Annotated in this window: 32 protein-coding genes, 1 tRNA gene and 1 pseudogene; 19 read left to right on the forward strand and 15 right to left on the reverse strand. The window is 59.9% G+C overall.

Features of this window, described 5'->3' with window-relative positions:
- Positions 1-91: 91 nt before the first annotated feature.
- From BM222_RS36155 to BM222_RS42540, 3 genes are all read right to left on the reverse strand, one after another.
- Positions 92-295, reverse strand: coding sequence for a 4Fe-4S binding protein (locus tag BM222_RS36155; RefSeq protein WP_092239412.1), 204 nt, complete (start codon positions 293-295; stop codon positions 92-94).
- Positions 296-1,032: 737 nt separating this feature from the next.
- Entirely contained in the window at positions 1,033-2,145 is a 1,113-nt protein-coding gene (ald, locus tag BM222_RS36160) for an alanine dehydrogenase (protein WP_092239414.1), read from the reverse strand.
- Positions 2,146-2,641: 496 nt separating this feature from the next.
- The gene (locus tag BM222_RS42540; RefSeq protein ID WP_244547391.1) at positions 2,642-2,977 is read right to left on the reverse strand and encodes an ABC transporter permease; all 336 of its coding nucleotides are present in this window, start codon (positions 2,975-2,977) and stop codon (positions 2,642-2,644) included.
- On the opposite strand from BM222_RS42540, the gene BM222_RS42545 reads away from it, so the two are divergent.
- The 5 genes from BM222_RS42545 (at position 2,976) to BM222_RS36195 (ending at position 10,383) form a co-directional block, all read left to right on the forward strand.
- Positions 2,976-3,713: a hypothetical protein gene (locus BM222_RS42545; RefSeq protein ID WP_244547392.1), complete on the forward strand. Its 738-nt coding sequence runs from the start codon at positions 2,976-2,978 to the stop codon at positions 3,711-3,713. The two genes, BM222_RS42540 and BM222_RS42545, sit on opposite strands and share 2 nt — an antisense overlap.
- 647 nt (positions 3,714-4,360) lie before the next feature.
- Positions 4,361-5,683, forward strand: coding sequence for a C4-dicarboxylate transporter DctA (gene dctA, locus BM222_RS36180; protein WP_092239418.1), 1,323 nt, complete (start codon positions 4,361-4,363; stop codon positions 5,681-5,683).
- An 871-nt stretch (positions 5,684-6,554) separates the two neighbouring features.
- Positions 6,555-9,230 (forward strand): PAS domain S-box protein, encoded by a 2,676-nt coding sequence (locus BM222_RS36185; protein ID WP_092239420.1) that lies wholly within the window; start codon positions 6,555-6,557, stop codon positions 9,228-9,230.
- Entirely contained in the window at positions 9,227-9,910 is a 684-nt protein-coding gene (locus BM222_RS36190; protein WP_092239422.1) for a response regulator transcription factor, read from the forward strand. Before BM222_RS36185 ends, BM222_RS36190 begins: the two co-directional genes overlap by 4 nt.
- Before the next feature lie 86 nt (positions 9,911-9,996).
- Positions 9,997-10,383, forward strand: coding sequence for a response regulator transcription factor (locus BM222_RS36195; protein ID WP_177243673.1), 387 nt, complete (start codon positions 9,997-9,999; stop codon positions 10,381-10,383).
- 762 nt (positions 10,384-11,145) lie between these two features.
- Here the strand turns inward: BM222_RS36195 and BM222_RS36200 are convergent.
- From BM222_RS36200 to glmS, 3 genes are all read right to left on the reverse strand, one after another.
- Positions 11,146-11,973: an Effector protein NopP gene (locus BM222_RS36200; protein ID WP_092239424.1), complete on the reverse strand. Its 828-nt coding sequence runs from the start codon at positions 11,971-11,973 to the stop codon at positions 11,146-11,148.
- 253 nt (positions 11,974-12,226) lie between these two features.
- Positions 12,227-12,436, reverse strand: coding sequence for a hypothetical protein (locus BM222_RS36205; protein WP_092239426.1), 210 nt, complete (start codon positions 12,434-12,436; stop codon positions 12,227-12,229).
- 473 nt (positions 12,437-12,909) lie between these two features.
- Positions 12,910-14,736 carry a glutamine--fructose-6-phosphate transaminase (isomerizing) gene (gene glmS / locus BM222_RS36210; RefSeq protein WP_092239428.1) on the reverse strand — a complete coding sequence of 609 codons (1,827 nt, stop codon included), beginning with the start codon at positions 14,734-14,736 and terminating at the stop codon, positions 12,910-12,912.
- 1,064 nt (positions 14,737-15,800) lie between these two features.
- Here glmS and gmd point away from each other — a divergent pair.
- Entirely contained in the window at positions 15,801-16,886 is a 1,086-nt protein-coding gene (gene gmd, locus BM222_RS36215; RefSeq protein WP_092239430.1) for a GDP-mannose 4,6-dehydratase, read from the forward strand.
- Entirely contained in the window at positions 16,867-17,862 is a 996-nt protein-coding gene (locus tag BM222_RS36220) for a GDP-L-fucose synthase family protein (RefSeq protein ID WP_092239431.1), read from the forward strand. Before gmd ends, BM222_RS36220 begins: the two co-directional genes overlap by 20 nt.
- A gap of 293 nt (positions 17,863-18,155) precedes the next feature.
- Here BM222_RS36220 and BM222_RS36225 read toward each other — a convergent pair whose 3' ends face one another.
- The 3 genes from BM222_RS36225 to panB form a co-directional block, all read right to left on the reverse strand.
- Positions 18,156-21,257, reverse strand: coding sequence for an efflux RND transporter permease subunit (locus BM222_RS36225; protein ID WP_092239432.1), 3,102 nt, complete (start codon positions 21,255-21,257; stop codon positions 18,156-18,158).
- 546 nt (positions 21,258-21,803) lie between these two features.
- Complete coding sequence (gene panC / locus BM222_RS36230; RefSeq protein ID WP_092239433.1) at positions 21,804-22,655, reverse strand: pantoate--beta-alanine ligase; 852 nt, start codon at positions 22,653-22,655, stop codon at positions 21,804-21,806.
- Positions 22,656-22,668: 13 nt separating this feature from the next.
- On the reverse strand, positions 22,669-23,538 hold the full coding sequence (gene panB, locus BM222_RS36235; RefSeq protein WP_092239434.1) for a 3-methyl-2-oxobutanoate hydroxymethyltransferase: 870 nt from the start codon (positions 23,536-23,538) through the stop codon (positions 22,669-22,671).
- Between the two features lie 185 nt (positions 23,539-23,723).
- Here panB and BM222_RS40595 point away from each other — a divergent pair, with 185 nt between their 5' ends.
- The gene (locus BM222_RS40595; RefSeq protein WP_143106161.1) at positions 23,724-24,104 is read left to right on the forward strand and encodes a hypothetical protein; all 381 of its coding nucleotides are present in this window, start codon (positions 23,724-23,726) and stop codon (positions 24,102-24,104) included.
- Between the two features lie 1,675 nt (positions 24,105-25,779).
- Here the strand turns inward: BM222_RS40595 and ltrA are convergent.
- The gene (ltrA, locus tag BM222_RS36245; RefSeq protein WP_092239436.1) at positions 25,780-27,177 is read right to left on the reverse strand and encodes a group II intron reverse transcriptase/maturase; all 1,398 of its coding nucleotides are present in this window, start codon (positions 27,175-27,177) and stop codon (positions 25,780-25,782) included.
- Positions 27,178-27,725: 548 nt separating this feature from the next.
- Between ltrA and BM222_RS36250 the strand changes: the two genes are divergently transcribed.
- Positions 27,726-28,925: an IS256 family transposase gene (locus BM222_RS36250; protein WP_092239438.1), complete on the forward strand. Its 1,200-nt coding sequence runs from the start codon at positions 27,726-27,728 to the stop codon at positions 28,923-28,925.
- Between the two features lie 1,033 nt (positions 28,926-29,958).
- Here the strand turns inward: BM222_RS36250 and BM222_RS36255 are convergent.
- Positions 29,959-30,426, reverse strand: a complete 468-nt coding sequence (locus BM222_RS36255; protein WP_092239440.1) for a hypothetical protein — start codon at positions 30,424-30,426, stop codon at positions 29,959-29,961.
- Positions 30,427-32,156: 1,730 nt separating this feature from the next.
- Between BM222_RS36255 and BM222_RS43540 the strand changes: the two are divergent.
- Positions 32,157-33,239: pseudogene (locus BM222_RS43540) on the forward strand (recombinase family protein); the annotation flags it as partial.
- A gap of 532 nt (positions 33,240-33,771) precedes the next feature.
- Here BM222_RS43540 and BM222_RS36265 read toward each other — a convergent pair.
- From BM222_RS36265 to mnmA, 4 genes are all read right to left on the reverse strand, one after another.
- Positions 33,772-33,848, reverse strand: a tRNA-Met gene (locus BM222_RS36265).
- A gap of 269 nt (positions 33,849-34,117) precedes the next feature.
- Positions 34,118-34,480 (reverse strand): hypothetical protein, encoded by a 363-nt coding sequence (locus tag BM222_RS36270; protein WP_092239442.1) that lies wholly within the window; start codon positions 34,478-34,480, stop codon positions 34,118-34,120.
- Positions 34,481-34,702: 222 nt separating this feature from the next.
- Positions 34,703-35,341 (reverse strand): class I SAM-dependent methyltransferase, encoded by a 639-nt coding sequence (locus BM222_RS36275; protein ID WP_092239444.1) that lies wholly within the window; start codon positions 35,339-35,341, stop codon positions 34,703-34,705.
- Between the two features lie 210 nt (positions 35,342-35,551).
- Complete coding sequence (mnmA, locus tag BM222_RS36280) at positions 35,552-36,733, reverse strand: tRNA 2-thiouridine(34) synthase MnmA (protein ID WP_092239446.1); 1,182 nt, start codon at positions 36,731-36,733, stop codon at positions 35,552-35,554.
- Positions 36,734-37,080: 347 nt separating this feature from the next.
- Here mnmA and BM222_RS36285 point away from each other — a divergent pair, with 347 nt between their 5' ends.
- The 9 genes from BM222_RS36285 to BM222_RS36325 all read left to right on the forward strand — a co-directional run bounded on the left by BM222_RS36285 (position 37,081) and on the right by BM222_RS36325 (position 46,717).
- On the forward strand, positions 37,081-38,700 hold the full coding sequence (locus BM222_RS36285; RefSeq protein ID WP_092239467.1) for a flagellar hook-length control protein FliK: 1,620 nt from the start codon (positions 37,081-37,083) through the stop codon (positions 38,698-38,700).
- Between the two features lie 13 nt (positions 38,701-38,713).
- Positions 38,714-39,433: a flagellar hook assembly protein FlgD gene (locus BM222_RS36290; protein ID WP_092239448.1), complete on the forward strand. Its 720-nt coding sequence runs from the start codon at positions 38,714-38,716 to the stop codon at positions 39,431-39,433.
- A gap of 269 nt (positions 39,434-39,702) precedes the next feature.
- Complete coding sequence (gene sciP, locus BM222_RS36295) at positions 39,703-39,978, forward strand: CtrA inhibitor SciP (protein ID WP_002714638.1); 276 nt, start codon at positions 39,703-39,705, stop codon at positions 39,976-39,978.
- Positions 39,979-40,170: 192 nt separating this feature from the next.
- Positions 40,171-41,784 (forward strand): flagellar basal-body MS-ring/collar protein FliF, encoded by a 1,614-nt coding sequence (fliF, locus tag BM222_RS36300; RefSeq protein ID WP_092239450.1) that lies wholly within the window; start codon positions 40,171-40,173, stop codon positions 41,782-41,784.
- Between the two features lie 14 nt (positions 41,785-41,798).
- On the forward strand, positions 41,799-42,893 hold the full coding sequence (gene fliG / locus BM222_RS36305) for a flagellar motor switch protein FliG (RefSeq protein WP_092239452.1): 1,095 nt from the start codon (positions 41,799-41,801) through the stop codon (positions 42,891-42,893).
- Positions 42,893-43,513: a FliH/SctL family protein gene (locus BM222_RS36310; protein WP_092239454.1), complete on the forward strand. Its 621-nt coding sequence runs from the start codon at positions 42,893-42,895 to the stop codon at positions 43,511-43,513. The genes fliG and BM222_RS36310 overlap by 1 nt, the downstream gene beginning before the upstream one ends.
- A 3-nt stretch (positions 43,514-43,516) precedes the next feature.
- Positions 43,517-43,867, forward strand: a complete 351-nt coding sequence (fliN, locus tag BM222_RS36315) for a flagellar motor switch protein FliN (RefSeq protein WP_092239456.1) — start codon at positions 43,517-43,519, stop codon at positions 43,865-43,867.
- A gap of 54 nt (positions 43,868-43,921) precedes the next feature.
- A complete protein-coding gene (gene flbD / locus BM222_RS36320) occupies positions 43,922-45,304 on the forward strand; it encodes a sigma-54-dependent transcriptional regulator FlbD (RefSeq protein WP_092239458.1) in 1,383 nt (460 codons plus the stop codon).
- Between the two features lie 264 nt (positions 45,305-45,568).
- Positions 45,569-46,717 (forward strand): M20 family metallopeptidase, encoded by a 1,149-nt coding sequence (locus BM222_RS36325; protein WP_092239460.1) that lies wholly within the window; start codon positions 45,569-45,571, stop codon positions 46,715-46,717.
- Positions 46,718-46,893: the final 176 nt, after the last annotated feature.

Below are 46,893 nucleotides of genomic sequence, written 5' to 3' on the forward strand. Positions count from 1 at the left end.
CGCAATCGGCCACGCACTCGATGCCTTCTCAGCCGAGGAGTGCGCCAACTACCTCAGAAATTCAGGATATCAAACCTAATGCCATCACGCTTTAGCCCCCCTGTGCTGGCACGCATGTATCGGGCACGGGGCAAACGACAGCGCATTGTGGCGCGTCAAAATGTCCCTCACACTGGGTACACTGGGACGGATTGATCACATATATGTCGTTCTTCAAGCTAATCGCGGCATTTGGACACTCGAACTCACACGCACCGCAGACGGTGCACTGGGATGCGATTATCTTGTAGGCCATCACTGCGATTCCATAAGCAAGCAAAGGTGCGGGACAGTTTCTTGCTATCAAGTCTTGTGCCAAGCAGTTTAAGCTTGAATCGTCCTAAGTCCTTTCGTTGCCGCAAGTCGCCGCTTCGACACGTGTCGCAAATCCTACAACGAAACATGACAGCTTGATCTTGATGCTGGGGTTTGCGCATGATCGATGTCACGGCGGAGCGCGGTCGCGTGAATCATCTTCGCTAGCCTGACGCACACGATCTGACATCTTTCCGAGGCGACCGTCGCGCGACTACAATCGACCCATCAAGCCACATCGAAAAGTTCTCCGGGGAGATCAGGTCTGCCCCGAGCGCATCGCGTCGGTTCCGCTCACCGGGACAACAGCCGCGACTTAGGCGACAGCGCACGACGAACAACCGGTAGGTCATCGCAGGTCGGGTCCGCGTCTCCATAGCCCTTCAGAATGGCCGCAGCGATTGCCGCAAGTAAAGTCGCACCGGTCTTGAGCATCCCTTGGACCTAGGGATGCACTCTCATTAGCCCTGTACCGCGGCGACACCGGCACCCATAAGCGCAGGAGGGGGCGGAACATTTGTATTTCCATGATCGTGGCAAGTGACGGCAGGCGCTCGATCCTCTGCTTCGGTCCGCCTCCAAATCAGTGGAGGTCATCCGATTGATGTAGCCGAAAAAAAAGCCACCCCGAAAGGTGGCCTTAAGTCAGGGAGGAAACGCCCATGAGGGCCTCTGGGATCAGGCAGCAGCCTGTTCGATCGGTGAGAAGGGCAGCCCGAGACTCTCGGCCACCGCTTTGTAAGTTAGCCGGCCCCGATGGACGTTGAGGCCTGTGCGCAGATATGGGTTCTCGAGTACCGCGGAAAAGCCCTTGTTGGCCAGAGCCAAACCAAACGGCAAAGTCGCGTTATTCAGTGCCTGGCTCGACGTCAGCGGCACCGCTCCGGGCATATTGGCTACACAATAATGAATGACGCCATCTACTTCGTAAGTTGGTTCAGCGTGAGTGGTCGGGTGCGATGTCTCAAAGCAGCCGCCCTGATCGATAGCGACGTCCACGAGCACCGCCCTCTTGCGCATCCAGCCCAGCATGCTCCGGCTGACCAGCTTCGGCGCGCTCGCACCTGGAACGAGCACCGCACCAATCACCACATCCGCCGCAAATACCTCTTCCTCTACGGACTCGATAGTCGAAAACCTGGTGCGAACGCGCCCTTCGAATAGCTCGTCCAGCTCGCGTAGCCGGATTATCGAACGATCGATAATAGTGACTTCTGCGCCTAGACCGACCGCCATCCGTGCCGCATGAGTGCCAACGACGCCACCTCCGATCACCACGATTCGGGCAGGCTGAACACCGGGCACCCCACCGATCAGCAGCCCTCGTCCTCCTGTACTCCGCTTCAGGGCGCTACCCGCCGCTTCGATCGCAAGCCTACCCGCGACCTCGCTCATCGGCGCCAGTAGTGGAAGACCGCCATGCGCATCAGTTACGGTCTCGTAGGCGATCGCGGTGCATCCAGATTCCAAGAGACCCCTAGCCTGATCAGGGTCGGGAGCCAGATGCAGATAAGTGAACAGAATGTGATTTTCACGAAGCTGAGCCCACTCCGACGGTTGAGGCTCCTTGACCTTTACGATCATCTCGCTCGATGCGAAAACCTCAGCTGCCGAAGTCAGAACCGTTGCGCCAGCGTTGCGATAATCGTCATCGGTTGCACCAATGCCAGCGCCGGCATTGGTCTCGATCGCCACATGGTGGCCCGCTGCCACATACTCGCGGGCAGCTCCAGGGGTAAGACCCACGCGATATTCGTGTGTCTTGATTTCCTTCGGGACCCCGACTTTCATTTGAACACTCCCTGCGTGATGCGCCCTTCTTATCGGAAGAGCGCAGCGATATCGCGACGCACCCGCGAAAATGGCGCAGGAATTCAGCGATATTTGACAGCCTTCGCAGGATTTCAAACCCGCGGGTGCCGAGCGGATCGCGCGGTATGTTGGCCCACCTCAACCGTCGAAACTGCGCCCTGCGATACATCTTTGCATCTTTGCTCGCAGAAGACCAACAACTGAACTTCCGCTTGGCGAAGTTCCGCATCGCCCCTCCTGTTACCGCATCGAGTTGCCGGTACGCTTTATAGTGAATCAGCTTGCCGTCTCTGCCGATTTGCGATCACCGCACCCGGCACGCGTTTGTTCGCGATCTCGCTGGGGAAGAACTCGTCTAGTTTGGCAAGGCGCTGTTGAGAAACGCCAACCTCATCGGCCATCGCTCAGGGCAGAGGCGCGGAGTGCACTGGATCGAGACCGATTCCAGCAGCAGCTGCGGCCACAACTAGCTTTTTCATTGAAACCTCACAAGGATCGATGGGTCGGTGTGCAACACCGCTGCTCGACATGGTCGGACATGTCCGGCGGCAGGTCTAAGACGCGCAGCCTGGACGTAGTCTACGACGTAAACCGACAGCACTTTGGTGCGCCCCGGAATATTACCGCCAATCGTCATCACGACGCCAAATGTGCGGATCGTATGAAAAAAGGCGACCAGGGCGGCTTTAACAAACTCCAGTCGCGCCAGCGGCGCGCTCAGGGCAACGAAGGCATGCAGCGGCGAAACGCGCCGGTTCGTTTCCGACGGGCAATCGCCCATCGCAACAACGGCCTTACGGATCGGCTGCATGACCAGCGGCAGCGCCGACAGGAGCGATCCGACCACCATTCCTGCGAAAGTAAAGGAGAGCGTGCGCTCGCCCCAGAAAGACGCGATAATTCCACCCGGTCCGTGGGGGCCAAGCAAAACAATCTACGCAAAGCCGAGAGCCGTGGGCGGTAACACCAGCGGCAAAACGATAACCGGCTACCGCCTCACTTGCGAGAGTCTTCGAACGCGCCAACCACCAAGCAAGGGGCACTCCAACCGCGAGAAGGATCCCGGTCGTTACGCTGGCGAGCTCGATCGTGAGCGCAACAGATTGCGAAATCTCTCCCCAAACGACATCCATGTGCGTCAGCTCACAGCTGGGCGCAGGTCGCCGTATCGAGACAGCGATCTCCTGTACGCCGGTCTCACCTGGCTATGTGGCGCGAATCCCGTTTTGGTCGGGCCGCAGGTCGTCGCCACGGCCAAATTCACACGCACCTTGTCTGCGAGAAAGAGCAGCATCGCGATCCTCATCGACAACCCCGGTGGCGAGTCCGCCTCGATTGATCTGACAACGGTCGCTTCGCTCTTGTCATCAGCAATTCTTGTGCCGCTTGCGAACCACGAGGTCTCTATCCTCAATGTGAGAGGACTTCGCGTTCGTGCCGATGCCACTTTGGAGCGGACCTCACGACGTTCTGTCAGGGTTCTGGCTCTTTTGTTCCTGAGCAGACAGCGACAGCCGCACAACAAAGCATCGGACTTTTTCGCCTGAGTAGATGTTACTAAGAATGGTAGACGGTTCGCGCGCGCTGGAGGCCTGCCGTATGGCAGCAACACAAACGGTTCAGCTAAGAAATCGCCCTAGGCTGCTTCTGCGACTTGGCAAAAGGGTGCGAGGGCCCGCCAGCGAATGCCGCTTCTGACCGACTTGGCTAATGCGGATCGTCAGCGCGGCGTTGGCGCTCCTTGCAACAACAAACTTTGCCACTAGCCACAACGCAGCTCATGCCAAGCACTTTTTCGCGCAACATAGTGCCTAAACCGGGCTTCCATACGGTAACTACATGCAATCGAAATTATCAATTTCACCGATGCTGCTGCATCGATCTCAGCACTCCGCACCTACGGCCGGGAAGCTATGCTGTAATTTGTGCTCGACCTTGAGAACGCGCTCATCCCAGTCAGCCGGTGCCGCTGACGAAAGAAGAGTTGTCCGCGTTAATCGGCCCCAGTTCGGACATCTGGTGCAGATCTTGCTTACGGAAAATGGATAACGCAACTAAACGCCTGCCTTTAGATGGACGCGCCGGCTCCCGGAACTGCCTTCAATCGGACACGGCTAAAATGATGAGTCTCGTATGACGCTGTCGCCTCGCAACGACTCGGCGTCTCAGCGAGTTTCTTCGGGAAGGAAGCGTCATGACTACCATGGCAGCTGCGTCGCCTCTACGCGCGTCGCAAGTTTGGTACAAAATACTCTACATCCAGGTGCTAATCGCAATCTTGATTGGCGCGGTGCTCGGCTGCCTTTGGCCGTCTGTCGCCACCAACGATTGGGTTAAGGCGCTCGGTGACGGGTTCATCAAGCTCATCAAGATGGTGATCGCGCCGATTATATTCTGCACCGTCGCATCTGGCATTGCTCATATTCAGGATGCAAAGAAAGTCGGGTCCGTCGGGGTCAAGGCGCTCTTCTATTTCGAGATTGTCTCCAGCTTTGCCTTACTGTTGGGCCTCGTTATGGGCAATCTGGTCCGAATTGGCCATGGCCTTGCGGTCAAGCCAGATGCTGCGGCGGTCGCCAATTACGTCAAGCAGGCGGAAGCCTCGAAGAGCGTCGACTTTATTCTCAACATCATTCCCGATAGCGTGGTCGGCGCCTTCGCTCGCGGCGATGTTCTGCAAGTTCTCCTTTTCGCGATCCTTTTCGGCTTCTCGCTAATGGCGCTGGGAAAGCGGGGGGAGCGTCTGCGCGGCATGATTGACGACGTCGCGCACGCGGCGTTCGGGGTGATCGCAATCATAATGAAAGCGGCCCCGATCGGTGCCTTCGGCGCCATGGCTTTTACGGTCGGCAAGTTCGGGCCCGGAGCACTCGGCAATCTCATCGGTCTGATCGCGCTATTCTACGTGACGGCTGCGCTATTTGTGTCGGTGGTGCTTGGTCTAATCGCCCGCCTCGTCGGCTTTTCGATATTTAAGTTCCTTGTCTATATCAAGGACGAGATTCTAATCGTGCTCGGCACTTCGTCCTCCGAAAGCGCGCTGCCGCAATTGATGGAGAAGCTCGAGCGGCTAGGCTGCTCTAAGCCGGTGGTCGGGCTGGTGGTGCCAACTGGCTACTCCTTTAATCTCGACGGCACCAATATCTATATGACACTTGCAACATTGTTCATTGCCCAGGCACTCGGCGTCGATCTCACATTCGGCCAGCAGCTCACTATCTTGCTCGTCGCAATGCTAACGTCGAAGGGAGCCAGCGGCGTCACCGGCGCTGGGTTCATAACGCTCGCTGCGACATTGTCGGTCGTAAACCCAGCTCTGGTGCCAGGCATGGCAATCGTGTTTTCGATCGACAAGTTCATGAGCGAGGTGCGCGCCCTTACCAACATCATCGGCAATGGCATCGCGTGCGTGTTCGTATCCTGGTGGGAAGGCGAGCTCGATCACGCAACGCTGCAGTCTCGGCTCAACCAGCCTAAGGTTTCCACTACCAGCGACACGACAAGCACAACGAGGTAGGTTCCGGAACTTATCCGCCGCCCATCCGACACGAACTTTATCTTGTGGGCTCCCCGCGTACAGCCCTCCTCAGCACCGCTGCCAGGCAGCTTCTCCTGGAGGCAGCCGAGCAAAGAAGTATAGACTTCTTTCGGGGCTTCTCTTTCGCGGTCAGTGGCTACCGGCGGTGCAATACTTAGGGAGCTTTTGCCGAACCAGATGAAGAGTGATTTCCCGCATGGCGAACTGGGTATTGCGCCGTCGACCAATACCCATATAGGCGGTATTTCCTCATGCGACTGAGGACGTTGCAGGGATCCTGCGCCTCGTCATCGCCATTGCTATGAGCGCTGCGTCATCGAGTTAGCGGTGATCCGCTTGGAATAGATGGCACTCGACGGAGTAGTGGCGGGTCATATAAGGCTGGTTCGGCGTCGGCGCTCGATTCCAGCGACACCAGTTGGAGACGAATCTTTTGCGACTAGCGGTGATGGCCTGATCCGGTAGGTAGCACTCGCGTAACTCCGGCGTCTGTTTCGGCACCTCAACTTGCACTTCTTCGTGGAAACGGCCTCGCCGGCGAGGTCAGTGGTTCGGCAGTACGCAGCGGGTGTAGAGGGTGCATCGGCCAAGCGATCGAGCGACTGCGCCGAATGGCTACCGGCGGCGGCGCAAAGCAGACATTTTCAGCTTCGCCGGCAGGCCAGTGACAGCCTCATCGGAAAGTTTAGACCAATTATACGTATGTTTATAATGCGTTTTTTCCCCGCGCGTGCTGAGTTCGGCCGCAGATGACCAATCTCGCACACGCTAAACCCAAGCGTTGAAGATTGCCCCATTTTTGCCGAAAATGCTATAGCTCTCGCCGGAGAACAGGCCGGACGGTCTCAAAATGTTTGTCCAGATCAGCAGTCTTAAACGTTCAGCCCCGCAGTTCACCTTCGGCGGCATGACGCTAGCCGCGGTTACATTGATATGCGTATACCTTCAGGCACATTTTGCCGCGGCGGCGTTCGCCTATATGTTAGTAGTATTGCTATTTTCGTTAATGGGGATCTTCATTGCGTCATCCGCGCTTTGCGTCGCAGCGGTCGCTGTTCTCGCGTACTACTTTGCGCCGCCGGCGTTCAGTCTGCGATTCGATGACCCCCACGATCTTCCAGTAGTCGTTGCATTTTTTATTGTCTCCATGGGGGGAACGTACCTCATGAGGAAGCTCCGCCAGGAACAAGAGGCTGCGCGTGTGTCTGCGGCCCAACTTCAGCGGAGTGCGGCGGATTTGGAGGATCGCGAAAAACTTTGGCGCGCGATCTTCGAGCACAACCCGGCCATGTACGTCATGGTCGATGAAGCCGGTACTATCCTCAACGTCAATACGCTTGGCGCGACACAACTCGGCTATACTCGTGCCGAACTGATCGGCCGATCCGTGCTGGACGTATTTCTCGAGGAGGATCGCGCGTTCGCTCGCGAATGCGTTGGGAGCTGTCTTGAGAATGTCGGACAAACGCGCACGTGGGATGCCCAGAAAGTCAGGAAGGATCGCTCGGTCTTGTGGGTACGTGAAAACGCCAAAGCCATGCTCTGGGCGGATCAGCGGCCCATTGTCCTTATCGCCTGCGAAGATATCACGGAGCGAAGGCGGACCGAACTTGCGCTGCAGCGGAGCGAAGCACATTTGGCCCAGGCGCAGGAGTTGAGTCACACAGGTAGCTTCAGCTGGAATACAACTACCGGTGAGGCTTTCTGGTCAAAGGAAACATTTCGCATTTTCCAGTTGGATCCTCAGACGGTGCCACCCGGGCCGCAGCTCGTCGTTGAGCGCACTCATCCAGATGATAGGGCTTCGGTTAGAGAAATTATCGATCGCGCGATGCGAGACCAGAGCGATTTCGAGCACGAATACCGGCTTTTGCTACCGGACGGCTCGATTAAGCACATTCATGCGCAGGCACGTGCCACGCGAACCGCCTCTGGGGAGATTGAGTTTGTTGGCGCAGCCACTGATGTTACCGCAGCGAGGACAGCAGAACAGCAGTTGCGCCGCAGCGAGGCCTATCTGGCAGAGGCCCAGCATCTCACTCACACAGGAAGCTGGGCCTGGGATGTCCACGGTCTGGATTTCGTGTATCGCTCCGCCGAGGTCGATCGTCTGTTTGCCTTTAGCCCTCAAGAGCCGGTATCGATCGAGACGATTCGATCACGCATCCATCCGGACGACCTGCCGCGGCTACAGGAGGTGCAGCGCCAAGCGATTGAACTTAAGGAGCGGCGGTTCGAATATGATTTTCGCATCCTTCTACCAGGTGGCGGGATAAGACGCATACACTCCGTTGCGCACGTGGTGATCGGCAGCGATGGTAACGCCCGCGAGCTGATCGGAACGCATATGGATGTGACCGAGCAACACGCAGCTAAGGAACGCCTGGAAAACACACTTGCCGCGTTGCGCGAAAGCGAACAGCGCTTTCGCGACTACGCCGAAACAGCTTCCGACTGGCTCTGGGAGACCGGGCCGGATCACCAGGTCACTCACTTGTCTGAGCACACCAGCGCTGCGGGAATTTTGGCCACAGGATTGATGGGCCTGTTTCGCTGGGACATTGCGTGTGACACAGAAGAGGAACCCGAAAAGTGGCGGCAGCATCGGTCGACATTGCAGGCGCATCAGCCATTTAGGGACCTCGTTTATCGTACGCAGAATCGGTTAGGATCTCCAATCTATGTCCGCACGAGTGGCAAGCCATTCTTCGATGGAAATGGCAATTTCCTCGGTTATCGTGGCGTCAGCACTGACATTACCGCTATCATCCGTGCCGACCAAGCCGAACAAGAACTACGAAAAGCGCAGGCGGAGCTTGCACATGTGACGCGAGTAACAGCGTTAGGAGAACTGACAACCTCGATCGCCCACGAAATAAACCAGCCTCTCGCCGCTATTATCAACAACGCCGAGGCATGCCTCGGCTGGATGGGCCGCGAGGCTCCTGATCTTGCCGCCGCGCGTTCCTCGGTGGAATGGATCATCGAAGACGCAATTCGGGCAAGCGAGGTGATCCGTCGCGTTCGCGCGCTCGCCAAGAAAGGCGAGATTGAGATGGTGCCGCTCGATATTAATGAGGTCGTTAAGGACGTCATTGCGCTGGTAACACGAGAACTGCTGAGCCACCGGGTGAGGTTGCGAACTGAGTTGACAGCCGCGTTGCCTATGATCCTCGGTGATCGAATTCAGCTACAACAGGTGATCATCAATCTGGTGATGAACGGAATCGAGGCGATGGACGCAGTTACAGACCGGCCGCGCGAACTTTTGATTCATTCATCCAAGGACGACCAGGGACACGTGCAGCTCGCTGTGGCCGATTGCGGCGTCGGGATAGCCGAGAAGGACGCGAACCACGTCCTGGATCCCTTCTTCACTACCAAGTCGACCGGCCTTGGAATGGGCCTTTCAATCTGCCGTTCGATCGTGGAAGCTCATGGAGGACGGCTGTCAATGGTCCCCAAAAATGGACCCGGCGCGACCTTCCAGTTTACCATGCCGCTGCATAAGGAGGCCGTGTCGTGACAGAACGATTTGACTCGCCAGGTGAAGGCAGCAATGCCGAGGCCTCGACGAAGGCGATCGTCTTTGTCGTTGAGGATGACATCTCCGTGCGCCGCTCGCTTACGAACCTTTTTAAACAGGTGGGGTTGGAGGTCATTGCGTTCGGATCGGCTCGGGAGATGCTGCAGAGCCAAATTCCGGACGTCACCAGCTGTCTAGTTCTTGATGTTCGACTGCCAGGCCTGAGCGGCCTTGACTACCAGACCGAGCTCGCCAGGTTGAACATACACATCCCGATCATTTTCATTACAGGCCATGGCGATATTCCCATGACGGTCAGGGCCATGAAGGGAGGTGCCGTCGATTTTCTCAGCAAGCCATTCCGCGATCAGGAGCTGCTTGATGCCGTGGTTGCGGCGACTGAACGCGATCGCAAGAGACGGGAAGCTCAGCGAACCGTCGCGAACCTGCAGTCGCTATTTGAAACCCTAAGCCCGCGAGAGCAGGCAGTGATGAGACTTGTCGCAGCCGGCCTGATGAACAAACAGATAGCCGCCGAACTCGGGCTCGCGGAGATTACCGTCAAAATCTACCGCGGACACGTAATGAAAAAAATGCGTGCCCGCTCGCTGGCCGACTTGATCAGGATGAGCGAGACGCTGGGACTTAGCGCCAGTCGTCCTGAACAAACCCAAGTATGATTTTACAAGTCTATCACTTAAGCCCACTTTTCGCCGAAAGTGGCTAGCGTTTTGACAGCCGCTGTACTGCATTGGGAGGGCTCATCTTGTCCACGCCTTTCATTTCTGTCGTCGACGACGACGCCTCGGTCCGAGCGGCGACAGAAAACCTTTTGAAGTCGCGTGGCTACGACGTGCAAATTTTTTCGTCCGCCGAGGCACTCTTGCTGTCGCCGCAGTTGGCCGAGACATCCTGTGTCATTACCGATGTGCAGATGTCGGTGATGAGCGGGCTGGATCTTTTGGCAGAGGTGCGGACGCGTGGTTACGACGCACCGTTCATCTTCATTACAGCTTTCCCCGACGAGCGCGTGCGCGCCTCAGCTATGGACGCGGGAGCGATGGGATTTCTCGCCAAACCGCTTGGCGGAAAAGAGCTACTGAAGTGTCTCGACAACGCACTGAAGGCATATGGCGCTCGAGGCACCATCTGATTCCAACCCGCGGCTTGAGTTCATGTCTGACTAAAACACGCCGGAACGAAGATCCCCACCAAGTATTGGTTCGCAGTCGGAGCCGCAACTTGCTCGAAGTTATGCCGACTGACAGCAAGTTCTTGACCACGAGAACGCGGGGTGCGTGTCGACCTAGCTCATTGCAGATGACGTTCACGTACGCTGACAACGCGCCTAAGCACCTCTTAAATTCATCTGGAGCGAGGCCATAATTGCAGAGCATAGTTGCCCAAGAGCGCTCGGCGGCAGGAGCTTGGTTGTGCTTAGCCTCACTTCCGCAACGGCAGTAATGGCTCCGCCAGCACGTGGTCACCGCTTTTCTGGCAAGCGGCTCGACACGACGATTATGCTTACGATATCGTTAGGCCCGTAGACAAGTGGCGGGACCTGTCGACCGCGCCGCCGCTTCGCCTGGATTTTTTTCCCAAGGCCAGGATCAGACGCAGGCCTTCGCTACTCCGTAGGCTCAAGGCCCTTCTGATCCAAGCCGTTCAGCTTCTTCGCGCGACACATCCCGGCCCCTCCTCAGCCGGGTAGTCGCAACACGTCCGCGCCGCGGCGAGGATCGCGAGCAATTGGCTTGTGCAACAGGCCCCTACTTTCTGAGGCGCATCAAGTCAGCAACTTCTAGGCCCAGGAGGACCGTGGAGACGCAGCTTGAGCCAAAGGAACTCTCAACTTTGAGTCGACGAGGAGCGCGGCGCAACCTGCATCGCTTCCTCTAGCGTACGTGTTTCATCCTCACATGAAATCATCCTCATAATCGTATGCAGCGGGGCTGCCTGGGATTTCGGCATGACTAACATCACTGTCGTCAGCTTTAGAAAGATACTGCGCAGAAGTGCCTTTTCGTTGCCATTCGCCGGCGCTATTCCTTACCCACTTGTCTGACCTCTCTGGGTCGAGAACCATGTTGTCAGCGTCAACTTCGACGAACCCCATCTTTGCCGCACGGGCTCTTGCTTCCGGATTGACGGGACGCAAATTGAGCAGCGGATGTTTGCCGTCCATTCGAAGCTGGTGCTCGAGAAGGATATCGCCAGCGTTCTCGACGAGCGGATGAACGACTTGAAGATCCACAGTGGAGGTTGTTCCCTGCCGTCCAGGAAATAGGTTCTCCCACTTTTTGACGTCGAACGCGGTCATGCTGTCACCGCCTTCCATTCTTAGAAGTCCGACACTCTTGTTGCCCAATTGGTAGCTGAAGTATCGCGCGTTCTCGGAATCTCGAGTTGTCCCGTAGTCTTGGGCAACTTCTGCAGTTCGCCTCGCTTTGGCGGAGACGAAGTCGGAGTACTCAAGGGGGTTGTCAGCGATATACTGAATTTCGTCCCCATGATAGGCCTGCGCGGCTACTCGAAATGAGTGACGATCCTTGAACTCTATGATAGGAGGCGTTGATACGAGCGAATATTGCCGTGTCGACGAAGATGAACTGCCACTCGAGTTCGATCCGGCCAAGTGCATATTGGCGAACGCTTCGGAAAACTTGTTTCTGTCCGCATGCTCATCAGTTTCAGAAAAGTGAGAGGATTGGAAGTAAGGCGAGCCATTTATCCGATTATACATGGTGATTGGTACTCCCGTCGGACATACATTTCCGCATCTAGTTAGGCTTTGGGCCCAGCGGCTCTGATAGGGAGGCTGGCTTACCAAAACCTGACGTGGTCCTGTGTTGGCCAACGTCACGCTATCATACGTGGCGCTTGCTTCCAGCGGCGCCGCCGCAAGCCTCTGCATTGCCATTCATCAGGGCCAGATGAGCGGCTGCGGCCTAATTCGAAGGCTATCTTCTTCCACTTGCAACAAGTCGGTCGACGATTCAGCTGCCTGTAAATGCAATCGTTCTATTCTGGAGGAGGCCGCGCCGGCTCGTGTGTGCGGCTTTCTTGGCTTTCAGCGGAGGCTCGCCGAGCTCTTCCATGGACTTTCCAATCTCCACAGCTTCAGCGCCGACACCGACTGCGCCAGAAACAGAATGTAAGTTCAACTCCTGAAAGCGAATCCCGGCGAGATCGCTGTCGGCGCTCAATTATCAAACCCGTTTATCCGTCGCGATAGCGGCTCCCAGTTATGAGCAGCAGCGGCTACCCATGTCCGATGGTAGACTTGCGACCATATTTGAAACGAGGTCACTTGCATAAAGCCAGACGGCGGGGCGTTAGATGTCGGACCAACCAAGCAATTGCTTGCGGACGGCACGCGCAGCCAAAGCCGCACCCGACTCGGCTCATAATGTTTTTGATTCAACTAGACCTCAGCACTTCGGATATATGTCGAGCGCGTGAGCGACGAAATAGTGCCCGCGTCTAACGTGATACTTGATCCTGTCAGATCCCTGCGGGCTGAAAGTCAACATCGGTCATGTGGGCGGCCACACGGCAGGTACGAGGAATTTCGGCTTGGAAACTGGTTCCCATTCCATGCCTCACGAACCGAGGCAAGCAAACGCAAGCTGAACGGGTCACCGCCGAGACTTCATTGCCTGACAAAACCGCGGCAGCCTCACTCCACGGTTACTGATTTCGCAAGATTGCGCGGCTGATCGACGTCCGCGCCCCTTGCAACGGCGGTATGATAAGCCAAGAGCTGGACCGCAATCGCGTAGACCATAGGCGTAAAGCTCCCGACCATTGTCGGCAGCACGATGGTCACGAACGTGTCCACCGTCGCTTCAGCAGCCCCCTTCGCATCCGTGATCAGGACTATCTTGCCTCCACGCGCGGCTACTTCCTGCATGTTCGAGACGGTCTTGTCGAAGACGCGGTCGTAAGGCGCGATCACGACTACAGGAATAGCCTCATCGATCAGCGCGATCGGTCCGTGCTTGAGCTCCCCGGCGGCATACCCTTCCGAGTGGATATAGGAAATTTCCTTCAGTTTAAGCGCGCCCTCAAACGCCAGAGGGGCCGATGTGCCACGACCGAGATAGATTGCGCTCCTCGCGCCGGCCATATGATGCGCGAGCTTCTCAATCTGCGGCTCGACCAACAGGGCCCCAGCAATCAAACGCGGCACTTCAATGAGCTCTCCGACGAGGTTTGATTCATCGACTTCAGACAGCTTGCCTCGCTCTTTACCCGCTTTGACGGCAAGCACCGCCAATACCATCAGCTGGCAGACGAATGCCTTGGTGGACGCGACGCCGATTTCTGGTCCTGCCAACGTCGGCAGAACGGATTCGCTCTCGCGTGCAATCGTCGACGTCGCGACATTAACTACAGATATTGTGTGTAGGCCCTGTTCCTTGGCGTATCGCAACGCAGCGAGTGTGTCGGCGGTCTCGCCCGACTGCGAGATGACGATCGCGAGATCGCCCCGGCGCAGAGGCGCTTCCCGGTAGCGGAACTCGGACGCGACATCGATCTCGACAGCCAAACGCCCCAGCCGCTCCAACCAATATTTGGCGATGTGGCCGGCGTAACTTGCCGTACCGCACGCAATAATTGAAATTCGTTGAATGGAATTGAAGTCGAACGGCAATGTCAGCGGCATAGCAACGCGCGTGGCTGCTATGTTTAGATAGTGGTTCAATGTCTTGCCGGCTACCGCCGGCTGCTCGTGAATCTCCTTGGCCATGAAGTCGCGATAATTCGCCTTGTCCGCAAGGAGAGACGATACAACAGATTTCGATGTTTCGCGCTGGACGACAAAGCCGCCTGAGCCGTAGATCACGCACCTCGCGCGCGTAAGTACGGCACAGTCACCGTCTTCAAGATAGGTAATGGTGTCGGTCAAAGGCGCAAGCGCGATCGCGTCCGATCCTAGATAGACTTCGCCGTTTCCATGTCCAATCGCAAGGGGCGAGCCTTTGCACGCACCGATCAAAAGATCGTCGTGCCCTCTGAAAAGGAATGCCAACGCGAAAGCACCGCGCAGCCGCAGCAGCGACGCCTGTACAGCATCTTGCGGTGAGTAGCCATTCTTTAGATAAGAATCAACCAGGTGCGGCACCACCTCGGTGTCCGTCTGTGAATCAAAGTCGGCTCCACTCCGCTCCAACTCGGCTCGCAGTTCTCGGAAATTCTCGATGATGCCGTTGTGGACAACCGCGACATTTTCGGTCGCATGTGGGTGAGCGTTGTTCTCCGTCGGCTTTCCATGAGTTGCCCAGCGGGTGTGACCAATGCCGCTTTGACCGGCTGGGGGACAATGGCTGAGCCGCTCTTCAAGGTTTCTCAGCTTACCTTGAGCGCGGCGGGTCTCAATGCGCAGAGCTTCGAGAGTCGCGATACCCGCTGAGTCGTACCCGCGATATTCCAGTCGCTTGAGAGAGACGACCAATTTCTCGACGACCGGACCCTGCCCTAAAATACCGACAATTCCACACATATCAATCCACGCAGTTTCAATTTAACGACTCGAACGTCCGCGCTACGCTCGTCGGTAACTGGTTTCGAACTTCCACATTTTCCGCGGACGTCCTCATCACAGCCGCATTCGCAGGCGTGGTTGAGTCTATTTCAGCAATCATAGCTCCGGACCGGCCAACTTCGGCATCTCGCTAGCCGACCGAAAAAATACCTGCGCCGGGAGGCAAAACGCGCCGCCTCGACGAGAGGCAAAACGTGCAGGTGCTCCTGCACGGCGACATCCAGCTCCGCACGAGCAGCTTCTTGCTCGGTAGCACCAGATCGAAACGCCGACCACCCGTCGGAACAACCTGTCTTGTTTTGATTCACCCTCACTCACGATCTCCTTCGCGGTGCGCAGCAAAACTTTCCAAACGACGTGAGCCACGATAATGTCCCGCCTGGCGTAATTGATATGGCGACAGCTCAGTCGTTGAGGCCCAAGGCCTCTTGCGTTGGGTCAAAGTTATAGGATCAGCGTCCGAGCTCTATTGTACTAACGTAAGCTTTCGATATCGAAATGTTCGAAGGTGTATACCAACGTTTACCCATCTCCTCCGTTGCCTTGCGCGCTGTCCATTGCCTGCTGCACGATCTCGCGATTAGCGCAGGCGCTGTTCATAGGTAGGAAGCCGTCGGTCGAGACTGAGTCTTCTATTCGAAAGCCTCAGCTCGCGGCTCCGGCAAGCGCCCGTGAATGCACACACGCACGGGGGCAGAGAAGGCTCGCAGTTGGATCGCCTCTCTCTCATGAGAAATCGTTAGGCGAACGGGACGACCTAACGGCGCTTGCAAGTCATCTCGCATGCTCAGGATCATCGTTGTTGCGAGTTCGATTGACTTCCGCGTCCGCGATCATTCGCATAAGCAATTCGACGAATAAATGAATGTATACGATGTGGATTTCTGCTTGATGTGTATGACTAGGGACCGCGCTCTATCTATTGAGGGGAGAGCGCACGTGCGGATCTAGATCTTCCAGGAGGGATTCGCGATGGTTTTGCATCAGAGCGAGGCTCTTTCCCCGTGAAACTAAGGGAGACCATGGCGGCTCACAGTTCAAAGCGGCGCGTTGCGTTAGTCACAGGCGTTACGGGGCAGGATGGCGCATATCTCGCCCAGTATTTGCTCGGTCTCGGCTACACGGTGCATGGGGTCAAGCGCCGGTCGTCCACCTTCAACACGGCGCGCGTCGATCATCTCTACAAGGATCCGCATGCCGGCGATGTGCCGTTCCTGATGCACTATGGGGACATGACGGATTCGTCCAACCTGATCCGGCTAGTGCAGCAGATACGGCCGACCGAGATCTACAACCTTGCTGCTCAGAGCCACGTTCAGGTCAGTTTCGAGAGCCCGGAATACACGGCCAATGCCGATGCGGTGGGTGTTTTGCGCCTGTTGGAAGCCATTCGCATCCTCGGCATGGAGAAGGAAACGCGCTTCTACCAAGCGTCGACTTCGGAGCTTTACGGCCTCGTGCAAGAGGTGCCACAGAAGGAGAACACGCCATTCTATCCGCGCTCGCCATATGGCGTCGCCAAGCTCTATGGCTATTGGATCACGGTAAACTACCGTGAGGCCTATGGTTTGTTCGCGAGCAACGGCATCCTGTTCAACCACGAGAGTCCTATTCGAGGCGAGACGTTCGTGACACGCAAGATCACCCGGGGCGTCGCCCGCATCGAGGTCGGCCTCGAGAACAAGCTCTATCTCGGAAATCTCGATGCCAAGCGAGACTGGGGTCATGCCCGCGACTATGTCGAGGGCATGCATAGGATCCTACAGGTCGATGAGCCCGGTGACTTCGTACTCGCGACTGGCCAGACGCGGTCGGTCCGCGAGTTTGTCGAGCTGGCGTTTGCCGAGGTCGGTCGCAGCATCGAATGGCGAGGCAAGGGGATCGAGGAGGTCGGCGTCGAAAAGGTCTCTGGCAAGACCCTGGTGCAGCTCGATCCGACCTATTTCCGTCCGACCGAAGTCGATCTCCTGATCGGCGACCCCAGCAAGGCGCGCGCGAAACTCGGCTGGGCACCGAAGACGCCGTTCTCGCAATTGGTGAAAGAAATGGTCGCCAGCGATCTCATACAAGCCAGGAAGGACGCAGCAAATGGCGAGCGTGGCGTTTGAGCTGAAAGGCAAGACGGTGTTCGTGGCCGGCCATCGCGGCATGGTCGGCGCGGCGCTGATGCGCCGACTGGTGCGCGAGCAGGTCGCTTTCTTAACGCCGTCACGCAGCCAGTTTGATCTGCGCGATCAATCCGCAGTGAATGCCTGGTTCGCCGCGAAACGGCCGCAGGTCGTCTTCTTGGCGGCCGCCAAGGTCGGCGGCATCGTCGCCAACAATACCCTGCGCGCCGACTTCCTCCGCGACAATCTGGCAATAGCGAGCAACGTAATCCAGGCGGCTCATGCCAACAGATGCGAGAAACTGATGTTCTTCGGCTCCTCGTGCATCTATCCTCGCCTGGCGCCGCAGCCGCTGCGAGAGAATTCCCTGTTGACTGGCTCCTTGGAGCCGACCAACGAACCCTATGCTATCGCCAAGATCGCTGGCATCAAGATGGCCGAGGCCTATCGCATCCAGTATGGCGCCGATTTCATCAGCGTGATGCCAACCAACCTCTACGGCCCCGGAGACAATTATCACCCTGAATACAGTCACGTTCTTGCTGGCCTGATCCGTCGGTTCCACGAGGCCAAAATATCGGGCGCCAGCGATGTCGTGGTGTGGGGTACCGGCACGCCGCGCCGCGAATTTCTTTACGTCGACGATCTCGCCGACGCCTGCATCCATTTGATAAAGACCTATTCCTCCCCGGAACCGGTCAATATCGGCACCGGCGAGGACATCAGCATTGCCGAGTTGGCACTTATGGTTGCCGCCGCCATCGACTTTCGCGGTGAGATCAACTTCGACACTTCGCGCCCCGACGGAACGCCGCGCAAGCTGCTCGACGTCGGTCGGCTGTCGGAGCTCGGCTGGCGTGCCACCACCTCGCTCAAGAACGGCATTCAGCTGGCATACCGGGCTTTTCGCGCTGAGAGCGATAGACGGCGTCAGAGTGATCTTCTTGATCTTGGTAAAAGCAGTCTGCGTCCCTAATAAATCATAACAAGGAACGAGCCGGCAGAGCCCTCCGTGGATTGGTCGTCCACATTTCTAACAAGAGAGTACTGACTCTTTTTGGCTACCGAGATATCGAGCTTACGCGTTCGCCGGCCGTAAGCATCCGGCGCAGCTTCAACTTAGCGGACGACAGCGGATCATCGACGTGCTGCGCCGAACAAATGAGACATCCAACTTTGCACCACACCAACGACGCGAAGATCTCGACGCGCATGGAAGCGTGAAGTGATCCTAGTGCGCCACACAGAGCACACCTGATGGTATGACGGTCATTGCTTGGCCATCTCGGCATCAGGAGCGTTGGTGAGGTGGAGCTCGGCAACGTTCGCGCGGTCGGCGCTCGCAGGGCCACGATGGTTGGACGCGATCGTGACGTAGAGCGCCGGGAGCACGAATAGCGTGATCAGCGTGCCAACAGACATGCCGGCGGCGAGGACGAGTCCGATCGAGAAGCGGCTCGCGGCGCCAGCTCCCGTTGCAGTCAACAAGGGTATAAAGCCCGCCACCATTGCCGCCGTGGTCATCAAGATTGGGCGCAATCGGACGCGCGCGGCCATCTCGATGGCCGCGCGACGGTCGAGTCTGTCGCTGAGCTGAAGCTCATTCGCGAACTCAACCATTAGGATGCCGTGCTTAGAAATCAACCCGACCAGTGTCAACAGTCCAACCTGCGTGTAGATGTTCATGGTGGCCCAGCCAAAGAACAGCGGAAGCAAAGCCCCGACCATTGCCATCGGCACGCTGATCATAATGATGAGCGGATCGCGCAGACTTTCGAACTGGGCTGAAAGCACCAAGAATATGATGATCAGTGCAAACGCAAATGTAATCGCGAGTCGGTTGCCCTCCTGCACATACTGGCGGGCATCGGCCAGGAAGTCGTGACTGAAGCCCGCGGGCAGTTTCTTCGCCTCGGCTTCTAGGAAATCCAAAGCCTGCTCCATCGTGACTCCGGGCATTGGCACGGCCTGAAAGGTCGCGCAATTTAGCTGGTTATAGTGGGTGAGCGCGTTCGGATCGGTCGCTGTCTCGATGGAGACTATGGTCGACAACGGAAGCATCGATCCGGTCGCAGTCTTCACATAATAACTCCCGATTGCTTGCGGCGCTAAGCGCTCCTCTCGTGGAACCTGCGGGATCACCTGGTAAGAGCGGCCCTGCAAATTGAAGCGGTTGACGTAGTTTCCCCCAAGTAAGGTAGCGAGTGCGTTACCGATAGTCTGCATGGTAATGCCAAGCTCGTTAGCCTTGGAACGATCAACCTTAATTCGTACCACCGGCTGGTTGAACTCGAGATCCGAGTCGCTCACCACGAACAGACCGCTCTTCTGCGCAGCATCCTTTAGCTTCGACATCTCCTCGTAGATAGATTGAAAGCCAAGAGTCGAATTGAGGACCATCTGCACTGGTAAGCCATCCGTACCGCCAGGAAAGGGAGGCAAGCTAAAGGCAAACGCGTTAATGCCTTCGATCTTGGATAACTCGGTCTGGACAAGCGACTTTAATAGAATCGATGATCGCGTGCGCTCGCCCCACGGCTTGAGCAACATACCGGCCATGCCGCTCTGCTTTCCGTTAGTGCCATTGAGGACGAAGCTCACGTCAGTCTCCGGAAACTTCTTGTACATGTTTCCAAGCTTGGTACCGTAATAGTCGAGGTAGTCCATATTGGCGTATTTCGGTGCTTTCATGAGCGCGAATACAATACCTTGATCCTCCTCCGGCGCGAGTTCCTTGGAAATATTCATATAGAGAAAGCCGACAAGGCCCAGCATGGTCAGCGCGAACAGGCCGGCAACTGGGCGGTAGTCAAGCGAACGGTCAAGCTTGCGGCCGTACCATCGCGTTATGGCGCCGAAGGCGCGACTCACAACTGTCGCAAATCGCCCAGCTTCGGCGCGCCTCAGGAATAGCGAGCACATCATGGGCGATAGCGTCAAAGCGATCACGCCCGACACAATCACCGCTCCTGCTAGCGTAAACGCGAATTCGCGGAATAACGCGCCAGTGAGGCCGCCTAGAAATCCGATTGGGGCATATACCGCGGCCAAGGTAATCGTCATCGAGATAACGGGACCGACGATCTCGCGCGCGCCGCTTGTAGCCGCCCGCAGGGGCGTCGCACCTTGTTCTAAATGGCGATGAATGTTCTCCACCACCACGATCGCGTCGTCGACAACGAGACCGATCGCGAGAACCATCGCAAGCAGCGTCAGCAGATTAAACGAAAACCCCAGCGCCAGCATCATGCTGCATACGCCAATCAGCGACAACGGAATAGTGACCACAGGAATGATGACCGACCGCAGCGAGGCCAGGAAAAGAAAGATCACAACCACCACCACCACGGCTGCCTCAATGAGCGTCTTCTCCACCTCGTCGATAGACGATTGGATAAATGTGGTGGAGTCGTAGGCCACTTTCATCCTCATGGATGGCGGCAAGTTACGCTCAATTTCCGGAAACAACGCGCGTACGCCTTGCACTATCTTTAGCGGATTGCCCTGTGGACTTGCCTGCACGCCTATAAAAACTGCATGCTCGCCGTTCATCGTGACGCTAGTGTCTGTCGTCTGCGCGGCAAGCTCGACTGACGCAATGTCCTCGATGCGCACAAGTCCGCCGTCATTGGCTTTGACGATCATCCGCTTAAAATCATCGACACTTCGCAGATCAGTATTGGCCGTAACATCAGAGATAGTGAAATGGCCTTTGATCTGGCCGGCCGCAGCCTGAAAGTTGTTAGCGGCAATTGCAGCTGAAACCTCAGCCGGCGATACGTCGTGCCCGGCCATTTTCGTAGGATCGAGCCAGAGCCGCATCGCAAAATTCTGGCCACCCAGCATCTCTGCTGTTGCGACACCGTCGACGGTCGAGATAACAGGTTGTACTACGCGCGAGAGGTAGTCGGAGATCGCACTGGCCGCAAGTTCCGCGCTTGAGAAGGCCATAAACATGACAGGCGTGGCTTGGCCAGTTGACTTTGTGACAACCGGATCGTCTGATTCCTTAGGGATTAGGTATTTGACGGAGTTAACCTTGGAGAGCACCTCCGTGAGCGCTTCATTCGGATCGAAATTAAGCTTGACGTGCACTTGGATTGTCGAGCTGCCAAGCACAGACGAGGACGTGATGTAGTCGACGCCCTCTGCGGAGGCGACTGCTTGCTCGAGGGGTGTGGTAATAAACCCCTGTATCATGTCGGCGGAGGCACCAGGGTAGGAAGTCGTGACATTGATGACCGTGCTGGATAACTTAGGATATTGCCGGATCGGCAGTAGGGTGGCGGCACGCAAGCCCGTCAGCAAGATCAAGAGACTGACGACGATAGACAGTACCGGGCGCTTGATGAAAAGCTCCGTAAATGCCATGTCGACTTGTCCTTCAAGAGTGGGATGCAAATTCGCCGACAAATTTCACCACGGCGATGATCATCAAGACGGCGACTGCACTAGAGAGGCCAGCACGCCGAACTGGCAGCCGATCGCGATCTCAACAACGGCACCTTCTGTGAAGCTCCTGCCCTTTTTGCGTGCAAATCGGCCAAAAGGGGGCGACTCAGATGTTCGTCTAAACACCCGATTGGAACGCGCCGACTTCTTTACAAGGCATCAGGTCAGACTTCGCACCGCCGCTCAGATCGGAGGATCTAGGTTCGACATCGAAAATACAAACGATATAATCGGTGCTCAACTCTACAAAGGTAAGTAGGTGATATCGCATCGGCTGTGAAGCAATATACCAAGGTTTGTCGAACGGGCCGCTGATTCGTACGCACGCGCTACCGCTTCGCTCCTCGCTGAACCAAGCCGTCTCGGAGCTCGCCCTCGGCCGCCAGCCCGATATGCCCGTCGGAACAGAGTCTTGGGTATTTGTTTCAGCTCAATATCCTGGAAGCGGTTTGGCTACGAATTGTGCTACCGAGTTGGCAACGTCAATATTACGTTGTCGATCAGCCGCGTTGAACCAACATAAGCGGCCGCACAAAGCGCCGCGGGGCGCCGCAGTGGACTGTCGGCAGTTTTGAGCGTGTCACCGTCAACAAGTTCAAGATACTGTAGTGTGTCGACGGTCTCTAAATGCTTCTTGGCGACTGCAATCAGCTTTTCAACGCGGCGCTCTCCCGAGCAAAATTCGTTGAGCGCTGCGGCTAGTCCACGACTGATCGCAAGGGCCTGATGACGCTCTTCTTCGCTGAGATAGCGGTTGCGACTGCTCATCGCGAGGCCATCCTGCTCGCGAACGGTTGGTACGGTGACAATTTCGATCGGGAGATTGAGATCAATTGCCATACGACGCACGACGGCGCATTGCTGAAAATCCTTCTGCCCAAAAAAAGCGACATCGGGCTGCACCATGTTGAACAACTTGCATACGACAGTCGCGACGCCGCGAAAATGTCCAGGCCTGAAGGCTCCGCACAGTGGTTTCGCGAGATCGCCCGGTTCAACGAAGGTTTCGAAATAGCTCGGATAAACTTCATGCGCACCAGGCGCGAAGAGGATCGCGACACCCTGACCGCGGCACAGTTCTTGATCGCGCAAGAAGTCGCGTGGATAGCTGCTGAGATCTTCATTTCGTCCGAACTGAGTCGGGTTAACGAAGATGCTTACGACGGTCACATCGCATTTCGCCTGGCTCGCCGCGATTAGCGCCAGGTGTCCGTCATGCAAATAGCCCATCGTCGGCACGAAACCGACCAGTTGGTCGGCCCTGCGGCATTTTTCAAGAGTATGGCGAAGTTCAGCGACGGTGGTGATTGTTTGCATTTCGAGCTCTACATTAAATTGAGTTGGACGGCGCCCAGTTGGCAATGGCCTCGCCGATCCCTTCCGGAAGTCGATAGGACTCTTGCGCTCCGGGGAACGCACCGCCCCGGACATCCGCGGCCCAGCGAGAAAGCGCATCTTGCAACTGCTGAAAGCCTTCCGCATAGGCGCGGACGAATTTGGGCCGATGACCTTCAGTCAGGCCCAGCACGTCGTGAAACACGAGCACCTGCCCGGAACAGTACGGGCCCGCACCGATTCCGATCGTTGGTATCGTCAAGGAATCGGTCGCTCGAGCGGCAAGCTCGGCCGGAATGCCCTCCAATACCAAAGCGAAACAGCCAGCGTCCTGCAGACGGTGAGCATCATCGAGAAGCCGCAGCGCTTCGTCCGCTTTTCGGCCCTGCACTTTGAAACCACCCATGACGTTGACGCTCTGGGGCATAAGGCCAAGGTGCCCCATCACGGGAATCTCGCAATCGACAAGCGCACGAACCATGTCGATTCTCTTGCCGCCCTCGAGTTTCACCGCAGCCGCGCCTCGCTGCAGAAATCCGCCGGCGTTGCGTATCGTTTCCCCGACGCTGACGTGGAAGCTAAGGAAAGGCATATCGGCGACGAGCAGAGCACGAGGCTTACTGCGTACCACGGCTTCCAGATGATGGTTCATCATCGCGACACTCACTGGAAGCGTGTTTTCGAAGCCAAGGCAAACGTTACCTACACTGTCACCGACGAGAATGATATCTACTGTAGGGTCCGCGATACGCGCCGCAACCGCGTCGTAGGCAGTTGTCATGACGATACGCCGGCCGTCTTGCTTCCACCGCTGCAGAAAGGGAATTGTAATTCGGTCGATCGGCTGCTCCGAAACGTGGCTCATTTGGACCTCAGTTTGATTTTGGGGTGCTTCTTCGGCCTCAACTCAGTTAATTGCTGCTCGTCCAAAGGGCGAAACAGCAAACAATGAGTTGGTCACGGGCGTATCGCGTCGGGCCATTGAGAACACAACAACGCGGCCTGCGTGTACCGAGAGTAACATGGGCCGAGATCGGCGCCCCGGAGTTCTTGTTCCGGATCTTCACGAATCTCATTGCTGGAATGGCCGCTGAAATCGGGATGTGGATCGAGGGTGATCGCGCCGCGACATTGAAGGTTGGCCTCCCTCTCATGATTGGCAGCGAATACTTTTCTCATTTGAAGAAGGTTGAGGTTCGCGCAGCTCGGTACCTTCCTAAGGAGCGTGGAAGAAAATTGTCAACCTTCCGCAGGAGGAAAAGAAATCAACGCCTCGAAAAAGGCTTGCTGATGGATAAAAATACCATTTGGTTGCGCCATCAAAGCCACAAGACTTTCTTGGTTTGCAGGTTTTCAGGCCGCCGTGTAGGGCTTCGACCGATTCGCTGGCCGGCCGTCAAAGTCGGCGACCACTCGGGTCCGCATCGATAATTTGCGGTGTAGATTTCCGTTTCCGGAGGTGCTGACGTCGGTTGCGATTATTTGGCAGTATGGCACCTTGCGACAAGCTTCCTTCAGCGCATGTGGCAGGCAGGATTTAGCTTGGCGATGGCGCGTGTTGATAGATCGCAATCCAGGCCACTTACGATCGCGCTCGGCACAATAGCCTCTCCTCGGGCTTCGGGATCAGAAGCCAATTCTTTTACGTGTCCATTTGATCCCTGCGTGAGCTAAAGCTTCGATTCTCTTTCATGATCTGCTGGCCAACCTGCTGAAAGCCCACACCTGGCCTCAAAGACATGCTACCCGAACTGGCTGCCGCCGGTGCGGCGTCTCTAGAACCGCGCGTATGCGCGCAGCGATCTGTCGTGCTTCCTTCGGCCGCAGGTTGTGTTTCACGCAATCGAGTATGGCTAGCATCGCCTGAACTTCGTCGATGCTGAATGAGGCGACCTGGCGGTCTGATGATCCCAGAGACTGATCGACGGCACGGGCCTGATTAGTTGCAAGTACCGCAAGCGCTTGCGACCGCAGGGAGGCGATATGCCGCTCGAATATATGCATTTCTTGGCCTATCGCTGCCCCTGCGGGCTCGTGTCGCAAGCGCTGGTGGCCAACCCAGTCACGAAGATCGGGGCTGGCCACCTTTGCTCCCATGAGGCTCAAATTCTCAGGGCTACAAAGTAGTAACTTGGAGAAGTATCGAAGGGCACCTACCAAAATTGGTTGATCCCATCCTCGTCGGCAGAGGTGGATCTCTGTCTTTGAACAAATTGGAGGCACCAGCATGTCCAGACACGGGCGCGTTGCATAAAAGAGAATGACAAGGCCAAATGCGCATGAGCAAAAGTTGGCGGAGTAAATCCAGACCGAGAACGATGTGCGAGAGCTCGGAAGTCCAATAGGGACCGCCGCGTTGAAGGAATGGCGACGGTGTCGGTCAAGGCCCAATTTGTGGACATAATCGCACCAAGACAACAGTAAACGCATTCAGCCCACGCGTCCTCCTTCTTTTCCAGGATGATTGATCGGAGGCAGTGCAGGCCGGCGGCCCGCTGGTTGCTTTGGAGAAGACGCAGTCCCTGCCCGCCCGGACCGTGAGCTGAACTTGGCGGAACTTGATTCGTGTTTATCCCCCAGCATACACAGGGGCAGCGCTCTCTCCCTGCCACTCAGCTAACCACAAAATTCAGCCTCACGAGGCGGCAATAACCAGATCGGGCGCGCATCGCTCGCAAAACAAGCGAAACAGCCAGAATTAGACCTAACCCGTGAGTTAGAAGCAGTGCGAACGCGGCTCGGCGCCTGGAGGCCGGGGGGCATCATGAGGCACTATCCCTGCCGCATCCGCACTGCAATGAGCTTAACGGAAGCGTAACTCGGCACATGGTGGTCCTTCAGCTCATGCGCTGTCCCTGCCACGCCCCCGTTAAACCCAGACATTCTTTATCGAAGCTGGCTTACCGAAAGCTGACAGACTTGCATGGCAACTTTACAAACAAAAAAGCGGCGGACCGGCACTTGCCGAGGAGAGTAATATCGACGTTTTCGCTTAGACGATAGCCATTGGCGGTCGTGGTCGAGTAGCTCAGCCATTCGGCTTTCGCCCTCACAGATCCGGGCATGCGGCTTTCCCGCACCCGGCTCCTCCCGAGGGTAACCCGCGTCATATCCGCGCCTGCGCCCAAGTGCGAGTGATGCGTGGAACGGGCAGTCGAAAGCAAGCCGTCAGGGTCTCGAACTCCGGCCAGCCCATGCGCCGGCTTTTCTGACTACGCCGTCTCAGACAGCGCAGCCAGGTCCGACGCACTTCGCGGTAGAAGCCGTTGAGCGCCGGATAATTGTGCGGCCTGCCATAGTAGCCATAGTGCCCGCGCAGAACGGCGGTGAGCCATTCGTGTTGCATGGCCAGTGGCGCGTGCATGAACCGCCAGACCTCCTGGCGCAACGCCGTCAGCTTCCGCGTCAGGCGTTTCCCTTCCGTCTTGTGCTTCACAATGAACCGGCCATCCCGGGTCCGCCCGCAGTAGTGGGTGAAGCCCAGGAAGGCGAAGGTTTCTGGCCGCCGCTCGCCACGCCGCTGACGCGAGAGGGCCGCGAACCGGCCAAACTCGATCAGCCGCGTCTTGTCCTCATGAAGCGTCAGGCCGAAGCTGGCCAGCCGCGCCTTGAGGTCCAAGAGCATTTCCTGCGCGTCCGCCTTGCTCTCAAAGCCCATGACGAAGTCGTCCGCATAACGCACGATCACGATGCGACCGCGTGCGCGGCGACGACGCCATTGATTGGTCCAGAGATCGAGGATGTAGTGCAGGAAGATGTTGGCGAGGAGCGGGCTGATGCCTGCCCCTTGCGGCGTGCCCCTGTCCGTCTCTTGCTTCTCGCCGCTCTCAAGAACGCCAGCTCGCAGCCACAGCTCGATGAGCCGTAGGATACGAGGATCGGCGATCCTGTGCGCCACCATCCGCAGCAGCCACTCGTGGTCGACGGAGTCGAAGAAGCTGCGAATGTCGGCATCGAGCACCCAGTTCACGCGCTGACTCATGATCGCTGTATGCAAAGCATCAAGCGCCATGTGCGGATTACGCCCCGGCCGGAAGCCGTAGGAGAACCCCAGGAAGTCGGCCTCGTAGACGGCACTCAACACCTCGCTTTGGACGATCTTGTCCTCGAGCGCCGGCACACCGAGAGGCCGCTTGCCGCCGTCGGCTTTGGGAATGTAGACGCGCCGCACCGGCTGTGGCCGGTAACGAGCAGTGTGGACCCGTGCGCAGAGGTCGCGGATGTTATCCGTGAGCCCTTCTTCGTACTTCGCCACCGTCACCCCATCGACCCCCGCGCTGGCCTGCCGCTTTTGTCGCCGAAACGCCCGAAGCAGAGCGTCTTCATCGATGTGGTGCAGCAGGGCCGTGAACCGGGTTTGGGCAGCCTGCTTGGCCGCCGCGTTCACCCGCTCGAGGTTCAGCAAGGTAACCCGGCTCTGCGTCCGGACCCTGACCTTCTCGCGCAAGCTCCCCTCGGGCTGGTCCCTTCCCTCCATGCGTCTCGTTACCTTCGACGACTTCACAGGTACTACGAACCAGTCCGACTCCCGACCTCGGCTCGGACCGCGGCTCTGGCAATGCCTTGCCGCTGTCCCCCACTGGAGACCAATCCAATGGACCCGGTCGGGCCTCTCATGTTCCGATGATTACCTTCCATGCGTGATCCGACCATCGACCCCGACGGAGCGGCATCGTCTCGCCTATCGACGGTGCTCGTGCTGCCTTCGTGCTTAGGGAACACACTCGGCCTCCGCGAACTTCCACCTTTCGAGGCTCATTCCCGCACCCCGCATGGCTCCTGTCTACACTTCAGACCCCGCCTTGCCGCGACGCCCGCAAGACTCGGTCCCGGCTCGCCTGCTAGGGCTTTGGCCGGATGGGACTTGCACCCACAAGCAACCATCAGCTTGGCATGACGTACTCCCCGATGATGGTGTAGCTCGGTAGAGCAAAGCCGTCCGCACGCGCGCCCTCCCATGGCGCCGTAGCGGGCGGGCGGCTTTGCGGTGGTCACCGGCAGTTCGCCGGTAGGGTCGGGTTGCTGACACCAACCTGATTCGAGGAACCACCGATGACCGATGAGATGATGAACCTGCGCACGCTCGTGGAGAAGACCCCTGATGCGGATCTGCTGCGCGAGATGATCGGCTTTGCTGCCCAGCGCCTGATGGAGCTGGAAGTGGAAGGCCAGACCGGGGCCGCCTACGGCGAGAAGAACCCCGAGCGGCTGGCGCAGCGCAACGGCTACCGCGACCGGACCTGGGAGACCCGCGCCGGCACGGTCGAGCTGCGCATTCCCAAGCTGCGTAAAGGCTCCTACTTCCCCGGCTTTCTGGAGCCGCGCCGGATGGCCGAGAAGGCGCTCACCGCCGTGGTGCAGGAAGCTTATGTGCAGGGCGTCTCGACCCGCTCCGTCGACGACCTGGTGCAGGCGATGGGGATGAGCGGCATCTCCAAGAGCCAGGTCTCGCGGCTGTGCGCGGAGATCGATGACAAGGTGAAGGCGTTCCTCGCTCGCCCGATCGAGGGCGATTGGCCGTATCTGTGGATCGACGCCACCTACGTGAAGGTGCGCCAGCAGGGGCGCATCGTGTCGGTCGCGGTGATCGTCGCGGTCGGCGTCAACAGCGATGGCCGGCGCGAAGTTCTCGGCATGGACATTGGTCCCTCGGAGGCCGAGACATTCTGGACGGCGTTCCTGCGCAAGCTCGCCCGCCGCGGCCTGCGCGGCGTCAAGCTGGTCGTCTCCGACGCCCACGAGGGCATCAAGGCGACCGTCGCCAAGGTGCTCAACGCCTCCTGGCAGCGCTGCCGCGTGCACTTCATGCGCAACGCGCTGGCGCATGCCGGCAAGAGCGGGCGGCGCGTCGTCTCCGCCTTCATCGCCACCGCGTTTGCCCAGGACGATGCCGAGGCCGCAAAGACCCAATGGCGGAAGGTCGCCGATCAGCTCCGCCCCAAGCTACCCAAGCTCGCCGGCTTCCTCGACGAGGCCGAGACCGATGTGCTGGCCTACATGACGTTCCCACCGCAGCACCGCACCAAACTGCACTCGACCAACCCGATCGAGCGCCTCAACGGCGAGATCAAGCGCCGGACCGAGGTCGTCGGCATCTTCCCCAATGAGGACGCCATCGTCCGCCTCATCGGCGCGATCCTGCTCGAACAGAACGATGAATGGGCCGTCCAGCGCGCCCGTTACATGACGCTGGAAACCATCGCGCCGTTGAGCGATGATCCAACCGTCAGCCTCCCGGCTATCGCCAGCTGACCAGTCCGGCTCTTGCCGGCGAACGCGGTGTCCCACCGCCAGTTACACCACGCTCAGGGACACGATCCCATTGGCCACTTGCAATCACCGGCAGCCGCAGGGGACTCCGCCCCCGGATTGGCGCCAGCTAGTCCACTGCACGTTCAACACTGATCGCCGCTATGACTTCAGGCTTCGGCCGGTGCGGCTCTTCGGCGGAGCAAGATCGGCCATTCGGATCACGCATGGGCCGTTCACCGGGGGCGCGCTCCACGTGGTTTTTCGTATCGAAGAAGATGCGTTCGATTTCTCAATATGAGGTTGTCCGGGTGCATCACGCCGACCAATCGGCAGGCGCTAAAACTAGGCACAATCGGCGGTTCGAGAAGGGCAGCGCGGATGCGACTCAGCACGTTTTTCCACCGGGGGAGGATGGTTAAAGGCGCCATCTCTGCCGCATCCGCTTCGCCGGATACCTGGGGCGACATGACTTGGCACCGCCATCCGAGGTAGAAAGGCGCTGTCCCTATCACGTGCCGCCGGCTTGGTAGGTAGCCTCGGGGGATTACAAGGCTAGCCTACCCTGCTTCCCGTGAGGCTCGTAACCTCAGGGTACAGTGGGACTTTAGCGAGAGAGCGGCCTTCGATGACCTACCAACATTGGTGGTCTGGTAACTTGACGACCGAGCGAGTTAACGCCGCTCAGTCCTCCAGAGCGACAAGATGACGCCTAAGCGCCACTATATTCCCTATCTCCGTTTCAGTTGCCGTAAGTAAAAGAGACCGAGCGCAATCTAAAGCATCGGCTAAACTCACCATCTCGTCACAACGCGGATGGCGCTAACTGGGATCTCCTGCCATCGTGAAGCGTCCCAGTGAGGAACGGTAACAAAGATCATTTGTTAGCGATACAAACCACTCTTCCGTCGCAGCGCGTTTGTGTAAGCCGAGCGGCAGAATCGAATAAAATACAGAGCAGCGCAGTCCGGCGCTACGGATTGAGGATCCGGGTGCTCGGCCAAATCCTAGCCGTGGATCATGTTTGACAATGGCTTTATTCTTCTTCGACTAGCTGAACGCGGTATGCGCGCTCATTCAAGCGGCCGTTGTCATACCAGAACCGCACTCGCGCCCCAACCAAAAGCGGCACATCGCAATTTATTACGCTTCGGTCGGTGAAATAATAATCGCGCGTCTCGCCATCGGCATGCAGGAAGCCATAGTAGCCGCGATCGTTTGGCTTGACCTTGACGACTCGGCCGAGCGTTTCAGGCATTGGCAGAAGCCGGACATGACGCGCGCGCGGGTTTCGACCGACACCTCGTATGCCGTACTCAAAGCCAACCCTCGTATGCGGCGCGTCGATCTCGCTCGGGTCGCAGCCGACGAGATCGCGCTCGTCAAAGTACACGGTTAGCTCACGGTCGTACCCCTGCCCAAGCGCTTCGTCGACGATGTAGCCGTAGTGCCGGCTCCGATTGTTGCGGTCTTCGCGGAAAACGATGATTCGACCCTCAGCCATGAGAGAAACTCGCGACCATTCGCGGAAGCGGAGGTAGCGCGATTAAGCGAAACTCGCTCCTCGCTTCACTTCGCACCTGCCGCTCGGCCCCGAACGAAATCATTTTTTCCGGGTTCGTCGGGATGTCGCCTGCCCTACGACTCCCTCGGTCGAGAACGGGTGCGGGGCGACACACCGCACGACACGCCGTTCCGTCGCGCCGTTGGGTTTTCGTGGTCACCTCAGCAGGGTTCTCCACAGCTCAGCTCATAAACCAATGTCTCAGGTTCGAGCGCCAGAAACCGCGGTCTCGCCGTCCACCCGTCAGCTTCTGACCTTGCATGGTGGGCGGCACGCTTCATGCCGAGATCTGGTTCGGGCGCTGCGGAGCGCCGTTAAGCAGCAAAGTGCGTATTTGCGCTGAGCACTGCTACGGTAGAGTATTTGATTCACGAGTTTGCCCCCTCGCTCTCGCCAAAGATCTCGACTCATCTGTGATATTTGCTCTCGCAGATCCTGAAGCATTTCGAGCCCGGAAGGTTTACGGCGAGCGTGGTAGCGCGGGCCGGCTCTCCACGCTGTTCAAAGCGGCTCTGAAAACTACCGGCTCCGCGCTGCGAGCGACGTTTAATGACGATGTGACTCGGCGCCCGTCGAGAGGCCCTTGGAAAGCGCTGTCCCTATCACTTACGCCGCTAAGTTCGCTCGCCAGCGTCACGGTACTGCAACGCTGCCACCTCACACCCTTGGGCGGTTGCTCAAGGATGCTCTGCCTTTTAACGCCGAGAGGCCCGCAAGGCACCTGCCAGATTTGGGTGGTTGAGATGGTTCAAACGACCATTATACTATCGACCTCAGCGCCCGGTCCCAGAACCATCGCTGGTTTTGAGGCGAGAAGCAGGGCGATTGGCTAATCAATCTAGATCGAAAAGGTCTCCTAATCAGCTGGCCATCGGGCCTCCACCCTCCACCGAACGCAGGGAAGTTCAACCTGCCCGACATCAGAGGAGTAAACGCGCGGCAATTGTGATGGCGACGTCGCGTGAGGGGGCTACCGGTCAAATCTGGCAGGTGCCTCGCGGGACTTTTCTACTCTAGAGTTACGATTACCATTATTCTTCCGGGAGCCGGCGCTACCGCCCCACCATTTGGACCAAGCGCTCAGAGCACCCTTCTGAGGCGCAACCGTTGGAGACAGCCAAGCCTTGTCTGCTTCTTCGCTCCTTGCGGCGACATACTTCAAGGAGCCAAACGCAACAAGCTGTGAATGCAGGGGGCACGACGCGCTCTGATGTCTTCGTCTTGAGGCGTGGTCCTGCCTTGGTATCACGCGTAAACCACATGAGCGGAACGCCTGTCTCCTCGTCCTCACGGACGTCAGACACACGAAGACCTGCCTGCTCGGCTTGTCGCCCCAGCATCTGCTACGTGCCAGAGCTGATGTAGTCCTGCTTAACAGCACGCACTTCGGCGGTAGGGCCTCCTGAACTCTAGCCCTTTTTCGTCGCCGCGGTATCCAATTACACGACGAGCTCATAGCGGCCATTCCGCTTAGGCACCCAACAAGCATGATGCTCTGGATGATCACCGAGTGGCGCCAGCGCAGGTGCGTGCACCTCATCGAGCTGGCCGATCACCTAGAGGTTCGACCGTGCGTGAAGCGCCTCGCAAATTGTCCTTGCAGACGAAACCAGACAAGGCGATCTTACGCCTTGCGCGCGTACTTGCTCGTCTGGCCGCAAGGGAAGATCATGAAAGAGAGCTTGCCGATCGAAGAGACAAGGAAGAGAGCGACGATCTACGCTCGATTTTCAACCGATCTTCAGAACGAGCGTTCGATTGAAGATCAACTTTCGCTCTGTCAAAGCTATGCAGAGCGCGAAGGCTTAACGGTTGTCAGCACCCATGAAGATCGGGCTCGCTCAGGTGGCTCTATCATGGGCCGCGAAGGCCTTCTGCGGATGTTGGACCGAGCGCGGGAGAGATCATTTGACGTAGTGATCGTGGAAGCGCTCGATCGCCTCTCTCGCGACATGGAAGATCTCGCAGGTATTCATAAGCGATTATCTTTTCTCGGCATCGAGATCCGGGCAGTCCACGAAGGCGTCGTGAACACCGTGCTGGTCGGTCTTCGCGGCCTAGTCGGACAACTCTATCGCGAGGACAACGCGCACAAGGTGCGGCGTGGCCAAGCAGGCCGGGTCAGGCAGGGTTTAGCGGGAGGTGGCCTAACATACGGATACGCTGCGGTCGCTGGAAAGAGTGGCGAACGAGTCATCGTCGAGGCGGAGGCACAAGTGATCCGGCGCATCTTCCAGGAATACGTGGACGGTCGGACACCTCGCGAAATCGCGCACGATCTCAACAAGGAGAGGGTATCACCTCCGCGAGGGTGGGCATGGAATGCCTCAACTATCAATGGCAATCTCGATAGGGGAGCCGGCATTCTGCAAAACGAGCTTTATGTAGGGCGCCTCGTTTGGAACAAAGTAAGGATGGTGAAAGATCCCGACTCGGGAAAGCGCCTTTCACGACCAAATCCTAAGACTGACTGGCAGGTGGCTGAAGTGCCGCATCTTGCAATTGTCGATCCAGAGCTATTCCGATCTGCTCAGCAGCGCAAAGAGGAGCGCGGTCAGACCCACCCCAGCCATCAACGCCGGCCTCGTCGGATGCTATCTGGCCTGCTCCGTTGCGGCTCGTGCGGCTCGGGCATGGCGACCAATGGTCGGGACAAATCAGGGCGCGTTCGCATTCGCTGCTCGGCGGCGACAGAGAGCGGCACGTGTCCGGACGCCAAGACTTTTTATTTAGACACCGTCGAGAGCGCGGTCCTCAACGGTCTAAAGGCCGAATTGCGCGCGCCGAAGGTTATCTCAGAATACGTACGCACGTATCTTGAGGAGCGGAAGCGCCTCGAGGCCACTTCACATGCAAAACGGCAGCGCCTTGAGCAGCAGCTTGGGCAAATAAACCAGGAAATCGAACGATTGGTGGATGCGATCGCGAAAGGACATGGCGATCCATCCGTTCTCGGACCGCGATCGACTGCCTTAGATGCCGAACGAAAGCGGATATCTGAGGAGTTGCAGAGTGAACCACCCGCCGTGAAGGAAGTCGCGCTGCATCCGGGGATCCTCAAACGATATGAGGAGCAACTCGGTCGGCTTGAAGAAGCTCTGGGTAAAGGTGTCAGTGCGGGCGACGCAGAGGCCGCAGAAGCCATCAGAGACTTGGTCGAGACGATCACTGTGTTCCGCGATCCAGGCGGCCCAGGTGGTGTAGCCGTGGAGATAGCAGGCCGGCTAAACGCCCTGCTCGGGGAAAAGGCCTATCCAAACCAAGTCAAAGGAGTGTGGGGAAAGGTGGTAGCGGGGGAGGGACTCGAACCCCCGACCCCAGGATTATGATTCCCGTGCTCTAACCAGCTGAGCTACCCCGCCACAGGGTCGCGAACGGCCGATACGGCCGATCTCGCGAACGCGCGGCATATAAGGAAGGGGGCGGTGAACTGTCAATCCGCCTTCGCTAAAAGCTCCGGCGGGACAAGGCGGTTGAGGGTGGAAAAGGGGCCGATTTCGGCGACGGATCGGCCCCGTTTTCGGGCACCAGACTCGTCGAGAGGCCCCCTCACCCGGAATCCGCGCTTTCGCGCGGATTCCGGCCTCTCCCCGCTGGCGGGGAGAGGCGAAGGAAGGTGCGGCGAAATTCGCTATTTCGGCTTGATGGTGGGATCGCCGCCGGGGCTGCCGGGGGGCGGGATGACGGGCATGCTGCCGTCGGTGCTCGGCGCGGGGGCGTGCATTTCGGGATCGACGCCCGAAGGCGGGCAGAGCACGCCGTCGGATTTGGCCAGCTTGTCGCCGAGCGGTTCCCGGGCTTGACCCGTCGTGGTGCCGTCGGGCGTGTTGGCGCGGTTGGGGCGGTCCTGCGGGGCGCAGTCCGCCGTGTGCTGCGGGGATGGCGGCGCGGTCGCTTGCGGCGGCGTCGCCGGGGCGGGCGGGGCCTGCGCGGTCGCGGCGCCGGAGGCGGCGATCACGAGGCTGGCCAAGATGATGTTTGCTGTCGTGCGCATGAGAGGGAAACGCAGGGAACACGGGCGATGTTCCGGGGGTACGTGCGATGTGATCGGGTTGGGTGGATTGGAACGGATCTCGACCGAGCCCGTGACCTCTCCCCGTCATTGCGAGCCAACGGGGCCGCGCTTCGCGCGGACCCGTTGGCTCGCAATGACGGCGCGGTGAGGGCTTTCTTCACTCGCGAGATATCGCCGGCGGAGAGACCGCGCCGCTTGCGCCTACGCCTTATGATAGCGGATCAGCGAAAAGTGGCCCATCGGCGGCATGGGGCGGCGCTCGGCGAGCGTGATGCCGCCGTGCTTGGCGGCCCAATCGACCAGGCGCTGCCACGGGAATTCCGGACGCCAGCCGAGACGGCGCGCCAAGGGCGCAAAGGCGAGCTCGGACAGTTTGCGCAGTCCTTTTTCGGCGCCGATGTGGTTGACCAGGATCAGCTCGCCGCCCGGCTTGAGCACGCGCACGAACTCGTCGAGCGTGCCTTCGGGATCGGGCACCGCGGTGATGACATATTGCGCGACCACCGCGTCGAAGGAGGCGTCGGGGAAGGCGAGGTTCTTGGCGTCCATCACCGAGAGCACTTCGACATTGGAGAGCCGAAGTGCGCGCACGCGTTGTTGCGCCTTGCGCAGCATCGGCTCGGAAATGTCGACGCCGCAGATCTTCGTGGTGCGCGAATAATCCGACAGCGACAAACCGGTGCCGACGCCGACGTCGAGGATGCGGCCGCCGATGCGGTCGGCCTCGGCGATGGTCGACTGCCGGCCGGCGTCGAACACCTTGCCGAACACGAGATCATAGACCGGCGCCCAGCGGCCATAGGCCTTTTCGACCCCGGCCCGCGAGATGTCTGCTGCCATGCCCCTGCCCTTACTTCACCTCTCCCCGTCGGGGAGAGGTCGGATTGCCCCTGGCGATGCGAAGCATCGTCCAGAGCAATCCGGGTGAGGGCCCCGCGGGTGCGGTGGGAGCGTAACCCCTCACCCGGATCGCATCTATCGATGCGATCCGACCTCTCCCTACGGGAGAGGTGAACCCAGCCCGACCAATTGCGCTAAATCTCATCATCGTCAGCCGCGCACGGCTTCAACGAGCGGCCGCGCGGCGTCGCTCGCGACCTTCGCCGCGGCGCTCTGAATGAACCCGCCGCCGAGCACGCGCGCCTGCCCTGACGGTGCGTCGTAGAACACGCAGGCCTGGCCGGGCGAGACGCCCTCTTCTCCGGCGACGAGCTCGACCTCGTAATGGCCGTCGGCGCCGCGCAGCCAGGCTGGTTGGGGCGCACGCGTGGAACGCACGCGCACGAACAGCTCGAGACCAGACCCGATGGCGCGGTCGATGTCGCCGCCGCCGATCCAGTTGACGTCGCGCAAAGCGATGCGGTGCATCTTCAGCGCATCGCGCGGGCCGACCATGACGCGGCGGTTGGCCGCGTCGAGCCGCACCACGAACAGCGGCGCGGCGGCCGCGATGCCGAGACCGCGGCGCTGGCCGATGGTGAAATTGGCGATGCCGTGATGCTGGCCGAGCACGCGGCCGTCGAGATCGACGATGTCGCCGCTTTCCATCGCATTCGGACGCAGACGGGTGATGATGTCGGTGTAGCGCCCCGTCGGCACGAAGCAGATGTCCTGGCTGTCGTGCTTGTCGGCGACGCTAAGGCCGAAGCGGCGCGCGAGCTCGCGCGTCTCGGGCTTGGTCATGTCGCCGAGCGGGAAGCGCAGGAAGTCGAGCTGCTCCTGCGTGGTCGCGAACAGGAAATAGCTCTGGTCGCGGTCGCTGTCGGCGGCGCAGACCAGCGCGCGCGACCCATCGTCGCAGCGCCGCGAGGCGACGTAATGGCCGGTGGCGAGTGCCTGGGCGCCAAGCTCGCGCGCGGTCTTCAGGAGGTCGCGGAACTTGACCGAGCGGTTGCACTCGATGCAGGGCACCGGCGTCTCGCCGAGCGCGTAAGAGTCGGCAAAGTTGTCGATGACGGACTCGCGAAAGCGATCCTCGTAATCGAGCACGTAATGGGGAATGCCGAGCTTGGCCGCGACGTCGCGCGCGTCGTGAATGTCCTGGCCGGCGCAGCAGGCACCCTTGCGATGGGTCGCCGCGCCGTGGTCATAGAGCTGCAGCGTGATGCCGACGACGTCATAGCCCTCGGCCTTCAGCAGCGCAGCCGTCGTCGAGGAGTCGACGCCGCCCGACATGGCAACGACGACCCTGGTATCCTCAGGACGGCCTTCGAGATCCAGACTGTTGAGCATGGGCCTAAGCTGACGTGACGGCGGCGTTTGCCGCGATTGCTGATGCTCTGGACCGGGACGTCAGCGGTCCCCGGGAACCCTTGTTCCCTCGGGGGCGCTGGCTTGCCCGGTCGAAAGCGGCTGAGAGCACCCTTTAATATAGGCGGCATTCCGGTCAAGCAATCATGCCCGCCCGGACGTGAGGGCAATTCTTGCCGGGGGCGGCAGAAATGACGGGGCTGAAAGCCGGCCGGCGGGATGGCGTCGGCCGGGCAAGATATTGATTTGGCATCATAAAATCACATGCCGCGGGATTGGCCCGCTCCTTGCTCACCTTCCGGTCCGAAGATGTTTTCAAGGGGGCGCCTGTGGTTGGTGTCACGTCAGACGTAGCGGCAAGTGCGCAGGTGTCGAGCGCGCAGCAGAAGCCTGCCCGGCCGCAGAACACCCAGGACACCACGCCCGGCGATTCCTTCGGTTCGCTGGTCGACAGCAACACCCAGGCCATCAGCAACAGCGCCGCGCCGTCCTCGAGCCAGGACAACGCGCCGCGGCGCAGTGATTCGTCGTCATCCTCCTCGTCGAACCGAAGCAACACCGCCTCGACCGATCCATCCTCGCAGAGCAAGCCGAGCGACGCCGCGGATTCCGCGCCGCCCGCCAATAGCGACGCACCGGCCGCGCCGGCCAAGGCTGACGGGACGTCCAAGGGCAGGACCGACGCGGCCACCACCGTCAAGGGCGACAAATCCGACAGCACGAAGGATGCCAAGACCGACGGCACCGACGGTCTCGCTGCCGCGGTGGACGCCACGACCGCGGCGCAGACTGCAACGCCGGCAACGACGCCTGATCCGACGGCCGTTCCCGTTGCCGTACCCGTCGTTGCCGTTGATCCAAATGCTGCGGCGGCCCAGGCGAATGGCACGGCGTCCTCGCCGCTGACGATCGCGGCTGCCGGCATCGCCGCCAGCGCCTCGACCGCAGCGCAGATCTCAGGCGTCAAGCTGGATGCGACCGGCAAGGCCACGAAGACCGACGGCAAGATGATCGACGGCAAGACCAGCGATGCCAAGGTCGCGCTCACCGATGCGGCTGCTACGACGACCGACGCGACCGCGACCGATGCGACTGTCAGCGCCGTGCAGCTGACCGCGGTCGACCAGGGCACGCCAAAGACCTCGTTCAAGGCCGCCGCGACAACGCAAGGTCAGACCGACGTCTCCAATATCGGCCAGGACCCCGGCAAGACCGCGCAGGCGACAACCCCTGCACAAAATCCGGCGGCCGCGATCACGACCATTGCCGCCCATCCGCAAACCGCCAAGCCGCAGGTTGATACGACCACTGCCGATGGCAAGCCCGCCGCCACCGACGGCAAGACGGATGCCACCCCGGCCGCATCGATCACGCACGTCCATGCCGATACGCAAGCGGTTGCTGCCACGACCGATGCCAGCACCCAGGCCGCCAACGCCGTGCAGGCGCCGCTGACCACCACGACATCGGCAGCCACCGCCTCGACCGCGACACTCACCGCGACCGCGGCCAATGCGAATGCCGTGCCGATCAGCGGCATCCCGGTCGAGATCGCGGCCGCCGCGCGCTCCGGAAAAACCCGCTTCGACATCAGCCTCGATCCGATCGATCTCGGCCGCATCGACGTCCGCATCAACGTCGACCGCAACGGCCAGGTGACCTCGCATCTCACGGTCGATAAGCCGGAGACGCTTCAGATGCTGCGGCAGGACGCACCGCAACTGCAGCGCGCGCTCGACGATGCCGGCCTCAAGACCGGCAGTAACGGGCTCTCCTTCAGCCTGCGCGACCAGAATTCATCGGGCCAGAACACTGGCCAGAACAACGACAACTCGGGCAATTCCCGCCGGCTGATCATCAGCGAGGATGATCAGGCGCCAGCCGCGCCCGTCAGCCGCAGCTATGGCCGCATGCTCGGATCGAGCAGCGGCGTCGATATCAGAGTGTGAGGAGTATCAGGCCATGACCACCACGAGTGCCGCCACCGCGCCTTCAGTCGTCTCCGGCACCACCGACGTTCCGAAATCCTCTTCGTCCGGCTCGCTGAGCTCGTCCACGGGCGCGACGCTCGCCGGCAACTTCCAGACCTTCCTGACGCTGCTGACCACGCAGCTGCAGAACCAAAACCCGCTCGATCCGCTCGACACCAACCAGTTCACCCAGCAGCTGGTGCAGTTCGCCGGCGTCGAGCAACAGCTCAAGACCAATGATTCGCTGTCGCAGCTCGTGACCCTGCAGCAGACCACGCAGGCAACCCAGGCGCTGGATTTTGTCGGCAAGAGCGCAGTGGTCGACGGCACCACCGCGACCATGTCGCAGTCCTCGGCGACCTGGCATCTCAACGTGCCCTCCAGCGCCACGGTCAGTATCTCCATCGCCAATTCCACCGGCCAGACCGTCTTCAACGGCCAATATTCCGCCGGTGCCGGCGCCGACATTCCCTTCACCTGGAATGGCCAGGGCAATGACGGCACGCAATGGCCTGATGGCAAATACACGATCACGGCAACCGGCAAGGACGCGTCCGGCAACAATGTCGGCGTCGGCGCGCAGGTGCAGGGCACGGTGTCATCAGTCGACCTGACCCAGTCGCCGCCGCTGCTCACCATCGACGGCAACAGCTATACGCTGAGCCAGGTGAAGAGCGTCGTCGCGAGCACGAGCACCAGCACCAGCAACTAACGGGCCCGCGCATTGAAGTACGGTCCGTGGCGTTCGCCAGGACGACAATTGAAGGCCTTTGCGCCGTCCGCGCAGGCCTCACCAGTTAGTAAAGTATTTACGCAGACCCCGCCCGGCCAGTTGAAATCGTGTTTTCAGCCTGCCGGGCGAGCGTCGTTCCAGCCAGTTTCAACGAGAATTGTATTGAAGCCTTAGGCTTAGCGGATTTTTAAGCCGGCCGGCGTAGGGTTCCTGAGTGAGTTCAGTGGTTGAGAGTTTGTGAGTACGCCATGACAGAACCCCATCGCCCGAGGGTAAAATACGTCATCGGGCCGGACGGCAGTCCGCTGACGATTGCAGATCTGCCCGCACCCGGCACTAAACGCTGGGTCATCCGCCGCAAGGCCGAAGTCGTCGCCGCAGTTCGCGGTGGACTTCTCTCGCTGGAGGAGGCCTGCAGCCGTTACACCCTGACGGTCGACGAATTCCTATCCTGGCAGTTTTCCATCGACCAGCATGGTCTGGCGGGTCTTCGCACCACCCGCATTCAGCAATATCGCCAGTAAGCAATCCGGAAATCTGCTGCTTTTGACGAAAATCGGCCCCGCTTTGCGAGGCCGATTTTTTTCATGTCCGTTTTTGGCGCGACTTTTGTCCGAGCTCTTAATGCTCGTTAACCATATCGAAACCATCACCTAGGCAATAATTGCCCAGTCGGCCGCTGTTGGGTTGCGGGTCGAATCTGTCGGGGCGGTTGCTTGCAAGGTCTTGCGGACTTTTTAAAAGGTATCGGCGCCGCCCGCTTCGGGGCGATGATCGCGGTCACCGCCGCACTCATCGGCTTCTTCGCGTTCGTCATCATGCGGGTCACCACGCCGCAGATGACGACGCTGTTCACCGACCTCAGCATGGAGGATTCCTCCAGCATTATCAAAGACCTGGAACGCCAGGGCATCCACTACGAGCTGCGCAATGACGGCACCATCATCATGGTGCCCAAGGACAAGGTCACGCGTCTGCGCATGAAGCTCGCCGAGGGCGGCCTGCCCAAGGGCGGCGGCGTCGGCTACGAGGTCTTCGACAAGTCGGACGCGCTCGGCACGACCTCTTTCGTCCAAAACATCAACCATCTGCGCGCGCTGGAGGGCGAACTCGCCCGCACCATCCGGGCCATCGACCGGATCCAGGCCGCCCGCGTCCACCTCGTGCTGCCCGAGCGCCCGCTATTCGCGCGCGACGCGCCGGAGCCGTCGGCCTCGATCGTGGTCCGGGTTCGCGGCTCGCTCGAAGCCCAGCAGATCCGCGCCATCCGCCACCTCGTCGCCTCCGCCGTCAACGGCCTGAAGCCGCAGCGGGTCTCGATCGTCGATGAAGCCGGCCAGCTGCTCGCCGACGGCGCCGCCACCGATCCGGAGCAGGCCGCAGGCGACGACCGGCGCATCGCCTTCGAGAAGCGGCTGCGCAAGGAGGTCGAGGACATCGTCTCCTCCGTGGTCGGCTCCGGCCGCGCCCGGGTCCAGCTCTCCGCCGATTTCGACTTCAACAAGATCACCCAGACCTCGGACAAGTTCGATCCTGAAGGCCGCGTGCTGCGCTCGACCCAGACCCGCGAAGAGCAGAGCATGACGGCCGACAATAACGGTCAGGTCACGGTCAACAACGAGCTCCCCGGTCAGCAGCAGAACAGCGGCCTGGCCGCCAAGGACCAGAGCAAGAAGACCGAAGAGACCAACAATTACGAGATCTCCCGCACCACCAAGACCGAAGTGACCGAGGCCGGCCGGGTCAACCGCATCTCGGTCGCGGTGCTGGTCGACGGCATCTACACCAAGAACGACAAGGGCGAACTCACCTACACCGACCGCACCAAGGAGCAGCTCGACCGCATCGCCACCCTGGTGCGCTCGGCGATCGGCTTCGACCAGAAGCGCGGCGACCAGGTCGAGGTCGTCAATCTGCGCTTTGCCGATGCCCCCTCCACCGCCCCGATCGCCGAGCCCTCCGGCTTCCTCGGCATGCTGCAATTCACCAAGGACGACGTCATATACTTCGTCGAGCTCGGCGTGATGATGCTGCTCGGCCTGGTCGTGATGTTCATGGTGATCCGTCCGCTGGTGAAGCGCATCCTCGCCTCCGACGAAGTCGCCGCCGCCATCTCCGGCGTGCTCTCGGGCCCCGCAGCTTCCGAAGAGGCCGCCCCGCCCTCCGGCCAGCCGCTGCTGGCGGGCGGCGCCGCCAGCGCCATCGACGTCGCCACCATCCAGGGCCAGGTCCACGCCCAGTCCGTTCATCGCGTCGGCGAGCTCGCCGAACGCAATCCCAACGAAACCGTCGCCATCATCCGGCAATGGCTAACCGAACCCGCGAAATGATCGAGTGAACTGACATGGCCGCGTCCCTGCAAAACGCCAACTCGAACGACATCACCAGCGTGATCTCAACGCTCGGCCAGCGAGCCGGCAACCGCGCCAACGGCAAGGGCGCCGACCATCTGACCGGCCCGCGCCGCGCCGCGATCCTGATGCTGGCGCTGGGTGAGCAATACGGCGGCAAGATCTGGTCGCTGCTCGACGACGACGAAGTGCGGCAGCTCTCGCTGGAAATGTCGACGCTCGGCACCGTCGAGGTCGACACGGTCGAGGACATGCTGCTCGAATTCGTCTCGCGCATGTCGGCTTCCGGCGCGCTGATGGGCAATTTCGACGCCACCGAGCGGCTACTGCAGCAATACCTGCCGCCGGAACGAGTCAATGGCATCATGGACGAGATCCGCGGCCCTGCGGGGCGCAACATGTGGGAGAAGCTCTCCAACGTGCAGGAAGAGGTTCTCGCCAACTACCTCAAGAACGAATATCCGCAGACCATCGCCGTGGTGCTGTCGAAGCTGAAGCCGGAACATGCCGCCCGCGTGCTCGGCATCTTCCCCGAGGACCTCGCGCTCGATGTCGTCAACCGCATGCTGAAGATGGAGGCGGTGCAGAAGGAGGTGATCGAGAGCGTGGAGAAGACGCTGCGCACCGAATTCATGTCCAACCTGTCGCAGACCCGCCGCCGCGACGCCCACGAGGTGATGGCGGAAATCTTCAACAATTTCGACCGCCAGACCGAAACCCGCTTCATCACCTCGCTCGAAGAGGACAACCGGGAATCGGCCGAGCGCATCAAGGCGCTGATGTTCACCTTCGACGATCTCGTGAAGCTCGATTCCGGATCGGCCCAGACGCTGATGCGCAACGTCGACAAGGACAAGCTCGGCGTGGCGCTGAAGAGCGCCAACGAGGATGTCCGCAGCTTCTTCTTCGGCAACATGTCCTCCCGCGCGGCCAAGATGCTGCAGGACGACATGGCGGCGATGGGCCCGGTGCGCCTGCGCGACGTCGATGAGGCCCAGGCGCTGCTGGTCAACCTCGCCAAGGACCTCGCCGCCAAGGGCGAGATCATGCTGACCAAGAACCGCGCTGACGACGAACTGGTGTATTGATGGGCGCTCCGGCCAAATTCCTGTTCGATACCGACTTCGCCGCGCCCGACCGGACGCGCGAGAAGGCCGCGACTGCGGCCGAGATCGCGCAGAAGGTCGCGGAAGCCGAAGCCCGTGCCTATCAGGACGGCTTTGCCGCAGGCCAGCGCGAGGCCAAGGCCGAGAGCGACCGCCGCGTCGCCCTCGCGATGGAAGAGATCAGTATCGGCGTCAGGGGCGTCGCGTCCGGCATCGGCAACATCGAAACCAGGATGGAGACCGAGGCGGTCGAGGTCGCCATCGCGGTCGCGCGCAAGCTGTGCGCCGACCTCATCGCCGCCGAGCCGCTCGGCGAGATCATGGCGCTGGTCAAGGACTGTTTTTCGCATCTGGTGGCGACGCCGCATCTCGTCGTCCGCATCAACGACGCGCTCTACGACAGCGCGCGCGAGAAGATCGAGCGGCTTGCCAAGCAGAGCGGTTTCGAAGGTCGGCTGGTGATCCTGGCCGAACCCGAAATTGCCGCCGGCGACTGCCGGATCGAATGGGCCGACGGCGGCGTCGTGCTGGAGCGCAGCGCCATCGCGGCCAGGATCGACGACATGGTCGGACGCTATATCGCGTCCCGCAGGGGGAATTAAGCCATGAGCGACAATGACGGACAGGTGCCGCTGCCCGACCTCAACGGCCCGCTGCCGCCTGCCGGCGCCGACGTCGGCTACAACGAGGACGAATATGCCTCGCGCGTCGCCGCCGACCTGGAAGCCGTCTTCGACGTGCCGGTGCAGGTCTCGGCCGTGCTCGGCCGCTCCAAGATGGATGTCGGCGAGCTGTTGAAGCTCGGACCCGGCACCGTGCTCGAGCTCGACCGCCGCGTCGGCGAGGCCATCGACATCTACGTCAACAACAAGCTCGTCGCTCGCGGCGAGGTGGTGCTGGTCGAGGACAAGCTCGGCGTCACGATGACGGAAATCATCAGGACCGAACGCGGCTAAGGCACGCAGAAAGAATGACACGCGGCAGCGCGAACAGACGGACAGGAGACTGACATGCGGCTTCTCATCGTTGGCACATTGAAGGGCCAGCTCACCACCGCCACCAAGATAGCGATGGAGAACGGCGCCACCGTGACCCACGCCGAGGATCACGAGCAGGCGATGCGCGTGTTGCGCGGCGGCAAGGGCGCCGACCTCCTGCTGGTCGACGTCGCCCTCGATATCCGCGACCTCGTCATGCGGCTCGAGGCCGAGCACATCCACGCGCCGATCGTCGCCTGCGGCATCACCAACGACGCCCGCGCGGCGGTCGCCGCGATCCGCGCCGGCGCCAAGGAGTACATCCCGCTGCCGCCGGAGCCTGAGCTGATCGCAGCCGTGCTGGCGGCCGTCGCCAATGATTCTCGCGAGCTGGTCTATCGCGACGAAGCCATGGCGCGGGTCATCAAGCTCGCCCAGCAGATCGCAGGTTCCGACGCCTCGGTGATGATCACCGGCGAATCCGGAACGGGTAAGGAAGTGCTGGCCCGCTATGTCCACACGCGTTCGGCGCGCGCCAAGCGCCCCTTCATCTCGATCAACTGCGCCGCGATCCCCGAGCACCTTCTGGAATCCGAGCTGTTCGGCCACGAGAAGGGTGCCTTCACCGGCGCGATCGCCCGCCGCATCGGCAAGTTCGAGGAGGCGACCGGCGGCACGCTGCTGCTGGACGAAATCTCCGAGATGGATGTGCGCCTGCAATCCAAGCTCTTGCGTGCCATCCAGGAGCGGGTGATCGACCGCGTGGGCGGCACCAAGCCGGTGCCGGTCGACATCAGGATCATCGCGACCTCGAATCGCAATCTGGCGGACGCCGTGCGCGAAGGTACGTTCCGCGAGGACCTGCTGTTCCGCCTCAACGTCGTCAACCTGAAGATCCCGCCGCTGCGCGAGCGGCCCGCCGATATCATGGAGCTGGCTCAGCATTTCGTGAAGAAATATGCCGAGGCCAACGGCGTGCCGATGCGCCCCATCTCGACTGAGGCCAAACGCGTGCTCTCCACCAACCGCTGGCAGGGCAACGTCCGCGAGCTCGAAAACACCATGCACCGCTCCGTGCTGATGGCGCAGGGCGACGAGATCGGACCCGATGCGATCCTGACGCCTGACGGCGACCGCCTCGACCTCGCCAAGACGGCACCGGCGGTGGCGCATGCCACCATGGCCGCCGAACAGGTAACGCGCGCGCTCGTCGGGCGCACCGTCGCCGACGTCGAGCGCGACCTGATCCTGGAGACGCTCAAGCACTGCCTCGGCAACCGGACCCATGCCGCCAACATCCTGGGCATCTCGATCCGCACGCTGCGCAACAAGCTCAACGAATACGCAGACGGCGGCATCCCGATCACCCCGGCGGGCACGCCGGGCGAGTATCCGCGGATACCGATGGGGGCGTAATCGGCTCCCATATTGATCGAGAGAATGCGAATGCCCGGGCTCGGTCCCGGGCATTTTGTTTTGGAGGCCACGCTGCCAACCTCGTCATTGCGAGCGCAGCGAAGCAATCCAGGAATCCCACCGCGGAAAGACTCTGGATTTGCTTCGCTGCGCTCGCAATGACGGGTTGAGAGAGCTTCCCGCATAACGGGAGCGCGTTACGCGACTAGGCCATGACGACACCAGGCCCTATAACCGCTCGCGAGAACCCACGCGAGGAAACACATGGCTGAGGCCCAAATCACGGAATGGCTGGCATCGCAGCGGCAGGCCATGATCGATCTGCTGCGCGACGTCGTGAACATCGATTCCGGCTCCTATGACAAGGAAGGCGTCGATGCGGTCGGTGCGCGGTTCGAGCAGCATTTCTCCGAGCACGGCATTCCGTTCCGACGCGAGAGCCACGACAGTTTCGGCGATGCCATCCATGCCGAGGTGGCAAAACCCGGCAGCAACGAGAAGCCGGTGCTGTTGATGGGGCATCGCGACACCGTCTTCTCCAAGGGCGAGGCCGGACGCCGCCCGTTCACGATCAAGGACAAGCGCGCCTACGGGCCCGGCGTCGCCGACATGAAGGCCGGCGTCGTGATGAACGTCTTCGTCGCCACCGCCTTCCACAAGTTCGGCGGCAACCCGCATCCGATCAAGCTGCTGATCACCTCGGACGAGGAGATCGGCTCGCCCTCGTCGCGGCCGGTGATCGAACGCGAGGGGCGCTCTGCACGCGCCGTGTTCAATTCCGAGCCGGGCCGCCCGACGGGTAACGTCGTCACCAGCCGCAAGGGCGGGATCTTCATGCATATGGCCGTCACCGGCAAGGCGGCGCATTCGGGTACCAATTTCGCCGCGGGCATCAGTGCGATCGGCGAGCTCGCACACAAGATCATCCAGATCCATGCGCTGACCGACCTCACCAAGGGCATCACGCTCAATGTCGGCCTGATCTCGGGGGGCCAGTCGGTCAACACGACCGCGCCTTACGCCGAGGGCCAGATCGACATGCGCTATGTCGATCCGAAGGATCGCGCCACCGTCATGGCGGAGATCGACAGGATCATCGCGACGCCTTACGTGCCGGGCACCTGCGCGACGCTGACGATCAAGGGCGAATTCGTGCCGGTCGTGCAGAGCGAGAGCTCGAAGGCGCTGTTCGAGACTTATCAGGCCGCGGCCAGGCAGGCCGGCCTCACCTCGCTGCACGGCGAGTTCTCCGGCGGCTGCGCCGATTCCGGCTTCACCGCCGCGGTGGGAACGCCGACCATCTGCGGAGTCGGGCCGGTGGGCGGGCTTGCGCATTCGCCCGAGGAATACCTCGAGCTCGACAGCATCGTGCCGCGCGCGCAGGCGCTGGCGCTCGCGATTTTGAAGGGATAGTCAGCCCTGCACTCCGTCATGCCCCGGGCTTGTCCCGGCCATCCACGTCTCTCTTCAATCGCGGTTGCGCGTGGATGGCCGGGTCAAGCCCACGGCTGTCCGGTTTAGATTTTGTGGACAAGGCGCATGGCGTTGATTCTAGTCGGTTCTGGACGTCTGCAAGCGTTCCGGGACAC

The sequence above is a fragment of the Bradyrhizobium sp. Gha genome (genome assembly GCF_900113735.1).
Classification (GTDB): Bacteria; Pseudomonadota; Alphaproteobacteria; order Rhizobiales; family Xanthobacteraceae; genus Bradyrhizobium.

Excerpts from the sequence above, each read along its gene's own strand:
- flbD (WP_092239458.1), top strand. The coding sequence starts at position 43,922 with ATGCGGCTTCTCATCGTTGGCACATTGAAGGGCCAGCTCACCACCGCC.
- BM222_RS36270 (WP_092239442.1), bottom strand. The coding sequence starts at position 34,480 with ATGCGCACGACAGCAAACATCATCTTGGCCAGCCTCGTGATCGCCGCC.
- BM222_RS36250 (WP_092239438.1), top strand. The coding sequence starts at position 27,726 with ATGACCGATGAGATGATGAACCTGCGCACGCTCGTGGAGAAGACCCCT.
- BM222_RS42545 (WP_244547392.1), top strand. The coding sequence starts at position 2,976 with ATGACCAGCGGCAGCGCCGACAGGAGCGATCCGACCACCATTCCTGCG.
- ald (WP_092239414.1), bottom strand. The coding sequence starts at position 2,145 with ATGAAAGTCGGGGTCCCGAAGGAAATCAAGACACACGAATATCGCGTG.
- sciP (WP_002714638.1), top strand. The coding sequence starts at position 39,703 with ATGACAGAACCCCATCGCCCGAGGGTAAAATACGTCATCGGGCCGGAC.
- mnmA (WP_092239446.1), bottom strand. The coding sequence starts at position 36,733 with ATGCTCAACAGTCTGGATCTCGAAGGCCGTCCTGAGGATACCAGGGTC.
- BM222_RS36220 (WP_092239431.1), top strand. The coding sequence starts at position 16,867 with ATGGCGAGCGTGGCGTTTGAGCTGAAAGGCAAGACGGTGTTCGTGGCC.
- BM222_RS36290 (WP_092239448.1), top strand. The coding sequence starts at position 38,714 with ATGACCACCACGAGTGCCGCCACCGCGCCTTCAGTCGTCTCCGGCACC.
- BM222_RS36225 (WP_092239432.1), bottom strand. The coding sequence starts at position 21,257 with ATGGCATTTACGGAGCTTTTCATCAAGCGCCCGGTACTGTCTATCGTC.
- BM222_RS42540 (WP_244547391.1), bottom strand. The coding sequence starts at position 2,977 with ATGCAGCCGATCCGTAAGGCCGTTGTTGCGATGGGCGATTGCCCGTCG.
- BM222_RS36155 (WP_092239412.1), bottom strand. The coding sequence starts at position 295 with ATGGCCTACAAGATAATCGCATCCCAGTGCACCGTCTGCGGTGCGTGT.
- BM222_RS36275 (WP_092239444.1), bottom strand. The coding sequence starts at position 35,341 with ATGGCAGCAGACATCTCGCGGGCCGGGGTCGAAAAGGCCTATGGCCGC.
- dctA (WP_092239418.1), top strand. The coding sequence starts at position 4,361 with ATGACTACCATGGCAGCTGCGTCGCCTCTACGCGCGTCGCAAGTTTGG.
- BM222_RS36200 (WP_092239424.1), bottom strand. The coding sequence starts at position 11,973 with ATGTATAATCGGATAAATGGCTCGCCTTACTTCCAATCCTCTCACTTT.
- BM222_RS36185 (WP_092239420.1), top strand. The coding sequence starts at position 6,555 with ATGTTTGTCCAGATCAGCAGTCTTAAACGTTCAGCCCCGCAGTTCACC.
- BM222_RS36325 (WP_092239460.1), top strand. The coding sequence starts at position 45,569 with ATGGCTGAGGCCCAAATCACGGAATGGCTGGCATCGCAGCGGCAGGCC.
- glmS (WP_092239428.1), bottom strand. The coding sequence starts at position 14,736 with ATGTGTGGAATTGTCGGTATTTTAGGGCAGGGTCCGGTCGTCGAGAAA.
- panC (WP_092239433.1), bottom strand. The coding sequence starts at position 22,655 with ATGCAAACAATCACCACCGTCGCTGAACTTCGCCATACTCTTGAAAAA.
- BM222_RS36255 (WP_092239440.1), bottom strand. The coding sequence starts at position 30,426 with ATGGCTGAGGGTCGAATCATCGTTTTCCGCGAAGACCGCAACAATCGG.
- gmd (WP_092239430.1), top strand. The coding sequence starts at position 15,801 with ATGGCGGCTCACAGTTCAAAGCGGCGCGTTGCGTTAGTCACAGGCGTT.
- BM222_RS36310 (WP_092239454.1), top strand. The coding sequence starts at position 42,893 with ATGGGCGCTCCGGCCAAATTCCTGTTCGATACCGACTTCGCCGCGCCC.
- fliG (WP_092239452.1), top strand. The coding sequence starts at position 41,799 with ATGGCCGCGTCCCTGCAAAACGCCAACTCGAACGACATCACCAGCGTG.
- panB (WP_092239434.1), bottom strand. The coding sequence starts at position 23,538 with ATGAGCCACGTTTCGGAGCAGCCGATCGACCGAATTACAATTCCCTTT.
- fliN (WP_092239456.1), top strand. The coding sequence starts at position 43,517 with ATGAGCGACAATGACGGACAGGTGCCGCTGCCCGACCTCAACGGCCCG.